This is a genomic window from Pseudomonas sp. PSB11, assembly GCF_014596605.1.
Classification (GTDB): Bacteria; Pseudomonadota; Gammaproteobacteria; order Pseudomonadales; family Pseudomonadaceae; genus Aquipseudomonas; species Aquipseudomonas umsongensis.
The window spans coordinates 170,097-227,767 of sequence record NZ_NOIO01000001.1 but is presented as its reverse complement, the minus strand read 5'-3'; the positions used below and the strand labels follow the sequence as shown (position 1 = coordinate 227,767).

The 57,671-nt window shown below is 57.6% G+C and carries 50 protein-coding genes (2 of these 50 cut by a window edge); 20 read left to right on the top strand and 30 right to left on the bottom strand.

Translation table 11 applies throughout. The features are described 5' to 3' along the window. Window positions 1-454 carry the start of an MFS transporter gene (locus CGA21_RS01065; RefSeq protein WP_188263367.1) on the bottom strand. Its footprint begins 845 nt before the window's first position, so 454 of the gene's 1,299 nt are visible here — the first part of the coding sequence; its start codon is at window positions 452-454; its stop codon lies off the left edge, out of view. Between the two features lie 362 nt (window positions 455-816). Between CGA21_RS01065 and CGA21_RS01060 the strand changes: the two genes are divergently transcribed. Next, on the top strand, window positions 817-1,221 hold the full coding sequence (locus tag CGA21_RS01060) for an acyl-CoA thioesterase (RefSeq protein WP_007896491.1): 405 nt from the start codon (window positions 817-819) through the stop codon (window positions 1,219-1,221). Window positions 1,222-1,294: 73 nt separating this feature from the next. After that, window positions 1,295-2,194 carry a D-hexose-6-phosphate mutarotase gene (locus tag CGA21_RS01055; RefSeq protein ID WP_188263366.1) on the top strand — a complete coding sequence of 300 codons (900 nt, stop codon included), beginning with the start codon at window positions 1,295-1,297 and terminating at the stop codon, window positions 2,192-2,194. A gap of 133 nt (window positions 2,195-2,327) precedes the next feature. Here the strand turns inward: CGA21_RS01055 and CGA21_RS01050 are convergent, their stop codons facing one another. From CGA21_RS01050 to purE, 4 genes are all read right to left on the bottom strand, one after another. Beyond that, entirely contained in the window at window positions 2,328-2,864 is a 537-nt protein-coding gene (locus tag CGA21_RS01050) for a DUF3299 domain-containing protein (protein WP_188263365.1), read from the bottom strand. An 83-nt stretch (window positions 2,865-2,947) separates the two neighbouring features. Continuing rightward, on the bottom strand, window positions 2,948-3,193 hold the full coding sequence (locus CGA21_RS01045; protein ID WP_020797938.1) for a GlsB/YeaQ/YmgE family stress response membrane protein: 246 nt from the start codon (window positions 3,191-3,193) through the stop codon (window positions 2,948-2,950). 112 nt (window positions 3,194-3,305) lie between these two features. Continuing rightward, window positions 3,306-4,388, bottom strand: a complete 1,083-nt coding sequence (locus CGA21_RS01040) for a 5-(carboxyamino)imidazole ribonucleotide synthase (RefSeq protein WP_188263364.1) — start codon at window positions 4,386-4,388, stop codon at window positions 3,306-3,308. A gap of 11 nt (window positions 4,389-4,399) precedes the next feature. Then, window positions 4,400-4,891: a 5-(carboxyamino)imidazole ribonucleotide mutase gene (purE, locus tag CGA21_RS01035; RefSeq protein WP_007971731.1), complete on the bottom strand. Its 492-nt coding sequence runs from the start codon at window positions 4,889-4,891 to the stop codon at window positions 4,400-4,402. 333 nt (window positions 4,892-5,224) lie between these two features. On the opposite strand from purE, the gene CGA21_RS01030 reads away from it, so the two are divergent. Beyond that, window positions 5,225-5,821 carry a reprolysin-like metallopeptidase gene (locus CGA21_RS01030; protein ID WP_110748261.1) on the top strand — a complete coding sequence of 199 codons (597 nt, stop codon included), beginning with the start codon at window positions 5,225-5,227 and terminating at the stop codon, window positions 5,819-5,821. Window positions 5,822-5,863: 42 nt separating this feature from the next. On the opposite strand, the gene CGA21_RS01025 is transcribed toward CGA21_RS01030, so the two are convergent. Next, window positions 5,864-6,775: a LysR substrate-binding domain-containing protein gene (locus CGA21_RS01025; RefSeq protein ID WP_110748264.1), complete on the bottom strand. Its 912-nt coding sequence runs from the start codon at window positions 6,773-6,775 to the stop codon at window positions 5,864-5,866. 180 nt (window positions 6,776-6,955) lie between these two features. Here CGA21_RS01025 and aspA point away from each other — a divergent pair, with 180 nt between their 5' ends. The 3 genes from aspA to CGA21_RS01010 all read left to right on the top strand — a co-directional run bounded on the left by aspA (window position 6,956) and on the right by CGA21_RS01010 (window position 11,371). Further along, the gene (gene aspA, locus CGA21_RS01020; RefSeq protein ID WP_020797941.1) at window positions 6,956-8,380 is read left to right on the top strand and encodes an aspartate ammonia-lyase; all 1,425 of its coding nucleotides are present in this window, start codon (window positions 6,956-6,958) and stop codon (window positions 8,378-8,380) included. A gap of 399 nt (window positions 8,381-8,779) precedes the next feature. Then, a complete protein-coding gene (locus CGA21_RS01015) occupies window positions 8,780-10,228 on the top strand; it encodes an alanine/glycine:cation symporter family protein (protein ID WP_110748271.1) in 1,449 nt (482 codons plus the stop codon). Between the two features lie 138 nt (window positions 10,229-10,366). Further along, window positions 10,367-11,371 (top strand): asparaginase, encoded by a 1,005-nt coding sequence (locus tag CGA21_RS01010; RefSeq protein ID WP_188263363.1) that lies wholly within the window; start codon window positions 10,367-10,369, stop codon window positions 11,369-11,371. 87 nt (window positions 11,372-11,458) lie between these two features. Here the strand turns inward: CGA21_RS01010 and CGA21_RS01005 are convergent, their stop codons facing one another. Continuing rightward, a complete protein-coding gene (locus CGA21_RS01005) occupies window positions 11,459-14,323 on the bottom strand; it encodes an EAL domain-containing protein (protein ID WP_110748277.1) in 2,865 nt (954 codons plus the stop codon). Between the two features lie 257 nt (window positions 14,324-14,580). Here CGA21_RS01005 and uvrD point away from each other — a divergent pair, with 257 nt between their 5' ends. From uvrD to CGA21_RS00985, 4 genes are all read left to right on the top strand, one after another. Beyond that, entirely contained in the window at window positions 14,581-16,764 is a 2,184-nt protein-coding gene (gene uvrD, locus CGA21_RS01000; protein ID WP_188263362.1) for a DNA helicase II, read from the top strand. 159 nt (window positions 16,765-16,923) lie between these two features. Further along, on the top strand, window positions 16,924-17,364 hold the full coding sequence (locus tag CGA21_RS00995; protein WP_110748283.1) for an EamA family transporter: 441 nt from the start codon (window positions 16,924-16,926) through the stop codon (window positions 17,362-17,364). 179 nt (window positions 17,365-17,543) lie between these two features. Then, window positions 17,544-18,422: a Tim44 domain-containing protein gene (locus tag CGA21_RS00990; RefSeq protein ID WP_110748286.1), complete on the top strand. Its 879-nt coding sequence runs from the start codon at window positions 17,544-17,546 to the stop codon at window positions 18,420-18,422. 138 nt (window positions 18,423-18,560) lie between these two features. Beyond that, the gene (locus tag CGA21_RS00985) at window positions 18,561-18,968 is read left to right on the top strand and encodes an SMI1/KNR4 family protein (protein WP_003187120.1); all 408 of its coding nucleotides are present in this window, start codon (window positions 18,561-18,563) and stop codon (window positions 18,966-18,968) included. 23 nt (window positions 18,969-18,991) lie between these two features. On the opposite strand, the gene CGA21_RS00980 is transcribed toward CGA21_RS00985, so the two are convergent. Beyond that, window positions 18,992-20,755, bottom strand: a complete 1,764-nt coding sequence (locus CGA21_RS00980; protein WP_179054955.1) for a cation:proton antiporter — start codon at window positions 20,753-20,755, stop codon at window positions 18,992-18,994. 286 nt (window positions 20,756-21,041) lie between these two features. On the opposite strand from CGA21_RS00980, the gene CGA21_RS00975 reads away from it, so the two are divergent. Further along, the gene (locus CGA21_RS00975; RefSeq protein ID WP_083349923.1) at window positions 21,042-21,524 is read left to right on the top strand and encodes an acyl-CoA thioesterase; all 483 of its coding nucleotides are present in this window, start codon (window positions 21,042-21,044) and stop codon (window positions 21,522-21,524) included. 63 nt (window positions 21,525-21,587) lie between these two features. Here CGA21_RS00975 and pdxY read toward each other — a convergent pair whose 3' ends face one another. After that, a complete protein-coding gene (gene pdxY / locus CGA21_RS00970) occupies window positions 21,588-22,460 on the bottom strand; it encodes a pyridoxal kinase PdxY (protein WP_110748291.1) in 873 nt (290 codons plus the stop codon). Between the two features lie 120 nt (window positions 22,461-22,580). Here pdxY and CGA21_RS00965 point away from each other — a divergent pair, with 120 nt between their 5' ends. Further along, window positions 22,581-22,994, top strand: a complete 414-nt coding sequence (locus CGA21_RS00965; protein WP_110748294.1) for a DUF3301 domain-containing protein — start codon at window positions 22,581-22,583, stop codon at window positions 22,992-22,994. Between the two features lie 70 nt (window positions 22,995-23,064). Here CGA21_RS00965 and CGA21_RS00960 read toward each other — a convergent pair whose 3' ends face one another. Further along, entirely contained in the window at window positions 23,065-24,030 is a 966-nt protein-coding gene (locus CGA21_RS00960) for a CobW family GTP-binding protein (protein ID WP_188263361.1), read from the bottom strand. Between the two features lie 26 nt (window positions 24,031-24,056). On the opposite strand from CGA21_RS00960, the gene CGA21_RS00955 reads away from it, so the two are divergent. Further along, window positions 24,057-24,413 (top strand): NADH:ubiquinone oxidoreductase, encoded by a 357-nt coding sequence (locus CGA21_RS00955; RefSeq protein ID WP_110748299.1) that lies wholly within the window; start codon window positions 24,057-24,059, stop codon window positions 24,411-24,413. Between the two features lie 3 nt (window positions 24,414-24,416). On the opposite strand, the gene zigA is transcribed toward CGA21_RS00955, so the two are convergent. Then, window positions 24,417-25,622, bottom strand: coding sequence for a zinc metallochaperone GTPase ZigA (zigA, locus tag CGA21_RS00950; protein WP_188263360.1), 1,206 nt, complete (start codon window positions 25,620-25,622; stop codon window positions 24,417-24,419). A gap of 94 nt (window positions 25,623-25,716) precedes the next feature. Here zigA and folE2 point away from each other — a divergent pair, with 94 nt between their 5' ends. After that, window positions 25,717-26,613, top strand: a complete 897-nt coding sequence (gene folE2, locus CGA21_RS00945; RefSeq protein ID WP_188263359.1) for a GTP cyclohydrolase FolE2 — start codon at window positions 25,717-25,719, stop codon at window positions 26,611-26,613. A gap of 195 nt (window positions 26,614-26,808) precedes the next feature. Further along, entirely contained in the window at window positions 26,809-27,708 is a 900-nt protein-coding gene (locus CGA21_RS00940; protein WP_110748308.1) for a His/Gly/Thr/Pro-type tRNA ligase C-terminal domain-containing protein, read from the top strand. Window positions 27,709-27,768: 60 nt separating this feature from the next. Here the strand turns inward: CGA21_RS00940 and CGA21_RS00935 are convergent, their stop codons facing one another. Continuing rightward, on the bottom strand, window positions 27,769-28,290 hold the full coding sequence (locus tag CGA21_RS00935; RefSeq protein ID WP_020797958.1) for a DUF3617 domain-containing protein: 522 nt from the start codon (window positions 28,288-28,290) through the stop codon (window positions 27,769-27,771). A 132-nt stretch (window positions 28,291-28,422) separates the two neighbouring features. On the opposite strand from CGA21_RS00935, the gene cls reads away from it, so the two are divergent. After that, complete coding sequence (gene cls / locus CGA21_RS00930) at window positions 28,423-29,862, top strand: cardiolipin synthase (RefSeq protein ID WP_188263358.1); 1,440 nt, start codon at window positions 28,423-28,425, stop codon at window positions 29,860-29,862. A 3-nt stretch (window positions 29,863-29,865) separates the two neighbouring features. Here cls and cfaB read toward each other — a convergent pair whose 3' ends face one another. The 5 genes from cfaB to hflK (CGA21_RS00905) form a co-directional block, all read right to left on the bottom strand. Next, entirely contained in the window at window positions 29,866-31,053 is a 1,188-nt protein-coding gene (gene cfaB, locus CGA21_RS00925) for a C17 cyclopropane fatty acid synthase CfaB (RefSeq protein WP_110748314.1), read from the bottom strand. Window positions 31,054-31,221: 168 nt separating this feature from the next. Continuing rightward, on the bottom strand, window positions 31,222-33,135 hold the full coding sequence (locus tag CGA21_RS00920) for a heavy metal translocating P-type ATPase (protein ID WP_110748316.1): 1,914 nt from the start codon (window positions 33,133-33,135) through the stop codon (window positions 31,222-31,224). Further along, the gene (gene hflK, locus CGA21_RS00915; RefSeq protein ID WP_188263357.1) at window positions 33,132-34,190 is read right to left on the bottom strand and encodes a protease modulator HflK; all 1,059 of its coding nucleotides are present in this window, start codon (window positions 34,188-34,190) and stop codon (window positions 33,132-33,134) included. Before hflK (CGA21_RS00915) ends, CGA21_RS00920 begins: the two co-directional genes overlap by 4 nt. After that, window positions 34,187-35,221 (bottom strand): protease modulator HflC, encoded by a 1,035-nt coding sequence (gene hflC / locus CGA21_RS00910; RefSeq protein ID WP_188263356.1) that lies wholly within the window; start codon window positions 35,219-35,221, stop codon window positions 34,187-34,189. Before hflC ends, hflK (CGA21_RS00915) begins: the two co-directional genes overlap by 4 nt. Continuing rightward, on the bottom strand, window positions 35,218-37,179 hold the full coding sequence (hflK, locus tag CGA21_RS00905; RefSeq protein WP_188263355.1) for a protease modulator HflK: 1,962 nt from the start codon (window positions 37,177-37,179) through the stop codon (window positions 35,218-35,220). Before hflK (CGA21_RS00905) ends, hflC begins: the two co-directional genes overlap by 4 nt. A 217-nt stretch (window positions 37,180-37,396) precedes the next feature. Between hflK (CGA21_RS00905) and lpdA the strand changes: the two genes are divergently transcribed. Continuing rightward, window positions 37,397-38,797: a dihydrolipoyl dehydrogenase gene (lpdA, locus tag CGA21_RS00900; protein ID WP_188263354.1), complete on the top strand. Its 1,401-nt coding sequence runs from the start codon at window positions 37,397-37,399 to the stop codon at window positions 38,795-38,797. Between the two features lie 109 nt (window positions 38,798-38,906). Here lpdA and CGA21_RS00895 read toward each other — a convergent pair whose 3' ends face one another. Next, a complete protein-coding gene (locus tag CGA21_RS00895; RefSeq protein ID WP_188263353.1) occupies window positions 38,907-39,380 on the bottom strand; it encodes an Lrp/AsnC family transcriptional regulator in 474 nt (157 codons plus the stop codon). 145 nt (window positions 39,381-39,525) lie between these two features. On the opposite strand from CGA21_RS00895, the gene CGA21_RS00890 reads away from it, so the two are divergent. Further along, on the top strand, window positions 39,526-40,155 hold the full coding sequence (locus tag CGA21_RS00890; protein ID WP_110748333.1) for a LysE family translocator: 630 nt from the start codon (window positions 39,526-39,528) through the stop codon (window positions 40,153-40,155). Between the two features lie 3 nt (window positions 40,156-40,158). On the opposite strand, the gene CGA21_RS00885 is transcribed toward CGA21_RS00890, so the two are convergent. The 7 genes from CGA21_RS00885 to CGA21_RS00855 all read right to left on the bottom strand — a co-directional run bounded on the left by CGA21_RS00885 (window position 40,159) and on the right by CGA21_RS00855 (window position 49,149). After that, window positions 40,159-42,288, bottom strand: coding sequence for a hypothetical protein (locus CGA21_RS00885; protein ID WP_188263352.1), 2,130 nt, complete (start codon window positions 42,286-42,288; stop codon window positions 40,159-40,161). Further along, on the bottom strand, window positions 42,275-43,471 hold the full coding sequence (locus CGA21_RS00880) for a DUF3142 domain-containing protein (protein WP_188263351.1): 1,197 nt from the start codon (window positions 43,469-43,471) through the stop codon (window positions 42,275-42,277). Before CGA21_RS00880 ends, CGA21_RS00885 begins: the two co-directional genes overlap by 14 nt. A 110-nt stretch (window positions 43,472-43,581) precedes the next feature. Then, complete coding sequence (locus tag CGA21_RS00875; protein WP_110748342.1) at window positions 43,582-45,612, bottom strand: pyridoxamine 5'-phosphate oxidase family protein; 2,031 nt, start codon at window positions 45,610-45,612, stop codon at window positions 43,582-43,584. 63 nt (window positions 45,613-45,675) lie between these two features. After that, window positions 45,676-46,302: a glutathione S-transferase family protein gene (locus tag CGA21_RS00870; protein ID WP_110748344.1), complete on the bottom strand. Its 627-nt coding sequence runs from the start codon at window positions 46,300-46,302 to the stop codon at window positions 45,676-45,678. 131 nt (window positions 46,303-46,433) lie between these two features. Continuing rightward, on the bottom strand, window positions 46,434-47,336 hold the full coding sequence (locus CGA21_RS00865; protein ID WP_110748347.1) for a LysR family transcriptional regulator: 903 nt from the start codon (window positions 47,334-47,336) through the stop codon (window positions 46,434-46,436). A gap of 510 nt (window positions 47,337-47,846) precedes the next feature. Continuing rightward, a complete protein-coding gene (locus tag CGA21_RS00860) occupies window positions 47,847-48,644 on the bottom strand; it encodes a hypothetical protein (protein ID WP_188263350.1) in 798 nt (265 codons plus the stop codon). A gap of 7 nt (window positions 48,645-48,651) precedes the next feature. After that, window positions 48,652-49,149 (bottom strand): Panacea domain-containing protein, encoded by a 498-nt coding sequence (locus CGA21_RS00855; protein ID WP_188263349.1) that lies wholly within the window; start codon window positions 49,147-49,149, stop codon window positions 48,652-48,654. A gap of 768 nt (window positions 49,150-49,917) precedes the next feature. On the opposite strand from CGA21_RS00855, the gene CGA21_RS00850 reads away from it, so the two are divergent. Continuing rightward, complete coding sequence (locus CGA21_RS00850) at window positions 49,918-50,241, top strand: hypothetical protein (protein ID WP_188263348.1); 324 nt, start codon at window positions 49,918-49,920, stop codon at window positions 50,239-50,241. Window positions 50,242-50,670: 429 nt separating this feature from the next. Here CGA21_RS00850 and CGA21_RS00845 read toward each other — a convergent pair whose 3' ends face one another. The 3 genes from CGA21_RS00845 to CGA21_RS00835 form a co-directional block, all read right to left on the bottom strand. Continuing rightward, window positions 50,671-51,579, bottom strand: a complete 909-nt coding sequence (locus tag CGA21_RS00845; RefSeq protein ID WP_188263347.1) for a glycosyltransferase — start codon at window positions 51,577-51,579, stop codon at window positions 50,671-50,673. 916 nt (window positions 51,580-52,495) lie between these two features. After that, a complete protein-coding gene (locus CGA21_RS00840) occupies window positions 52,496-53,863 on the bottom strand; it encodes a sensor histidine kinase (RefSeq protein WP_223193948.1) in 1,368 nt (455 codons plus the stop codon). After that, window positions 53,841-54,533, bottom strand: coding sequence for a response regulator transcription factor (locus CGA21_RS00835; protein ID WP_188263346.1), 693 nt, complete (start codon window positions 54,531-54,533; stop codon window positions 53,841-53,843). The genes CGA21_RS00840 and CGA21_RS00835 overlap by 23 nt, the downstream gene beginning before the upstream one ends. 147 nt (window positions 54,534-54,680) lie before the next feature. Between CGA21_RS00835 and CGA21_RS00830 the strand changes: the two genes are divergently transcribed. Continuing rightward, the gene (locus CGA21_RS00830) at window positions 54,681-55,388 is read left to right on the top strand and encodes a response regulator transcription factor (RefSeq protein ID WP_188263345.1); all 708 of its coding nucleotides are present in this window, start codon (window positions 54,681-54,683) and stop codon (window positions 55,386-55,388) included. Window positions 55,389-55,676: 288 nt separating this feature from the next. Here CGA21_RS00830 and CGA21_RS00825 read toward each other — a convergent pair whose 3' ends face one another. Together CGA21_RS00825 and arnT are read right to left on the bottom strand one after the other, a co-directional pair. After that, complete coding sequence (locus CGA21_RS00825) at window positions 55,677-55,880, bottom strand: co-regulatory protein PtrA N-terminal domain-containing protein (protein ID WP_188263344.1); 204 nt, start codon at window positions 55,878-55,880, stop codon at window positions 55,677-55,679. 799 nt (window positions 55,881-56,679) lie between these two features. Then, on the bottom strand, window positions 56,680-57,671 hold the 3' portion of the coding sequence (arnT, locus tag CGA21_RS00820) for a lipid IV(A) 4-amino-4-deoxy-L-arabinosyltransferase (protein ID WP_188263343.1). 652 nt of this gene lie beyond the right edge of the window; 992 of the gene's 1,644 nt are visible here — the last part of the coding sequence; its start codon lies off the right edge, out of view; it ends in the stop codon at window positions 56,680-56,682.

The following is a 57,671-nucleotide window of genomic DNA, read 5'->3' as shown; positions in this document are numbered from 1 at the left end:
CGAAGACCCAGGCACCCGGTACTTCGCCGCCAATCGCCGCGCCCTGGATCACCCGCATCAGCAACAACAGGATCGGCGCCCACATGCCGATCTGCGCATAGGTCGGCAACAGGCCCATGATCAGGGTAGGCACCGCCATCATGAAAATGCTCAGGGTGAACATCTTCTTGCGCCCCAACAGGTCGCCAAAGTGCGCCATCACGATGCCGCCCAGTGGCCGCGCCAGGTAGCCCGCGGCGAAGATGCCAAAAGTCTGCATCAAGCGCAGCCACTCGGGCATGTCCGCCGGGAAGAACAGCTTGCCCACCACCGTGGCGAAGAACACGAAGATGATGAAATCGTAGAACTCCAGCGCGCCGCCCAGGGCCGACAGCGATAGCGTCTTGTAATCGTTGCGGGTCAGCGGTCGTGCGGATGGGGAAGGCTGCGCGATACTCGAGGGCGCTGTGGTCATGGCAAGGGCTTCTCTTATAGTCAGGTCTGCCGCCCCAACAACGCTGGCAAGGGCTCGGGCAGGACCGGCACGATAACAAATTGTTCGAAAAAGCACATAGAGGCGCGTATTTGATGGGCAAAATGAGAACCGGACGGTCGTATCGGAGTCTATCGACCGATATACTCGCAATTGTGTAATAGCTTGTAAGGGGTTGCTGTGCGAAAACGCCTGTCAGGTTCATAGGCGATTTCGCAGAGTTTCCCTTTAGGCGCCTTACGAAAAACGTGACGAACGCAGTGTGTTCGGGGATGAATCGTTTTTCCAGGACGGCTATTTATCCGCTACACAACGAAGAGTCACGGGTCAGAGGCACCCCCCGAATGATAGAGCTCGAACAAGAAGATCCGATCCCGCAAGGCGACCTGGCCCTGCAAATTACCGCGCTTCCTCGCGAAACCAACGGCTTTGGCGATATTTTCGGCGGCTGGCTGGTGGCGCAGATGGACTTGGCCGGTACTGCGATGGCCAGCAAGGTGGCTGGCGGTCGCGTGGCCACTGTCGCGATCGACCGCATGGCATTCCTGGTTCCGGTCGCAGTGGGCGCCCAGCTCTCCTTCTATACCCAGGCACTGGAAATCGGCCGCAGCTCGATCCAGATGATGGTCGAGGTCTGGAGCGACGATCCACTGTCCAGCGAATGGCGCAAAGTTACCGAAGCGGTGTTTGTGTTCGTCGCCATCGATGGCAGCGGCCGTACTCGTTCGGTTCCGCCCCGGGCCCGTTAAAAACGGGCTGCGTTAAACCCGATAAGCGTTTTGCGGTCCATTGCAGTCATTGTTACTGATCGAGAGCTGTCCCATGAGCACGCCCAACGTTGAAGCCGTCAAACTGGATGAACTGAACTGCTGGCGCATCCGCCACGGCCAGGCCGAATTGCTGGTGGCCCAGCAAGGCGCACACATCCTCAGCTATCAAGTGGCTGGCCAGCCACCTCTGATCTGGCTCAACGACGAGGCCGTGTTCAAGGCGGGCAAAAGCATCCGCGCCGGTGTGCCCGTGTGCTGGCCGTGGTTCGGCAACCTGGCGCGCAACCCGCAGAGTGTCCAGGCAATGCGCGTCAGCAGCGAACCCGCCGCCGCTCACGGCCTGGTACGGGCAATCGACTGGGAATTGGGCGGCATCGAGGCCGAGGGCGCAAGCCTGAAGATCGAGTTCCTCTTGCCTTGCCCCGAAGGCGGATTGCCTGGCTGGCCGCACAAGGTCGACCTGAAGTTGAGCATTCGTCTGGACGAGCAGCTGCATATCAGCCTGACCAGTCACAACCAAGGCACCGACACCGTCACGATCAGCCAGGCGCTGCACAGCTATTTCGCGGTCAGCGATGTGCGTAATGTGCATGTCGAAGGGCTGGACGGGCTGAGCTATATCGAGACGCTGGACGACTGGAAAACCGTGACCCAGTCCGGTGACTTGCACTTTACCGGCGAAACCGATCGCATTTACCTCGATACGCCGCCCCAGCTCAGCATTGTCGACCCGTCCTGGGAACGGCGTATCGAGCTCACCAGTACCGGTTCACGTTCGGCTGTAATCTGGAACCCATGGACCGAACGCGCCGCGGCTTTCAGCGACATGGCCGACGATGGCTGGCAACGCATGCTGTGCATTGAAACGGCGAATGTGATGGGTGATGTGGTGACGTTGGCGTCGGGTGCAAGCCATACGCTGGGCGTTAGCATCAGCAGCAAACCCATATAACACCACAAAACCAATGCGGGAGCGGGCTTGCTCGCGAAGAGGTCATAACGTTCAACATCATCGTTGACTGTTACATCGCCTTCGCGAGCAAGCCCGCTCCCACATTTGGTTTGTGCCAGGCCTGAAGCACTCGTTACAAATCCGATTCCTGCACCACCCTCACCTTCGCCGCGTCCAGCGCATACGCCGCATCCGCCAGGTCATTGCTGACCTTCTCGATCTTCAGCGTGCCGGTCACCCATAGCGGCGTATAGATATCCTCCAGCTTCAAGCCCTTGGGATAGCGCACCAGCACCAGCTGATTGGGCGGTGGTGGCGGCACGTGGATGCACGCGCCCGGGTATGGCACCAGGAAAAACAAGGTGCTGCGACCCTTGGCGTCGGACTCCAGCGGTACCGGATAGCCACCGATACGGATGTCCTTGTCGTTCATGGACGCTACGGTCTTGGTCGAATACATCACCGCGGGCAAGCCCTTGCTCTGCTTCATGCCACCTTTTTCAGTGAAGGTACCATCGGCCTCCGGAGAGTCGTGGTCGATTTCAGGCATGGCCTCGAGGGCTTTCTGGTCCGACTTGGGCATCAGTTCGAGCCAGTCGGTTTCCGGCAGCTCGCCGGCATGGGCAAGGCCCGCACTCAGTAAAACAAGAGTCAGCAGAAGACGTCGCATGAAAATGCTCGGTAGGGTTAAGGAGATCGCCGGGCATTCTAGTCCTCCCGGGCTGCGCAGCCGAGAGGACTTTGTCGCTTGAATCAGTTCTTTTTGATCAAGCCGTAGATCACCAGCAAGATGACGGCGCCCACCAGTGCGCCGATGAAGCCTGCGCCTTCACCCGCTTGATAGAGGCCCAGGGCCTGACCGCCGTAGGTGGCTGCCAGCGAACCGCCAATACCGAGCAGGATGGTCATGATCCAACCCATGCTGTCATCGCCCGGTTTGAGGAAGCGTGCCAGCAGGCCGACGATCAAGCCGATAAAGATGGTTCCGATGATTCCCATGGCATTTCCCTCTGATTAAATGGCAGTGTCCAAAGCCTAGTCAGACTTTGGCATCCTGCCATGAGAGAACGGCGGTCCCTTAATGGTTCCGCCGCTGCCACATGAACTGTTTTTACTCGGCGATGAGCGCTTCGACCTTGAGGATCTGTGCGGCCAGCGTTTCGCGATCTGCACAGCGCAAGTTGGCGTGACCGACCTTGCGGCCTACCTTGAATGCCTTGCCGTAGTGATGCAGGTGGCAATCGGCGATGGCCAGGACTTTGTCGGTCTCCGGCACTTTACCGATGAAGTTCAGCATTGCGCTTTCGCCGACCTTGGCGGTCGAACCCAGCGGCAGGCCGGCGACCGCCCGCAGGTGGTTTTCGAACTGGCTGCACTCGGCACCTTCGGTGGTCCAGTGCCCGGAATTGTGTACGCGTGGGGCAATTTCGTTGGCTTTAAGGCCCCCGTCGACTTCAAAGAATTCGAACGCCATCACGCCAACATAATTCAGCTGCTTGAGCACACGGCTGGAGTAATCTTCGGCCAAGGCTTGCAACGGGTGATCGGTGCTGGCCACTGACAGCTTGAGGATGCCACTGTCGTGGGTGTTATGTACCAGCGGATAGAACCTGGTTTCGCCATCGCGGGCGCGCACGGCGATCAACGAGACTTCGCCGGTGAAGGGTACGAAACCTTCCAGCAGGCAAGCCACGCTGCCCAACTCGGCGAAAGTGCCAACCACATCTTCAGGTGTGCGCAGGACTTTCTGGCCCTTGCCGTCGTAACCCAGGGTGCGGGTTTTCAACACGGCTGGCAGCCCGATGGAAGCCACGGCGGCGTCCAGATCGGCTTGCGACTGAATATCGGCGAACGCCGGGGTTGGGATGCCCAGGTCCTTGAACATGCTCTTTTCGAACCAGCGATCACGAGCGATGCGCAGGGCTTCGGCACTCGGGTAAACCGGCACGAACTGCGACAGGAACGCCACGGTTTCCGCCGGGACGCTCTCGAACTCAAAGGTCACCAGATCGACTTCATCGGCCAGCTGACGCAGGTGATCCTGATCGCCGTAATCGGCGCGCAGGTGCTCGCCCAACGCGGCGGAACACGCGTCCGGCGCCGGGTCGAGGAAAGCGAAGTTCATACCCAGCGGAGTTCCCGCCAGCGCCAACATGCGACCCAATTGGCCGCCACCGATTACACCGATCTTCATCGTCAACAACCTCAGGCGATGCGTGGGTCTGGATTTTCCAGGACGCTGTCTGTCTGTTCAGCACGGAAGGTTTTCAGCACCGCGTGGAACTGCGGGTGCTTGGCGCCCAGGATACTCGCCGAAAGCAGGGCGGCGTTGATCGCACCGGCCTTGCCGATGGCCAGGGTGGCGACCGGAATGCCTGCTGGCATCTGCACGATGGAGAGCAGCGAATCGACGCCCGAGAGCATCGCCGATTGCACCGGCACGCCCAATACCGGCAGGTGGGTCTTGGCCGCACACATGCCAGGCAAATGGGCCGCGCCACCGGCACCGGCGATGATCACCTCGATGCCACGCGCCTCGGCTTCTTCAGCGTACTGGAACAGCAGGTCCGGGGTGCGGTGGGCAGAGACCACTTTCACCTCGTAAGGGATGCCGAGCTTTTCCAGCATATCGGCGGTGTGGCTAAGGGTGGACCAATCGGACTTGGAGCCCATGATCACGCCAACCAATGCACTCATCGTCGTGCCTCTTCTCTCTGGGCGCCCGCAGGCGCATCAAAAAACAACAAGCCACGCAGAATGCGTGGCTTGATTGTACGAATTATGGCCAGGCGAACCGGCCGAAGGCCGCGCAGTATACCTCAATGAAGCCAATATACAGCCCCTGGTTCGACCATCTGTCATTGCTTTTGTCGGCTGACTTATTTGACCTTCAGGTCAGACCTTGAGACCGATGCCAGCAGCAGTTTTGAAAATGAAAGAAATATAAGGCAACTCGCAAACAGGTCTCCCTGAAGTTAGTCTGAATCTTCAAGTTGAGAATGACCAAATGTCTTCTAAAAGGATTTAGAAATGAACAATGTTTCCGAGCAAAAAAAACAGAAAAAAATCACTATCTATGCAGCCATCCACGAAGACGTGCCGAAAGATGTAAAGGACTCAATATATGCTGATCACTTTCTTCCGTTAGTAAAAGAGCTCGAAAGCTTTACTGACCACAAGGTGAGTGTGGTTTTTGGTGCTGGCGCTCCTTACAGCAACTTTGACTATAAGGGAGAGGACACTATGGCAACCCTGCGCAAGTGGGAACTCCTTGGTTCAAAGTACCTTGACGCCTACCGCGCCGAGGGTTTCGACACGAACGATATAAGACTCGTTGTATTGGTAACCCGTGATCGGCTCACTCGCAATATAGAAGGCGCAGCACTTGTATGGCCACCGTACAGCGCCGGAAGATTCGCTATTGCATCAGTAAATGGCTACCAGGTAATCGGCCATGAAATAGGTCACCTGCTCGGTGCCAGGCATGAAGACTCCGAAATCAACTACAACGGCTGGTGGAGTGAAAGCTACATGACCCCACAGCGCCTGGAGCTGCGCAGCAACAGTTATACCTTTAGCGAAGCCAATCGAAAAAACATCAACAATTACCTGGCCACCAAGAGCTGATATTCAATTTGGTCTACGCGCTACTTGATCGCTACCTTGGCGTTACTGATTGCCACTTGCCGCCCCGCCTTCAAGTTTGCGCCACAACAATCGCACATTAGCCTTACGCACCAGCGCACAGCGATACAGACGAATCTCCAACGGCACATGCCATTGCGGGCCGCCGCACACCACCAATTCTCCGCGCGCCAGCTCGGCGCGCACACTCAGCTGTGGCACCCAGGCAATCCCCAGCCCTTCCAGGGCCATGCTCTTGAGGCTATCGGCCATGGCGGTCTCATACACGGTGGTAAATCGCAGCGCGCGCTGGCGCAGCAAACCATTGACCGAGCGCCCGAGAAACGCACCCGCGCTGTACGCCAGCAACGGCACGCTGGCCTCGCCCTCAAGATCGAAAAGCGGCTTGCCCTGCTCATCCGCCGCACACACCGGGAGCATTTCGGTGTGCCCAAGGTGCAAGGAAGGAAAAATCTCAGGGTCCATCTGCATGGCCGCGTCCGGGTCATAGAACGCCAGCATCAAGTCACAACCGCCCTCGCGCAAGGCATGCACGGCGTCGCCAACGTTGGTGGCGACCAACCGCGTGGCGATGTTCAAGCCTTCATTGCGCAGTTGCGCGATCCAGCGCGGGAAAAACCCAAGAGCCAGTGAGTGTGCCGCCGCGACTTGCATCACTTCGCCCTGCCCGCCTTCCAGATGATGCAGATGTCGCAGCACCTCACCGAGCTGCTCGACCACGGTGCGCGCGGTCACCAGGAACAACTGGCCTGCCGCCGTCAGCTCGACCGGCGTGCGAGAGCGGTTGACCAGGGTCAATCCCAGCGCGGCTTCGAGGCTGCGGATTCGGCGGCTGAAAGCCGGTTGAGTCACAAAGCGGCGTTCCGCTGCCTGGGAGAAGCTGCGGGTGGCGGCCAGGGCACTGAAGTCCTCCAGCCATTTACTTTCCAGATTCATCACATCCTCCCGGACACGCACCAAATTAGGTCACACGCTCGCCGTCAACATGGCGTCACATGGGCATTATGCCGAATGTGCATAGGCCAGTGTTTAACAGCATTGGCCCAAAATTCTCCACAAGCCTAGCATTTGCAGTGTTCCGGCACAGCCCGGGTCCATATTGAGATGATTTCTATCATGTCCTCCGCTGCATCATTCCGCACAGAAAAAGACCTGCTTGGCGTACTCGAAGTACCGGCTCAAGCGTATTACGGCATCCAGACCCTGCGAGCGGTGAACAACTTCCGTCTCTCCGGCGTTCCGATCTCGCATTACCCGAAGCTGGTAGTCGGCCTGGCCATGGTCAAGCAAGCCGCCGCTGACGCCAACCGCGAGCTGGGTCACTTGAGTGAAGCCAAGCACGCGGCCATCAGCGAAGCCTGTGCACGACTGATCCGCGGCGATTTCCACGAAGAATTCGTGGTGGACATGATTCAAGGCGGCGCTGGCACTTCGACCAACATGAATGCCAACGAAGTCATCGCCAACATCGCGCTGGAGGCCATGGGCCACCAGAAGGGCGAATACCAGTACCTGCACCCGAACAACGACGTGAACATGGCACAGTCGACCAACGACGCCTACCCGACCGCGATCCGCCTGGGTCTGCTGCTGGGTCATGACGCGCTGCTGGCCAGCCTCGACAGCCTGATCCAGTCGTTCGCCGCCAAAGGTGAAGAATTCAGCCACGTCCTGAAGATGGGCCGTACCCAGCTGCAAGACGCTGTGCCGATGACCCTCGGTCAGGAATTCCGTGCGTTCGCCACTACCTTGGGCGAAGACCTGGCACGCCTGAAGACCTTGGCACCCGAGCTGCTGACCGAAGTGAACCTGGGCGGTACCGCAATCGGCACCGGCATCAACGCCGACCCGCGCTACCAGCACCTGGCCGTTCAGCGCCTGGCCACCATCAGCGGTCACCCGCTGGTACCGGCAGCCGACCTGATCGAAGCCACCTCCGACATGGGCGCCTTCGTGCTGTTCTCCGGCATGCTCAAGCGCACCGCGGTCAAGCTGTCGAAGATCTGCAACGACCTGCGCCTGCTGTCCAGCGGCCCACGCACCGGCATCAACGAAATCAACCTGCCGGCACGTCAGCCAGGCAGCTCGATCATGCCAGGCAAGGTCAACCCGGTAATCCCGGAAGCCGTGAATCAGGTAGCGTTCCAGATCATCGGCAACGACTTGGCCCTGACCATCGCAGCCGAAGGCGGCCAGCTGCAACTGAACGTGATGGAGCCGCTGATCGCCTTCAAGATCTTCGACTCGATCCGCCTGTTGCAACGCGCCATGGACATGCTGCGCGAGCACTGCATCACCGGCATCACCGCCAACGAAGAACGTTGCCGTGAACTGGTCGAGCACTCGATCGGCCTGGTGACCGCGCTGAACCCGTACATCGGCTATGAAAACGCCACCCGTATCGCCCGTATCGCCCTCGAAAGCGGCCGCGGCGTGCTGGAACTGGTGCGCGAAGAAGGTCTGCTCGACGACGCCATGCTCGCCGACATCCTGCGCCCGGAAAACATGATTGCCCCGCGTCTGGTGCCTCTGAAGGCTTAACCAACGCTGTAGCACCGCTCACCAGGTCGAGGGACTAGACACCTCTCACCTTTTGAGGGCTTGGAGATTTCTCTCCAAGCCCTTTTTTTTAACTTTTTGCAGTACCGCGTCATCTGTTGGGGCAAGCCTTGCTCCTACAAAAGCAACACCCTCGTTTCGCTACATGCACCACAACCGTGCAGACGGACGGCACTGTCATCGGTATAGTGCCGCCCCTCTTCGCGTGAGCGGTCGTCGGTAGCGAGGCCACAACCCATGCGAAACCCGAACTAACAACAAACCCGCGATATGAATCCGGGACGAACTTCGCCTGATCCGTTATGCCGTGCGCGAACGGATGTAACACGATGTTTCTTCCTGGCCAGCATCTGCCTACACAAAAAACAGCGAGGAATAACCATGCTCGAAGTCATTAACGACTTCCTCTCAGGGAAAGTACTGATCGTGCTCATTGTCGGGCTCGGTAGCTACTTCACGATCCGCTCGCGTTTCGTTCAATTGCGTCACTTCTTCCACATGTTCGCGGTGTTCCGGGACAGCCTCAAAAGCAGCGCTGGGCAACTCAGCTCGTTCCAGGCCCTGATGCTCAGCCTTGCCGGCCGTGTCGGCGCAGGCAACATCGCCGGTGTCGGTATTGCCGTGACACTGGGCGGCCCCGGTGCCGTGTTCTGGATGTGGGTGACCGCACTGGTCGGCATGTCCAGCAGCTTCTTTGAATGCTCCCTCGGCCAACTCTACAAACGCACTGATTCCGACGGCACCTTCCGTGGCGGTCCGTCCTATTACATCCAGCACGGCCTGCAGAAGCGCTGGTTGGGAATGATCATGGCGTTCCTGCTGCTGATCACCTTCGGCTTCGCCTTCAACGGCCTGCAATCCCATGCCGTGACCCATTCGCTGAACAACGCTTTCGGCCTCGACACCACCTGGACCGGTCTTGGCCTTGCCGTTCTGCTGGGCCTGGTGTTCATCGGCGGGATCAAGCGCATCGCCAAGGTCGCCGACCTGCTGGTGCCAGTGAAAACCCTGGTGTACATCGGCGTGACCATCTACGTGATCGTGCTGCAGTTCGATCAGGTACCGGGCATGCTGATGACCATCGTGAAAAGCGCCTTCGGCCTCGACCAGGCATTTGGCGGACTGATCGGCAGCGCGATCATCATGGGCGTTAAACGTGGCGTATTCGCCAACGAAGCGGGCTTGGGCAGCGCGCCGAACGTGGCCGCGGTGGCCTCGGTCGAGCACCCCGTCGCCCAAGGCGTGGTTCAAGCGTTCAGTGTGTTCCTCGACACCTTCGTGATCTGCACCTGCACGGCCCTGCTGATCCTGCTCTCGGGTTTCTACACCCCGGGCTTCGAAGGCGATGGTATCGCCCTGACCCAGAACTCCCTGGCTGCCGTGGTCGGTGACTGGGGCCGGATGTTCATTTCCGTGGCGCTGGCGTTGTTCGTGTTCACCTCGATCCTCTACAACTACTATCTGGGCGAGAGCAACCTGCGCTTTTTGATCGGTGAAAACCGCAAGGCACTGATGGGCTACCGTGCGCTGGTTCTGGTGCTGATCTTCTGGGGCGCCATCGAAAACCTCGGGACCGTATTCGCCTTTGCCGACATCACCATGACGATGCTGGCGTTCGTCAACCTGATTGCGCTGTTCCTGCTGTTCAAGGTCGGCATGCGCATCCTGCGTGACTACGATGACCAGCGTGCCGCCGGCATCAAGACCCCGGTGTTCGATTCGAGCAAGTTCCCCGACCTGGATCTGGATCGCCAGGCCTGGCCAGCCAATCCGCCAGTCCCTGCCCAAGCTCTGAGCGAGCCGCAAGGCGTGACCGCAGCACAACGCTGATCGGTTAAAGTGCGAAACCCCATGTGGGAGCGGGCTTGCTCGCGAAAGCGGTGTATCAGACAGCACTAATGGCGCCTGACACTCCCTCTTCGCGAACAAGCCCGCTCCCACAGGAAATCATCGTTCTCGGAGCCCCCCATGAATTCCTCGACCTACCCTGCCGCCCAGCACGTCATGGTGCTCTACACGGGCGGCACCATCGGCATGCAAGCCAGTGCCCACGGCCTGGCGCCGGCGTCCGGTTTCGAAGCGCGGATGCGTGAGTACCTGCACAGCCAGCCTGATCTCGTGGTACCGCAATGGCGCTTTCGCGAAATGTCGCCGCTGATCGACAGCGCCAACATGACCCCGGCGTATTGGCAGCAATTGCGTGAAGCAGTGGTCGATGCCGTGGACGTGCAAGGTTGCGACAGCGTGTTGATCCTGCACGGCACCGACACCCTCGCCTACAGCGCCGCCGCCATGAGCTTTCAATTGCTCGGCCTGCACGCGCGCGTTTGCTTTACCGGCTCGATGTTGCCGGCCGGCGTGACCGACAGCGATGCCTGGGAAAACCTCGGCGGCGCGCTGGTTGCTTTGGGCCAGGGCCTGGCTCCGGGTGTGCACTTGTACTTCCACGGTGAATTGCTGGACCCAACCCATTGCGCGAAAGTGCGCAGTTTCGGGCGTCATCCGTTCAAGCGACTGGAACGTCAGGGTGGTGGTGCGAAAGCGTCTTCGATTCCGGCGCAACTGCATTACAACCAGGCCCGGCAACAGGTGAACGTTGCAGTGTTACCGCTGTTTCCCGGCATCGGCGCCGAAATACTCGATGGCCTGATCGCCAGCGGTATTCAGGGCCTGGTGCTGGAATGCTACGGCAGCGGTACCGGGCCGAGCGACAATCCGGGGTTCCTCGCCAGCCTGGAACGGGCGCGGGACGTGGGCGTCGTGGTGGTGGCAGTCACGCAGTGCCACGAAGGTGGCGTAGAGCTGGACGTGTATGAGGCGGGCAGTCGTTTGCGGGTGGCCGGTGTGCTTTCAGGTGGCGGCATGACCCGTGAAGCGGCGTTCGGCAAGCTGCATGGTTTGCTGGGGGCAGGACTTGAACCCGCTGAGGTCCGGCGGCTAGTTGAACTGGACTTGTGTGGGGAGCTGGCCTGATACATCAAAGCTTACCCATCAGCCGGTTTCACACGCTTTAAAACTTTCCGCCAGATACATCAGGTGTCTGGCGGAAAACCTCGTCGATCAACTTACACCTTGTACTTGCAGCAACCCCGCCAGGGCCTCGGCCTCAACCGGCCGGCTGATCAGATAGCCCTGCACTTCATCGCAGCGCTCAGCTTTCAAAAATTCAAGCTGCTCCACCCGTTCCACGCCTTCTGCCACCACTTTCAATTTCAAGCCGTGCGCCATCGCAATGATTGCCCGGGTGATCGCCGCGTCTGCCGTACCCTCTCCCAGGCCCCGGATAAATGCCTGATCGATCTTCACGTAATCCACCGGGATACGCTTGAGGTAGCTCAGCGACGAATACCCGGTGCCGAAATCGTCGATCGCCAGCGTCACGCCCAAATCACGCAGTTGCTGGAACGTCGCGATAATGTGCTCGACGCTGTCGAGTAACTGGCTCTCGGTCAGTTCCAGCTCCAGGTAATGCGGCGCCAGTCCGGTTTCTTCCAGGACCTGACGCACCAGGCTAACCAGTTTGCCCTGACGCAATTGGTGCACCGACAGATTGACCGACACCCGAATTCCTTCAAGCCCCAGGCGCTGCCACTCGCAGGCTTGCCAGCAGGCCTGGCGCAAGACGAACTCGCCGATTGGGCCGATCAAACCGGTCTCCTCTGCCAAGCCAATGAAATCCCCCGGCGGCACACGTCCCATGGTCGGGTGGTCCCAACGCACCAAGGCCTCGGCAGCATTGAGCTTGCCCGTGGCGAGGCACAGCTTCGGTTGGTAAAACACCTTCAGTTGCTTCTCTTCGACCGCTTTGCGCAAATGATTTTCCAACTGCAGGCGCTCAAGGGTGCTGGCTTGCAAGCTATCGGTGTAGAACTGGAAATTGTTGCCCCCCAAATGCTTGGCGTGCTGCATAGCCATGTTCGACTGACTGACCAATGCGGATATTTCCCGGGCGTTGTCCGGCAACAGGCTGATACCCATGGATGCGCTGACCACCAGCTCATGACCGTCGACGGTCACCGGCACGCGCAATTTGGCCGACAAGCGAGTCGCCACTCGCGCCAGACTGGAGAGGTTGCCGTAGGCATTGAACAGGACAGCGAATTCATCGCCGGACAAGCGTGCGATGGTGTCTGCCTCGGGCAATGCGTTGACCAGGCGCCGGGCCATTTTCTGCAATAGCTGATCGGCCACCTCATGACCCAGGCTGTCGTTGAGCTGCTTGAAGCGATCCAGATTGATGTGCAACAAAGCCAGGCTGCGATAACCGCCCTGGCGCACCCGCTGATGCGCCTCACTTAGTCGTTCGCGGAACATCGAGCGATTGGCCAACCCCGTGAGTTCGTCGTAATGGGTCAGGTAGCGCATGCGTTCTTCGGACTCTCGCCGTGCCGAGAGATCCGCGAAGAAGCCCACGATATGACTGACATTTCCCCGAGTATCGCGTACGGCGGTCAATTGCAGCCATTGCGGATACATCTCGCCATTCTTGCGGGTTTCCACCAGCTCACCCTGCCAATTGCCGTGCTGCTCCAAGGTTAAATGGATAGCACCGTAATGCCGGCGCGCATCGCGACTGCAGGGCAACTCGACCACGTTACGTCCGAGAATCTCCTCGATTTCATAGCCGGTGACCCGGCTGAAGGCCTGGTTGACCGCGATCACGGCATAATTCGGATCGAAAATCACAATGCCTTCGCTGGCGGCCTCGAACACGGTCGCCGCCAGTTGCAGTTGCTCTTCCTGGACCTTGCTGACACTGATATCGCGCCGCGTGCCCACCATGCGAATCACCCGACCGTTGTCGGCGCGTTCCACCGCCCGTCCGCGGTCCTCGATCCACACCCAATGGCCATCGCCATGCCGCACCCGGTATTCGATCTGGTAATCCTCGGTGCGCCCCTTCAAATGCTCGACCAACGCCCTCTTCAGTGCAGGAAGGTCATCGGGATGCAGGCGCGGTTTGAGGTGGCGCAATAATGCCGTCACCTGGTCCGGCTCCAGGCCGAACAATTCCTGGATCTGCGTGTGATGAACTTCGTCGGTTTGCAGGTTCCAGTCCCACAACCCCAGTGCGCTAGCCTTCAGTGCCAGTGCCAGGCGCGCCTCACTCTTGCTCAGCGCCTGGTTGGCCGCGTCCAGCTCCAGACTGCGCTGGGCGACACGGTTTTCCAGGTCAACCTGGATTTCGCGTAATTCGTCTTCGGCACGCCGACGCTGATCGATTTCCCTGGCCAGCTTCTGATTGAGCTGGTCGCTGCAGTTCTGCGCCTGCTGCAGGTTCTCGATCAGCGCCTGATTCTGGAAGCGTCGCAACAGGCCGCGATCGATCAGCCGGTTCACTTGCCAGGCGACCACACTCAGCGCACCCAGCAAAATCAAGCCGAACCAGCCCCAACCGTGTTCGTCCCCACCCCAGAACATATAGGCAATGGCCGGCAACAGGCAGGGTAAGGTGAAGGACAGGAACGCCGGCAAACTCACCGCATAGGCCACACTGGCAGACAGCGCCGCAGCGCCGATCAGGCCAAAGACCCAGGCTTGTTGAATGAAGTTATCGGCGGGCACCAGAGCAATACCGGCGCCAGCCAGGGTCAGGCCCGTGAGGCCCGAGCCCAGTAAAAACATGCGCCGCCAGATCGGATGAGCCTGGCGGTTGGGAATCGCCGAATCGAAGGCCGCCACCTGGATCACCCGCAATGCCACCAGCGACAGTAACCACACCAGCCAGACACTGACCAGGAAGTAGCGCTGCGGACTCCAGAGCAATCCGGCGCAGACCAGGCCATTGATCAACATGAACAGCGTGGGCAGCAAGGAACCCTGATACAACAGACGCGTGCGTTCGACCGCCATTTCCATGGCGTATTGTTTACGAATAACCCGGGGCTCCACAGTAGGGCCCGACAGGTCGAAGCTGAGGTTCATAGGCAGTGTTCTTGTTCTTATAATGATGAGCATGTGCCCGAAACGTCGACGGAGCATACACAAGCCAATGCCCGGACCAAACTGCTCCCTGTCAAAAAACAGACCAAAGTATCAGCCGCCAGGAGTGGCAAAATGCCGTCAAACAGGCACGGCAAACGATTGCAGCCGATGACTGACCGGTCGTCCCTTGCGTAACTTTCATCGGCTAAAACGAAGCGGGGTTTGCCCGGGGTGACGCGGCCCCCTAGAATGGCCCGATGCGCGATGATCTCTCCCTTCTGCTGAATTCTCTCAACGATGCCCAACGCCAGGCCGTAGCTGCCCCCGTGGGTCGTCAGTTGGTCCTGGCCGGTGCTGGTTCCGGTAAAACCCGAGTGCTGGTGCACCGTATCGCCTGGTTGATCCAGGTCGAAAACGCCTCGCCCCACTCCATCCTGTCGGTGACCTTCACCAACAAGGCTGCTGCCGAGATGCGCCATCGCATCGAGCAACTGATGGGTATCAACCCGGCCGGCATGTGGGTCGGCACCTTCCACGGCCTGGCGCACCGCTTGCTGCGGGCGCACTGGCAGGAAGCCGGCCTGAGCCAGACCTTCCAGATTCTCGACAGCGACGACCAGCAACGCCTGGTCAAGCGGGTGATCCGCGAGCTCGGCCTGGACGAACAGCGCTGGCCAGCCCGTCAGGCCCAGTGGTTCATCAACGGGCAGAAAGACGAAGGCCTGCGCCCGCAACACATTCAAGCCAGCGGCGACCTGTTCCTGGCGACCATGCGCAGCATTTATGAGGCTTACGAGGCCGCGTGCCTGCGCGCCGGTGTTATCGACTTCTCCGAATTGCTGCTGCGCGCCCTCGACCTGTGGCGCGATCACCCTGGCTTGCTGGCGCACTATCAGAAGCGCTTCCGGCACATTCTGGTGGACGAGTTCCAGGACACCAACGCCGTGCAGTACGCCTGGTTGCGCCTGCTGGCCAAAGGTGGCGACAGCCTGATGGTGGTCGGCGACGACGACCAGTCGATCTATGGCTGGCGTGGCGCGAAAATCGAGAACATCTACCAGTACTCCGAAGACTTCCCGGACGCCGAAACCATTCGCCTGGAGCAGAATTATCGCTCCACCGCCGGCATCCTCAAGGCCGCCAACGCCTTGATCGCCAACAATACCGGGCGTTTGGGCAAAGAGTTGTGGACCGACGGCGGCGACGGCGAAGCGATCAACCTGTACGCCGCGTTCAACGAACACGACGAAGCTCGCTACGTTGTCGAAACCATCGAAAGTGCGCTGAAAACCGGCTTGGCTCGCAGCGATATCGCGATTCTGTACCGTTCCAACGCCCAATCGCGCGTGTTGGAAGAAGCCTTGCTGCGCGAGCGCATTCCTTACCGCATCTACGGCGGCCAGCGCTTCTTCGAACGTGCTGAAATCAAGAACGCCATGGCTTACCTGCGCTTGCTCGAAGGCCGTGGCAACGATGCCGCACTGGAACGGGTGATCAACGTGCCAGCCCGGGGCATTGGCGAGAAAACCGTCGAAGCGATCCGCGATCACGCCCGCCACAGCGATGTGTCGATGTGGGAAGCGATGCGTCAGCTGGTGGCCAATAAAGGCGTTACCGGTCGCGCAGCCGGCGCGCTGGGCGCGTTTGTCGAGTTGATCGAGAACCTCGCCGCCAAGTGCATGGAAATGCCGTTGCACCTGATGACCCAGACCGTTATCGAACAGTCGGGGCTGATCGCCTATCACGAAGCGGAAAAAGGCGAGAAGGGCCAGGCCAGGGTAGAAAACCTTGAGGAACTGGTCAGCGCGGCGCGCAACTTCGAAAACAGCGAAGAGGACGAGGACCTGACGCCACTGGCGGCCTTCCTCGGTCACGCCTCGCTGGAAGCCGGCGATACCCAGGCCGACGAACACGAAGACAGCATTCAATTGATGACCCTGCACAGCGCCAAGGGCCTGGAATTTCCCTATGTGTTCCTGGTGGGCATGGAAGAAGGCCTGTTCCCGCACAAGATGAGCCTGGAAGAGCCCGGCCGTCTCGAGGAAGAACGTCGCCTGGCCTATGTCGGCATCACTCGGGCCATGCAGAACCTGGTGATGACCTATGCCGAAACCCGACGCCTCTACGGCAGCGAAACCTACAACAAGGTTTCGCGGTTCGTACGCGAAGTGCCCAAGGGCCTGATTCAGGAAGTACGGCTTTCCAACAGCGTCAGCCGGCCGTACGGCGGCAATCAGTCGATGAGCGGCAGCAACCTGTTCAGCGGCAGCGAGATTCCGCAGACCGGCTTCAGCCTGGGCCAGACTGTACGCCACTCAATCTTCGGTGATGGCGTGATTCTCAACTTCGAAGGCGCCGGAGCGGCGGCTCGGGTGCAGGTTAACTTCAGCGAAGGCAGCAAGTGGCTGATGCTGGGGTATGCCAAGCTGGAAGCGATCTAAAGACCGCCAGCGGACCAATGTGGGAGCGGCGGTGCGACGATTCGACTTGCTCGCGAAAGCGTCAGGTCAGTCGACATTGATAGTGACTGATCCACCGCATTCGCGAGCAAGCCCGCTCCCACAGGGTTATGCATCGACTGAACTGAAAGGAAACGACTCATGGGCTCAGGTTTCTTTTCTTCCTGGACATTCTGGGCTCTTTTATCCGCTGTATTCGCGGCAATGACCGCCATTTTTGCGAAGATCGGCGTCGAAAACGTCAATTCAGACTTCGCTACCCTTTTGCGCACGGTCGTGGTGCTGATCAGCCTGGCCTTGATTTTGTACGCCACGGGCCAATATCAGTCTTTAGGATCGATCTCTGCCAGGAGCTACGTGTTCCTGTTGTTGTCGGGCCTTGCCACCGGTGCGTCGTGGATTTGCTATTTCCGTGCACTCAAGGTCGGCCCGGCCTCACTGGTCGCCCCCGTGGACAAACTCAGCGTGGTGTTGGTGGCCGTGCTCGGCGTGGTCCTGCTGGGTGAGAAGCTTGATCTGCGCCAGTGGAGTGGGGTCGGCCTGATCACGGCGGGCGTCATCATGCTCGCGCTGCGACGATAGACATCCTTCTTACAGAACTTATCCACTTTTCCTACAGACCAAAGTTAACAAGCCCTATTGCACTGACTGAAGCTGAATGCAACCTGTCAGGCAAAAGCTCGAAACACTCTGCCGCTAGCCAGTAACACTTCAGCTGTGCAACATGGCGCGCGTGCCTTCCACAAATGGGAATTCCCTTTATGAAACGTTTTCTTAGCATCGCCATGGCGTTGTGCATCGGCTTGACGATGAGCCTCGACGCCAATGCCGCCAAGCGCTTTGGTGGTGGCAAAAGCGCAGGCGCTGCGCCGACGCACCAGACCAGCCAGATGGCTCCTTCTTCTCCAGGCATGGGCGGCGCTGCAGCGACCGCTGGTGCAGCCGGTGCCGCTGGCGCTGCAGCCAAGGCCGGTGGCGCTTCGCGCTGGCTCGGCCCTCTGGCCGGCATCGCCGCTGGCGGCCTGCTGGCATCCATGTTCATGGGCGACGGTTTCCAGGGCATGCAGATCTTCGACATCCTGATCATGGCGGTCATCGCGTTCCTGGTCTTCCGCTTCATCGCCGCTCGTCGTCGCAAGCAGCAGCCGCAAATGGCTCCTGCAGGCTACGCGCCGATGCAGCGTGAAGCGTTCGAACAGAAGCCTGCTGGCGGTTCGATCTTCGGTGGCGCGGCAGCACCGGTTGCCGCTCGTCCGGTAATCAACGCTCCGGCCTGGTTCAACGAACACAACTTCATCGAAGCTGCGCGCAATCACTTCCAGTCCCTGCAGCAACACTGGGACGCGAACGAAATGGACAAGATCGCCGAGTTCGTAACCCCGCAAATGCTGGAGTTCCTCAAGCGCGAACGTGCTGACCTGGGTGACGGCTTCCAGTCCACCTACATTGATAACCTCAATGTGCAACTGGACGGCGTAGAAGACCGTGCCGACAAGACCATCGCCACCCTGACCTTCAGCGGCGTGTCGAAGACCTCGCGTTTCGACCAGGGCGAAGTGTTCAGCGAAAGCTGGAACATGGAACGTGCACAGGGCGAAAACCAGCCTTGGCTGGTGGCTGGTATCCGCCAGAACGGCTGATTCCCCTCCGCGCTTCACTTGCTGTAATAAAAACCCCAGCCTCGGCTGGGGTTTTCTATTTCGCGGTTGCATCTATAGCGAGCTACTGTATAAACCGCCCCATATAAACCGCGCCATACAAGCAAGAGGATCCCGGACGTGGAAGAAATCATCGAACAACTGCGTGAAGCCAACGAACCGGTACCGGTCCCCTTGGAGTTGCCCGACGAAGATCTGCTGGTGGAAATCGAAGAACAACTGTTCATCGACATTCCGTTCGTCTTCAGGGAGTTCCTGCTGACTGTCAGCGACGTGGTCTATGGCAGCCTGGAGCCCGTCACCGTCACGGACCCGCAATCCCACACTTACCTGCCCGACGTTGCCGCCAACGCCTGGGATGCAGGCGTCGATCGCAGCCTGATCCCGATCTGCCAGGACGGCGACGACTACTACTGCGTCGAAGAAGACGGCACCGTAGTGCTTTGGCAGGCCGAAGAAGAGCTGATCGCCGAAGAAACCTGGGAATCGGTATGGCACTGGGCGCGGGACGTCTGGCTGGAAAGCTGAGCCGTTCGACGTCCCCCACATGATCAATGCCCCGGCGAATCCTTGTGGTTTTCCAGGGTATCGAGCAAGGCCACCTGCATCCGTGTGTGCACTCGGATGAACCAGCGCCAGAGCAACGCCGCTACGGCGGCCGCGACCACGGCGATCAGGACCAGCAACTTGTTGGTCGGCAGAATACTGGCCGACAAGGCTGCCAGCAGCAGGAAAATCACCAGCAGCGAGAGGATCGGGATCACTTCGGAGATCACCCGGCGCACTCGCTGCGTGTGACGACCCGCCATCTCCGGTTTGACGCCCATTTCCGCCAGCAACATCGACAACGCCTTGAGCTTGCGATACGCGGCAATCAGGAAAGGCAGCGACAGCAGCAGCGCGCCACCCCAGATCAGCGCTTTCTGCCAGCTCGAATCACTGATCCAGTCTTGCAGATAGGTAGACATGCCTTCGGCAAAGTAAGCGCCGGCGAAGAAGATCGCAATCACCAACGCCAGATTGACCCCCACCTGCAGCAAAATCCGCCGAATCATCGAAGCCAGCAACGCACCCTCGCCCTGCGGCGAAATACTGCGCAGCCATTCGCCATACATCCCCAACACACGAGCCAGCCGTTGCGGCATCACCGCGGCCAGTTTTATCGACAGCGGGTCGGCCGCGCGGATCAGATAGGGCGTCATTAGCGTGGTGAGCACCGAAACCGCCACGGCCACCGGATAAAGGAAGTTGCTGGTGACCTGCAGGGTCATGCCCAGCGATGCAATGATGAAAGAGAATTCGCCAATCTGCGACAGCCCCATCCCGACGCGAAGCGAAGTTCGTCCGTCATTGCCGGCGATAAAGGCGCCAAGGCCGCAGGACAGCATCTTGCCGAGCACCACCGCCACGGTGATCACCGCAATTGGCCAGGCGTATTGCAGCAAAATCATCGGGTCGAGCATCAACCCGATCGCCACGAAGAAGATCGCGCTGAACAAATCGCGAACCGGTTCGATCAAGCGCTCAATTTTCAGCAACTGACGCGACTCAGCCATGATCGCGCCAATCAGGAACGCACCGAGCACCATGCTGTATTCAAGCTTGACCACCAGCAGGCAGAATCCAAAACACAAGCCCAGCACGGTGATCAACAGCATTTCGTTGCTTTCGAATTTGGCCACGTAGGCCAGCAACCGCGGTACCAGCAAGATGCCAATGACCAGCGCGACGATCATGAACAGCGAAAGCTTGCCGACAGTGGAGAACACTTCGCCCGAACTGACCGTGCCGCTGACCGCGATACTGGACAGCAAGGCGATGATGCCGATACCGAGGATGTCTTCGACGATCAGTACGCCGAATATCAGCTGCGCAAAGCGCTGGTTTTTCATCTTCAGGTCATTGAGTGCCTTGACGATGATGGTGGTCGAGGAAATGGCCAGGATCGCCCCGAGAAATAGCGAGTCCATCGTGTTCCAATCGAACCAGCGGCCGATTTCGTAGCCGATCCAGATCATCAGAACGATTTCCAGAAACGCCGCGATAAACGCTGTGGCACCGACCTTGAACAGCTTGCGCAGGCTGAACTCCAGGCCCAGGCAGAACATAAGGAAAATCACCCCCAGCTCCGCCAGGGTCTTGATGGTTTCTTCGTCGTGGATCAGGCCGAATGGCGGAGTGTGCGGGCCAATAATGAAGCCGGCCACAATGTAGCCCAGCACCACCGGTTGCTTGAACCGATGGAAAAGTACGGTCACCACGCCCGCAACCAACATGATCACTGCCAGATCCTGAATAAAACTGATGGCATGCATGGCGTGGGCTCCTTGGGTGCATTGGCTTAATCATCGGACGCGGCGAAGCGTCCGATTCGAGCAGCGTAAAAGTCTGCTTTGCGTGTAGGACTTTTCCCTGGGTCCGGGCTTTTGCAGGGTAACACCGCGACTTACGGCGAAAAGGCGGTGCAATATATGGAAACAGATCGATCAGGCGTGACGGCGGCCGCCCGCGCGGCGTCCCGATATCTGTTGGTTTGAAAAAACCGCTGAAGCGCCCGCAGAGGTGCGTCCCTCAAACCTTGCCTTGACCCGTGAGAACGCTATGGAACCCGGAAACGCCCAGCTGTCGATGACAGTATTGATGACCCCCGACATGGCCAATTTCTCTGGCAATGTTCATGGTGGCACCCTGCTCAAATACCTCGACGAAGTGGCCTACGCCTGCGCCAGCCGCTATGCCGGCCGCTATGTGGTGACCTTGTCGGTAGACCAGGTGATTTTCCGCGAGCCGATCCATGTCGGTGAACTGGTGACCTTCCTGGCGTCGGTCAATTACACCGGCAACACCTCCATGGAGGTGGGCATCAAGGTGGTGACCGAGAATATCCGTGAGCGCTCGGTACGCCATACCAACAGCTGCTTCTTCACCATGGTCGCCGTGGATGACCAGCGCAAGCCCGCCCCGGTGCCGCCACTGCAACCTCAAAACAGTGAAGACAAGCGCCGTTATATCCAGGCCCAGCAACGTCGTCAGATTCGTCAGGAGCTGGAAAAGCGTTATCAGGAAATCAAGGGCGACGCTTGAAGCAAAAGATCGCAGCCTCTGTAGAAGCTGCCGCAGGCTGCGATCTTTTCGCCGTAACTGGAACTACAAACTGATCGGCGTGGCCTCGAACCGCACGCGCGGATGGGTGATCCGGTCCTGAGCCCGAACCAATTCCATTTCGTAACTGGCGCAGGCCTGGGTCTCCAGCAACACTTCATGCACCGCCGACGCGGCGAATTCGAAAGCTGCCACCAAGCTATCGCCCAGCAGGACGCGGGCCAGGAACAACCCGGACGTCAGGTCGCCAACACCCACCGGCTGACGCGGAAACGCCAGCAGCGGCCGCTGCAGGTGCCAACTGCCTTCGGCCGTCACCAGCAACATCTCAAAGACATCGGTTTTTTTGCCGGGATAATCCAGGTGCTTGACCAACACCGCCTTCGGCCCGCGTGCCAGCAGTGCCCGCGCCATCGCCAGGCAATCGAACAGCGACTGCGGCTTGCGCCCCGAGAAGCTGTCGAGCTCCAGTTGATTGGGGCACATGAAATCGGCCACGCTGGTGGCCTCCTCCAGCAGGAAATCGCTGACTTCCGCCGGTACGCTGCAACCCTTCTCCGGATGGCCCATCACCGGGTCACACAGGTACAACGCCTTGGGATTGATCGATTTGATCTTCGCCACACCCGTCAGGATCGCCCTGCCCTGGGCTGCACTGCCGAGGTAACCGGACAGCACCGCATCGCAATTGCCCAGCTCGCCAATGGCCGCGATACCGTCTACCAGATCGGGAATCTGGTGCGGCGCCAATACGTCTCCCGCCCACTGGCCGTATTGGGTGTGATTGGAAAACTGCACGGTGTTAAGCGGCCAGACATTCACCCCGACCCGCTGCATCGGGAAAACCGCGGCACTGTTGCCTGCGTGACCGAACACCACGTGGGACTGGATAGCAAGCAGATGGGGTGTACGTTTCATGCGGTAAGTTATCCGTAAAACGATTGAAATTCGTGCCGCGCAGTATGCGACTAAACGCAGCCTGTACGACAGACCAACGACACAGTTAAGCTGACACTATCTTGTTGGAGCGCCCTGTAGATGCTGACCCTTGGAAATATTCTAGTGCTGATGCTTTTCGCTACCGCGGCTGCCTGGCTATGGCACAACCACGGCTTGCGCGAACACGCACTCGAGCGGGTCAAGCAGCATTGCGCCAAGCTTGGGATCGAGTTGCTGGATGGCAACGTAGCATTGAAAAAAATAGCGTTCATCAAGGATGCCAATGGTCGGCGACGATTGGCCCGTGTGTATAACTTCGAATTCACCGTAACCGGCGAAACCCGCCACAACGGTACCATCACCCAATTCGGCCCACACAGCGCACAGATCGAACTGGCGCCTTATCCTGTGCCATTCGACGACACCGCCACGGTGGTCGATGTGGCCAAGCCGCGTGCCGAGGTGATCGAGTTGAGCCAGTGGCGGCAGGAACATACCAAGTGGCGGCCTTGAACTAACGCAACTGGCGATCCCTGTAGAAGCTGCCGCAGATTCGGGCCGCGTTCGGACAATCTCTTGATCCTCACCCCAACCGACAGCCGTCAAGTCCTCGTTGCAGCACCTCAACATCCTGCATCTGACTGAAAATAAGCTCAATCCGCGAGTCCTGGCGCCATTCGCTGGACCGCCATTCCAGCGCCGCATTATCCAGCGCATTCGCCGACACCCACCCCTCGACGCTGTGGATAACCAACTTGGCCCGCCGCCAATCAAGGCCCGCGAGCCACCGAGCGATCCTGTCAGTGTCAAAGGTCTGGCTCGGATGCCAGCGCCAACCAATGCTCCAGCTGTCCTCCTGCGCCTGGCTCAAGCAAATCGGTAGCGCCGGATCGGTCCAGATCGCCGGCAACTGCGCCAACGCCTTTGGCGCCACGAAGTTATCCACACCCGCGACAGCCTGCGCGGCCAGGCCAGGCAATTGGCTCAATGGCAAGGCTGCATGCTGCGTCCAATACAATGGGCGTTCCGGCAATTGCGCGACAAGGCGTTGCCGAGCGATTTCATCAAGGTGTTCGGCCTTGTTCATCAGCAACAGGCCGGCACACTTCAACGCCTCCTGTTGCGCCGGCGGGAGCGGCTTGCCAGCAGCCAGCGCCTGGGCGTCCAGTACCAGAACGCAGGGCTGGACACTCAGGACACCTTGCCACGGCGCTTCACGCAACTGCCGGAGCAACCGCGCCGGATGCCCCAACCCGGACGGCTCGATGAACAGTCGATCCGGTCGCGCCTTGCGTAACAAACGGCCGAGACCGACCTGAAACGGTGCACCGTTGACGCAACACAAACAGCCCCCGGCCACTTCACCCAGTGCGATACCATCGGCATCACGGGTCAGCAATGCGGCATCGATACCGATCTGTCCGAATTCGTTGATCAGCACCGCCCAGCGCTCGCCAGCGGGACGTTGCGCCAGCAGGTGGCTGATCAGGCTGGTCTTGCCGGCCCCCAGTGGCCCGGCGATGACATGGGTGGGTATGTTCTGCAACATGATCGAAGGTGTCTTGGGAGGTAAGAATGCGGTGGATAGGCGTGTCGTTGCTGCTGGCGCTCAATAGTGGCGAGGCGCTGGCCCAGGCTTGCGTGGTCCACAGTCAGGCGGAACGGCTTGACGTGAAAGTCTGCCAGCAAAACCGCAACATTCCGCAAAAACTCTTTGCCGATGGATTCTGCAAGCCAAGCCTTGCAGGGCAGAAAGTCGAAGTGCAGTACGTCGACCAATGCCCTGGTGGGTCGTTCGGCGTGTGCAGCAACGCCCAAGTCGCCAATATGCCTTACCGGCAGGATATTCACTATTACGGCGTTGCCACGGATGCGGCGTATTTGAAGCCGTTTTGCGAAGCCCAGAGCCAGGGAACCTGGCTCGAGCCTTGAGGATCAAGCGGCCTCTTCATACCAAGGGCCAAACGGATCAGGCAACGAGCACCAGCTCTCTGCGCCTGGCGCCATCTCTTCATCGCTCAACAGGCAATCGTCCAGTTCGGCGGCAAGTTGCGCGAAATCGACGTTCTGGCCGATGAACACCAGTTCCTGCCGGCAATCCCCACTATCAGCGTCCCAGTTCTGCAGGATGGCGGCGGTGCTTTCCTGATCCTGCGGCCACTGATCCTTCGGCACGAAACGCCACCAGCGCCCGGCAAAACCATAACGCATCATTCCGCCGGCCTGGGACCAACTGCCAGCATCCGTGTGTTTGCTCGCCAACCAGAAGAAGCCCTTGGAGCGCAACAGCTTGCCATTGAGCCACGGACCCTCGATGAAATTGAAGAAGCGTTGCGGATGAAAGGGGCGACGCGCGCGATAGACGTAGGACGCGATGCCATATTCATCGGTTTCCGGCACGTGTTCACCGCGCATTTCCTGCAACCAGCCCGGTGCCTGCGCCGCTTTCTCGAAGTTGAAACGACCGGTATCGAGGATCTTCTCCAGCGGCACTTCGCCCATGACCATCGGGATGATTAGCGCCTGCGCATTGAGGCGTTCAAGAATCGCCGTCAGCTCCTCGCGTTCTCGGCTACTGATCAAGTCGATCTTGCTGATCAGGATGACGTCGGCGAATTCGATCTGCTCGATCAACAGATCGGTGATCGCGCGCTCATCCCCCTCGCCCAGCGTTTCGCCACGGGACGCCAGGCTTTCGGCAGCCTGGAAGTCGAGCAGGAAATTCATGCCATCGACCACGGTAACCATCGTGTCGAGCCGGGCAATGTCGGTGAGGCTCTGGCCGTTTTCATCGCGGAAGGTAAAGGTCTCCGCCACTGGCAGCGGTTCTGAAATGCCCGTTGATTCGATCAACAAGTAATCAAAACGACCCTCCCGAGCGAGCGAGCCAACCTCCTTCAGCAAGTCTTCCCGCAACGTGCAGCAGATGCAGCCGTTGCTCATCTCCACGAGTTTCTCTTGCGCACGATTGAGACTGACATCGCGCTGGACTTCACTGCCGTCGATATTGATTTCACTCATGTCATTGACGATGACAGCAACGCGCAGACCATTTCTATTACGTAATATGTAATTAAGAAGTGTACTTTTTCCGGCTCCAAGAAAGCCCGAGAGGACTGTCACGGGAAGGCGATTTGGCATCAGAAGCTCCTCACAGGGTACCCGGTGAAATTGTCGGGCTTGTTTTAATGTTATCATATAACATTACACAACAAACTCCACGATGGACCTGCTCATGAATGCGCTGACTCTGCCGGATATCGCCGCGCAGGCATTACGCCAAGCCCTCCCATTGGAATGGGTGGGCATGTGTGGCATTGCTCTTCCTGTTTTACTCGACGGCAAAAAATTGCCCGCGACGGCCGACGCGGGCATAAGCCTCGATAACGGCGAGGCGCGTGGGATTCATATGTCGCGGCTGTATCTGGGTTTGGAAACGCTTGAGCAAGAAACGCTCTCGCCCGGTCTGCTACGACGGGTTTTGCATAGTTTCCTGATCAGTCACGAAGGGCTAGCAAACAACGCCTACCTGAATATTCACACCGATTTGCTGCTTAAAAGACCGGCATTGCTCAGTCCTCTGTCTGGCTGGAAAAGCTATCCCGTCAGCATCGAAGCACGTTTGAAAAACCAGATGTTCCACGTGGAACTAAAAATGGCACTGCCTTATTCCTCGACCTGTCCTTGTTCCGCCGCGCTTTCCCGACAACTGATCCAACAGCAATTCGTCGATGATTTTGCCAACCGAAGATTGCATCACGACGACGTACTTGCTTGGCTCGGCTCCCCTGAAGGCATTGTTGCGACGCCCCATAGTCAACGCAGTACGGCGCAATTGAGTCTGCGACTACACGAGAGCCTGGATGAATTGCCGCTGGTCGCAATCATCAACGACGCCGAGGCTGCCCTCGGCACCGCCGTACAAACCGCTGTCAAACGGGCTGACGAACAGGCGTTCGCCTTGGCTAATGGTCAGAACCTGATGTTTTGCGAAGACGCTGCTCGGCGCTTGAACCTGGCCCTGAAACGCTCAGCCGGCATCAGTGGGTTCCAGATACGCGTGATCCATGCTGAAAGCCTGCATGCCCACGATGCCGTCGCAGAGAGTCGGTGGAACTGGGAGGCCGCATGATCCATTTACAGGCCTTGCGCGAGGATCTGTACCGAAGTTATAGCGCACATCAACAATCAATCTGCTGCGCGTCTACAGGGCTTTGTAGAACGAGTTTTGAGTGGGCACGACAAACGTCTACATGACAGCGGCCGGGGTTTGGATCTAAGGTTAAGCCGCTGACGCATGTGATCGAAGCATTCGAGAACAAAAATCATGATCCAGATCACTCTGCCCGATGGTTCATTGCGTGAATATGATCAACCGCTGTCCATACATGAGGTTGCCGCGAGTATTGGCCCCGGGCTGGCCAGCGCTGCGGTAGCAGGTCGGGTGGACGGCCTGTTGGTGGACTGTGAGTTCGTGATCCGGGCCAATGCCAGGGTCAACATCGTTACGCCCCAGGAACCCGACGGCCTGGAGATTTTGCGGCGCTCCTGTTCGCTGATATTGGCGATGGCGGTCAAGCAATTGCATTCCCATGCTCAATTGCGAACTGGCTCGGCGTTGGGTGACGGGTTCTATTGTGAGTTCGCTGTCGAACGCCCAATGAGAACCGCTGACCTGCCGCTGATCGAAGCGCGTATGCATTCATTGGCGGCGGCCAACCACTCTATCCGCCGCAATCGCAACCACTCGCCCTCTTGCGCCGATCTGTCGCTGTATCGCCTGGGGAATACCGACTATGTGACGAGCGGCCCTCATGTGCCCACCACCAGGGTCTTACAAGCTTTCGCCCTCGATCACATCAACGGCACCTTGCAGCAACGCATCTATGGTACCTGCTGGTCCAGCCACCAGGAGCTGCAGCATTGGCGCCTGCCAGCCCATGTGGTGGTGGTCAGCATGGATGACCGGCAGGCAAGCTACGCACACGCGGTTACCGAACACTTGCGCCGCAGTGGCGTGCGAGCCTTGGCGGACCTGCGTAACGAAAAAGTTCGCCACAAGATCCGACATCACAGTCAGACGGTGCCGTACCTGGTGGTGGTTGGTGAACAGGAAAGAGCTGGCGGGTATGTCAGCGTGCGCAATCGCCATGGAGAGGATTTTGGCAGGATGAAGGTTGAGGCGGTGGGCGAGTGGTTGAGTCAGCCGGGGATTGGAGGTGGCTGAACGGACGTCTTCGCGGGCAAGCCTTGCTCCTACAAAAAAGCAAGGCTCGCCCGTTGATGTTTAGGCTCTTGGTTTTACGGTGCCACAGTCCTGTCCCAACCAGACCGCGCGGGTATCGAGGCTACCCTTCTGCTGGATGCCGGTGGCGTTGAACGTACCGTTGACCTTGGTGGTGAACTCACGATCGCTGAGGAAGGTGGCTACACCCGCGCCCTGTGCTTTCGGGCAGCTGAAACGGAACTTCCACTGGTTACCGGTGCGCTCGGTGATTTCCTGTTTGCAGCCCGATTGTGGGTCGGTCAGCGGAATGTTGTCGCTCTTGACCTGCTCTGGCGTCAAGCACGCCCGAATCCCTTTGCCACCCATGGTGATGCCCTGTTTTTCCAGCTGCGCGCGCTGTTCAGGAGTCATCTGGCTTTGTATTTGACCCAGGATCAGTTGCAGATCCGGCAGGTTCTGGTCATCGACTTTCATGTTGCTCGAAGTCAATTCCCATAAACCTGGCTGAAGCATCTGCGCCTGAGCAGCCACAGGAAGTGCCAAACCAAATGCCATGGCCAAACCCAGCAGACGAACGTTCATCGAGTAACTCCTGATCAGTAGTGGCCGTTAGACGTCGCCGGCGGGCTTCGGTTCATGGGCCAATTAAATAGCGACATTCTGCACGGAACATGGTCTGTTAAGCATTGAATCTTCAGGAGCAAGGCTGCCCCCATGGATTATTTTGGACCCCATGTCTTTGGTTATTTCATCGCACTGCTGCACTCATTGGGCCTGATTGCGGCAATCCATGCCGTGTTGACCGTCCGCACCGCGCAAGGCTCGATCGCCTGGGCCTTGTCATTGTTGTTCATGCCTTACCTGACACTGATCCCCTACCTGGTATTCGGTCGCAGCTCCTTCGATGGCTACATCAAGGCTCGGCGCCAGGCCAACGAGGAGATGCGCAAGGCGGTCTCCGAGCTGAACTGGCGGCCATGGGTGGAGGAAGCCCTCACCGCTCGCGCATCCAGCGCCTACGCGTCGCTGAGGGCCATGCCGAAACTGGGGCGCATGCCGTGCCTGGCAAACAACGAAGTGCGCTTGCTGGTGAATGGACAGGCGACCTTCGAAGCGATTTTCCACGCTATCGACCAGGCCACGGAAGCCGTACTGGTCCAGTTCTTCATCATCCACGATGACCGGCTGGGCCGTCGCCTTCATGACTTGCTCCTGCACAAAGCCAGCGAAGGCGTGGCGATTTACCTGCTCTACGACCGAATTGGCAGCCACTCCCTGCCCCACGGTTACGTCCAGTCACTGCGCGATGGCGGCGTCAAGGTCAAAGCCTTCGCCACCCGCAGCGGCTGGCTCAATCGTTTCCAGGTCAACTTTCGCAACCACCGCAAGATCGTGGTCGTCGACGGCATGCTCGGCTTCGTCGGTGGCCACAACGTTGGCGATGAATACATGGGCGAGAAACCACCGCTGGCACCGTGGCGCGATACCCATGTGCAAGTACGGGGACCGGTGGTGGCCTGCATGCAAGAATCCTTCGCCGAAGACTGGTTCTGGGCGGCTCGAGAATTACCGCCGCTGATCCTGCCGCAGGTTTACCCGGACGACGGAGTGCTGTGCCAGGTACTCGCCAGTGGCCCGGCGGACGCCTACGAAACCTGTTCACTGTTCTTCGTCGAAGCGATTCACGCATCGACCGAACGGGTATGGATCACCAGCCCTTATTTCATCCCCGATGAAGCGGTACTCGCAGCGTTGCGCCTGGCGGTCTTGCGCGGGGTGGATGTGCGAATCCTGCTGCCGTCGCGGCCCGACCACCGAATCGTCTACGCCGCTTCCAGCCTCTATGCCTTTGAAGCCGTGCGCGCCGGTGTGCGGGTGTTCCGCTACCAACCCGGGTTCCTGCATCAGAAAGTGGTGTTGATCGACAGTGAAATCAGCGCCATTGGCAGTGCCAACATGGACAACCGATCGTTTCGATTGAATTTCGAAGTGATGCTACTGACGGTCGACAAAGCGTTTGCTGCCCAAGTGGAGCAAATGCTAAACGACGACTTCGACCAGGCTCACGAAATCGCCAAGGAAGAAGGCCGGGAGACCCGTCGCTTGCAGCAAATCGGCATGCGGGTCGCCCGGCTTATTTCGCCCATTCTCTAGGGATCAGGGATTGTAGATATCGTCTCGCGTCCAGGGCAGCTCATGGCTGCCATCGGCGTGGGCCTTCACCGCGAGAATCTGGTGCAGGTTGATCCAGCCGCGGGCGAACGCGTAGGCACATCCGGCCAGGTACAGGCGCCAGATGCGCAGGGCTTGATCCGGCACCAGTTTCGAGGCGGCCTCCAGATTGTCTTCCAGACGTTCGCTCCAGTGATCCAGGGTCCGTGCGTAATGCAGGCGCAGGCTCTCGACATCGACAATCTCCAGGCCTGCCTCACTGATCTCGGCAGAGATCATCGACAGGTGCGGCAGTTCTCCATTGGGGAACACGTATTTCTCAATGAACTCACCCGCACCGCGGCCCACAGGACGCCCATCGGTGTGCTTGGCGGTGATCCCGTGGTTCATCACCAACCCGCCCTCTTTCACTGCGCCGAACAAGGTTTTGCAATACTCGGCCAGGTTCGCGTGTCCGACATGTTCGAACATACCGACACTGACCACCTTGTCGAAGCGTCCGTCTTGAGGCAGGTCGCGGTAGTCGAGTAACTGCAACTCGATCAGGTCCTCCAACCCTTCCTCTTTTACCCGTTCCCGGGCCAGGGCCAGTTGTTCCTTGCTGAGGGTAATACCGAACACCTTCGCACCAAATTCACGGGCAGCGTACCGCGCCAGCCCACCCCAACCGCAGCCGACATCCAGCAGATACTCGCCAGGTTGCAGGCGCAACTTGCGGCACAGATGACGGAATTTTGCCTGTTGAGCCTGTTCAAGGGATTCACTGCCCGTCTCGAAGTAAGCGCAGGAATACGCCATGTCGCTGTCGAGCCACAGTTGGTAAAAGGCGTTCGAGAGGTCGTAATGGTAGGAGATCGCCTTGGCGTCAGTCTCCTTGTCATGCACGGTGCGGACCGGCTGATTGCTGTCGTCCTCATTCAGCAACGCCTGACTCCATTCATCGCACACGCGGATCACATCGCTGATGGAACCTTCGAGTTCCAGTTTGCCCTCGACAAACGCAGCCCCGAGCGCGTCCAGGCTAGGGTGGGTGAACTGGGTGACCATTTGTGGGTCCTTGACCACAATTGTGACACTGGGCGTCGGCCCCAGATTGAATTCATGACCGTCCCAGAGTCGCAGGCGTAGCGGTAACTGCAGATTCTGTAAGGCCGGTGGAAGTTGCGCGAGCATGGAAAATCCCCCTTGTTTCAGACGTCTGCTGAGAGGTTAGACCATCCTGGAAAACTAGCTGGCTATCGATTTGATAGCGGCATTCCATGAATATACAACGGTTGCGAATTCGCAGAAATGACCGCTCTCACCTAGATGACTGCAAATCCGGCCCACAGTTCTGTCTTTTTAAAACTGCTCTTCCTTGAGCTTGAACAGCGGTTCCTGAAAGCGCAGCAAACGCCCGGCATTGCCCAGCACCAACAATGTACTGAGGTTATGCAGCAACGCCGCGATCATCGCCCCTGCTGCCCCGAGCCAGCCGAACGCCGCGAAAGCAACGATCGCCAAGGTCCAGCCCAAACCGATAATCACGTTCGCTTGCAACGTCTGACGGCATTGACGACTCAAGCGCACGCAAGTGCCAAGGCGCCGCAGGTCGCTACCGATCAACACGATATCCGCTGAAGCCAGCGCGATATCCGCACCGCCTGCACCCATTGCCACACCGACAACGCCTGCCTTGAGCGCCAGGGAATCGTTGATGCCATCGCCAACCACCATAGGACGAAAACCGTTACCGATTTCTTGCAACACGCGATTCAATTTGTCCTCGGGCAAGGCCTGCGCCTCAACGTCACTGATACCGACATCCCGAGCGAGTGTGTGAGCCACGCTGTACCGGTCGCCGGTGAGCAAAAGCTGTCGGCCCAACCCAAGGTTCTTCAGCTCACTCAAGGCAACCTTGGCTTCCGGTTTAACACTGTCGGCCAACAACAGCCATGCGAGAAACTCACCGTTGAGTGCCAGCCCGGCAATAGGGCCATCGTGGTCGGGAACATCTGAAGTCGCGATACCCAACTGGGCGAACAACTCCGGCCGCCCAAGAGCAGCCTCGCCCTGCTCCGTCATGGCTACCACGCCCAAACCCTGACGCTCGCGAATGTCCGACAGCAACTGAAGATGCTCTGGTGGGACCAGCCCGGCCAGCGCCCGGCTGACCGGGTGACTGCTGGCGGAACCGAGGCTGGCGGCGAGTTTCAAGACGGGGTTGCGATCCTCCAGCGAGCTCTCGATGGATTGCAGGCGCAAGGTGCCGAAGGTCAGGGTTCCAGTCTTGTCGACCACCAGCGATGTCAGGTCTGCCAGCTCCTCGAGAAACGCCGAGCTACGAATCAGAATGCCGTGCCGAGCGGCTACCGCTACCCCGGCAATCGCCGTAGCGGGTGCCGACAGTACAAGCGCGCAAGGGCAAGCAGCCACCAGCACCGCGAGCATGGCCTGGGCATCGTTGGTGATAAACCAGGTGACTGCAGCCAGCAACAACACCAGCACCAGGTAGCTCCCGGCGTAACGCTCCAGCAATCGGGTGATTGGTGGCTTGGAGCGCTCGGCGTTTTGCATCAGCGCAATCACTTTGCCGAGGGTCGATTCGTCCCCGGTCCTGGTCACTTCAATGCGCAACAGGCCGTCGAGATTGATCGCGCCACCGAACACCGCCATTCCGACACCCGCCTCCATCGGCACCGACTCGCCGGTAATGGATGCGGTGTCCAGACTCGCCTGGCCGGACAACACCTGGCCATCCGCCGGCACCCGATCACCGGCACGGACTTCCACCAGATCGCCGGCCCTGAGCGTGCCATTGTCGACTTCGACGATGGAGCCGTCGGCCTGAACCTTGCGCGCGTGGCTGCGGGTCAATTTGCCTAGGGCGCGGATCGCTTCCTGCGAACCGATCACGCTGCGCTCTTCCAGCACGTGGCCGAAGATCATGATGATCGGCAGCAACGCAGCCGTCAGCAGATCGCCTGTTGCCCACGCGCCAAGCATGGCCAAGGCGATCAGTTGATCGGTGATGCCGTGCAGACTCGGGTATCGCAGGCTGTACCAGGCCGAACGCATCACTGGTACGGCCACCAGCACTGAAGCAGAACCCAGCAGCAATTGGCTGACTCCACTTTGCTCCGGGGACAACCAGCGCCATACGAGGCCCAACGCGAGCAAGCCGAGTGCAAGCATGGCCAAAGTCAGTTGGCGAGCAGCGCTGCGTTGTTCGGCCGAGGACAACATGCTCGGTGCGGCGGCAGTTTGAGCGGTCATTGTGCAGCTCCCTGAATGATCAGGCGGGAATCGTCTTGCGGATCGACCGTAATGACTGAGCCGGCCTGGCCAAGAATTTTCGGCATCCGCTCGCGGTAGATTCGCAGCAACATTTGCGGATCGGGGGCTTGGTGCTGCGCGTTGGCCAGACTGATCACCGTGGCGGTATCAGCCGAGGCTTTCGCCAGCCGTTCACTCGCCTGAGCGTGGGCGACTTGCAGCGTACGGTCAGCTTGTTCATTCGCGCTCTGGTTCATTTTCTCTGCTTCAGTGCGCGCGTTGGCCACGGTCTTGTCGGCTTGCTGGCTGGCTGTCAGTACAGCGTTGAAGGCGTTGATCGCAGGCGACGGCAGGCTCGACTGCACGTCAACCCGCGCCACTTCGATCCCCAGCCCCTGCCCTGTCGCGGCCAATCGCGCCAGGCGTTGATTGATGCCTTGCACCAGATCACCCCGCAGACGCTCGCGCCTTTCTGCCGCCTGATTATCAGCGCCGATCAACTCCGGCCGTGCGACCAGGATGGTGTCCAAGTCTCGTGCAGCCGTGAGCGCCAAGGCGCTACGGGTCACCAGGCGATCCAGGGCCGGCAGCACATGCTCGCCTTGAAGCACGAAGGCATACGGCTCCGTGACCTTGTAGAACACCCGCACATCCAGCTGCACCACACCGGCATCCCCCGTCAGCAAATAACCGGAACCTGCCAGCGCATCACTGATCGGCGACGCAAAACTGGCCGCGCGATCGGCTTGCAATGCGGCACCGGTTCGTAGCAGGTTCTCCACTCGACGCTCGATGACCCTATCCGCCGCTGGCAGCAAAATCACCTGTTCAAACGGTCGCGGCCAGGCCAATAGCAAACCGGCATTCTGGACGCGATCAAGAGCGCCGAAGTGCAAAACCACCGCACGATTTTGCGGGTCGATTTGTCGCACATTGGAGAACGCCCAAGCCAAAGCGGCCAACACCGTCACGGCATACAGAGCGAAAAACGCCACGCGTCCGGCCTGAATCCACGGGCTACTCAACTCATTTGTTCCACGTGGAACCAAATTCATGGCTGCGACCCGGGTTTATTTTCAAGCGTCGGCGGACCATCAACCAATGCCCGGAAAGGCGCGGCATCGGTACGCAGGATCAGTTTTGTGCCCGGGGTAATCACCGTGCCCAAGGTATCGAGTGAGCGCAGCAAATTGTAAAGCTGCGGTGAGCCAGCGTAGGCACGCGCATAAATCTGCGCGGCTTCGACCCTGGATTGCGCCTCAATGTCCGCCGCTTTCACCGTGGCATCGGCCTGGACGATTCGTGCATCACGTTCCGCTGCGGAGCGAATTTGCGCCGCTTCGCGCTTACCGATGGCGGTGCGTTCAGTCGCGATGGTTTCACGCTCGGCGCGCATGCGATCGACCGTCGCGGTGAGAGTGACAGACGGCAAGGTCAAGCGCTCGATGCCGACTTGTAGCACTCGCACGCCATAAGTGGTCAGCAATTGCTGATCGATTTGCTTGCGCAGCTGTGCTTCGAAATCGTCGATGTGCACCTGATTGGCATCGGTGTTCACCAGGTTGGCCAGGTCGAAACTACTGGCCGTGGTTTCCAGGGCGGAGCCGACGAAAGTGCGAATCTGCCGTGCCGCTTCGTCCGGCTGATTTTGCACAGCGCGCATAAAGCGCTGCACGTTGTCCGGATCACCCTGCACCTGCCAGGCAACATAAGCCTGAACGATAATGCGCAAGCCGTCCCGCGTGCCCACATCCTGCAGACCGCTGGACGTGGTGCGCAGTCGCAGATCCACCGGGATCGCCGCTTCGAAGGGTACCGGCCAGCGCCAGCCAAGCCCGGGTTCTACCAGCACCCGTGATGGATTGCCAAAACGTGTGATGACCGTGGCTTCGCCTGAACGCACTTGCACCAGGCTTGCTGCCGCCACGGCAAACGCCACCAACAACGCCGCCCAGCCCATGCGTCGCCAGGGGAACGGGCCGGCTTCTTGCGGATCACCATGATGGTGATGGCCGTGGTGATGGCCGCCATGGCCGTGATCGTGGCCACTGTGGTTGGCATGATCGTGGGTATGTAGCTGGCTCAATTGGCGACTCCTGGCTGAGCAGTTTTACGCGACGACGCAGGGTCAGCCGGCAACGTGAATGTACGCAGATCGATGGTTGGGGCATTGCTGCTGCCGCCCAGACGATGATCGAGTACCAGCAATCTGGCGCTGGCCAGGCCCTGGGAAAGTTGGCCGAGGTATTGCTCCAGCACAAAGGCCTGGCCGGCATTGGCGTAAGCTTTTTTCTCGGCGCTGAATTTCAGCTCGCCAGCCTTGGCCGTCGCGTTGATTTCGTGGGCGGTTGCCGTTGCCTGATCCCGGGCAATGCTCGCCTGCAACTGCGCCTGGTTGGTGGCTTCAGCGGCGGCTCCGCGTTCACGCGCAATCAACGCCTGCGCGCCGATCTGTGCGGCTTGCACCCCGTGATAAGCATTGGCAGCCCCTGCCGGGGGATGGATCGCTTCAACGACCGTAGCGAGAATTTCCACGCCGCTGTCGAGTTTCTGCAGGTCGGCCTGCACGGCCCGGCCGATTTCTCCGGCAAGCCCTACCCGGTCCTCACCGAGCAGACCGTCAAGGGTGCGTGACGCGAAATCGTGGACCAGAACTCGGCTCGCGGTGCTGCGGATCAACGTCGGCACATCCGCATTGTTATAGGTTGCAGCCAATGCCGCCTGATCGCTCAAACCAATGCGATAAACAAAACGCACGTCCATGTTGACGATCTGAAAGCTCTGCTTGTCTGCGCGGCTACTGGCAATCACCTGGGATTTGTCATTCACATGGCTGGCGTCCCACAACCGGTTGGCGGTTATCGGCGCCGGGCCTTCGGCGGGGTCTGCCTGTACGGGTGCCGATGTTTCGCCGACACTGGTGGCCAATTCGTGAACCACGCCATTTTCGACACTTAGCACCCTCCCCAATGGCCACGGTAAACCCGCATGCAGACCAGGCCCAAACACCGTCACCGGTTTACCGAATCGCTCGTAGATCCCCCGCCCTTGCAGCGGGATTTCGTGAACACCGGTCAGCACCCAACCGACGATGCCTACTACCCCGAGCACCGGCAACAATGCCCGGCGCATGTAAGTGAAGGCCCAAATCTGCCGCAGGTCGATGCCGAAGCGGTTGTGCAATTCGTTCTGCAATGCCTGCAATGGCCGTGGCGGCCAGCGCAACATGTCGGCGACAAAACTACGCGCCAGCAATGCAGGTTCAAGTTGTTCGCGACGCGGGCTGAACAATGACAGCACGGCACGCAGCAGTAATTCGAAGGCAACGAAGCCCGGCAGCAGGCCGATCAGTACCGCCAGACGCACCGGCCAAACCGAAGTCTCACTGCCGAACAGCAGGCAAAACGCACCAAGAATCAGGCTGATGATTGCCACGCGGGTCAGCTGCGCCAAGGCGCCTGCCTCGGGCCATTGGGCAGTATTTTCCTGAGCAAGCTGACGCTCGAGAACCAACAGACCAAAGGCCAACAACAACCCCATGACCGCGCCGACAGTGGCCGACATGCCCAGCGCTGCGGAAGGAAAAGCAAAGGTCCATGCCTGTTCGACGCATAACAACGCCAGCAGCGCCCAACCGGCCAGCCACAGTGTCGGGGCTCCGATTTGCCTGAGTAGCTTCAGCCAGCGCTGACTGATTCGCTCCAGCAGCCGTTCGTACCAACCCACCGGTTCTTCAGGTTCATCAGCGGCGACCACCGATGCCAAGGGATTCATCGCCTGCGCACGCCATTGCGTGACCCACCAGGCCGATTGCAAGCCAGCGACCAGCACCAGCAATGCGGCGCTCTGATTGAACAACAGCGCAGTCCAGAGGGATTGCGGCGCAAACAGCCCGACAAAAAAACCCAGCACCAGGCCCATTGCCGCGAGTGCGCCGAGGCCGACGGCGAGCAAGCGCAATCGTCGGCCCTGAAAAACTGCCTGCTGAAAGCGCGGCAGCCCGGCTGCCTGCGCTCCATCACCCTCTTCGAGATCGACTTGCATATCACTCCAGTGTTTAGCATCGCCCACGGGGCATTCCGTTACGATATAACGATACTGGTGAAATTTTCGTGCTCAGTCTGCTTATCTAAAGATGCTGAACCTGTCGCCAAGCTGAAGCCTTGACCGAAATGCATCGGAGCGCACATATTACGCTCGTAATTTTATTCAAAGACTACTTTTACCCCTCCCCGTCCGCTTTCAATCCAGGAGTACTTCCATGAGCACCTATGACGTCGTGATACTCGGTGGTGGCCCCGGTGGCTATAACGCAGCGATTCGAGCAGGCCAACTGGGATTGAAGGCGGCGTGCGTAGAAGGACGCGCTACGCTCGGCGGCACCTGCCTGAACGTCGGTTGCATGCCGTCCAAGGCATTGCTGCACGCCTCGGAGCTTTACGATGCAGCCATGGGAGCGGAATTCGCCAACCTTGGGATCGAGGTCAAACCCACGCTCAACCTCGCCCAGATGATGAAACAAAAAGATGAAAGCGTGACCGGGCTGACCAAAGGCATCGAGTTTCTCTTCCGCAAAAACAAGGTCGACTGGATCAAGGGTTGGGGCCACATCGACGGGCCGGGCAAAGTCACCGTGACGGATAACGCCGGCGGCAAGACCGAACTGGTCGGCAAAGACATCATTATCGCCACCGGTTCCGAACCCACTCCCCTGCCTGGGGTGGACATTGATAACCAACGCATCCTCGATTCCACCGGCGCACTGTCACTCACAGAAGTGCCGAAGCACCTGGTGGTGATCGGCGCCGGGGTGATTGGGCTGGAGCTGGGCTCCGTCTGGCGGCGCTTGGGGGCCCAAGTGACCGTGGTCGAGTACCTGGACCGGATCTGTCCGGGTGTGGACGGTGAAGCAGGAAAAACCCTGCAACGCTCACTGAGCAAACAGGGCATCAGTTTCAAATTGAGTTCAAAAGTGACCAGCGCCACGACGACCGCAACCGGCGTGCAGCTCAGCGTCGAACCCGCCGCAGGTGGAGCAGCCGAGTCGCTGGAGGCCGATTACGTGCTGGTGGCGATCGGACGTCGGCCTTATACCCAAGGTCTGGGATTGGAGAACGTCGGCCTCGCCACCGATAAACGCGGCATGCTCGCCAACAAGGGGCACCGTACCGAAGCTGCGGGCGTCTGGGTGATTGGCGACGTCACCTCCGGACCGATGCTTGCCCACAAGGCTGAAGACGAAGCCATGGCCTGCGTCGAACAGATCGTCGGCAAGGCGGGAGAGGTCAATTACGATCTGATCCCCAATGTGATCTACACCAAGCCGGAGCTGGCCAGCGTCGGCAAGACCGAAGAACAGTTGAAGGCCGAAGGTCGCGCATTCAAGGTCGGCAAATTTCCGTTTACCGCCAACAGCCGGGCGAAGATCAATCATGAGACCGAAGGATTCGCCAAGGTACTGGCCGATGAGCGTACCGACGAAATCCTCGGTGTGCATCTCGTAGGGCCAAGCGTCAGTGAAATGATTGGCGAATATTGCGTGGCCATGGAGTTCAGCGCATCCGCCGAAGACATTGCCCTGACCTGCCATCCACACCCGACCCGATCCGAAGCCTTGCGCCAGGCTGCGATGAATGTGGAGGGGATGGCGACGCAGATGTAAGCCTCCAGATTTTTGGTGGCTGGGCCTTCGCTTCGCCAGCAGGGTCGCTCCCACATTGGAATGCATTCGTATGTGGGAGCGAGCCTGCTCGCGAAGAAGTCTCCTCGGTCTACAGCGGCAAATGCCCCAACGGCAATGCTCCCGGTGTCTTCACCGTGTGGATGGCAAAGTTGCTGCGGATATCGCTCACCCCTGGCAGCTTCAACAAACACCCCGTGAGAAACCGGTCGTAGGCGCGTAAATCCGGTACCACCACTTGCAACAGAAAGTCCGATTCCCCAGATACCAGAAACGCCGAAATCACCTCCGGCAATGCTGTCACGGCCAAGCGAAAAGTTTCGGCCTGCTCATCGTTATGGCGCTCGACTTTTACTCCGACGAATACGGTCAGGCCTAGCCCGACTTCATCGCGATCCAGATTGGCCTGATAACCACGAATCACTCCGGCCTCTTCAAGCATCCGTACCCGGCGCAAACATGGCGAAGCGGACAGACCGATTTCTTCAGCTAATTGCACATTACTCAGCCGACCATCCCGTTGCAGCGCGGCAAGAATCTTGCGGTCGTAGGCATCCAGTTTCATCACTTGGCATATTCCGCTGGTTGAACTGTGATTTGTTGGCAGGTTATGCCAAATCATCCAGCTTTAGAAGCAAACTACGCAAGCACATGCCCTGCTCCCTGGCTCTAGACTGGCACCACTGAATCGACAACGACAGGGGTGCGACATGGCGGGACTCGGGCTATTTTTCATGGCGCTGGCGGTGGTCTATCTGCTGCCCGGCCCCGATATGATCCTGCTGCTGCAAACCGGTGCCCGCCACGGCAAAGGCGCAGCGTTGGCCACGGCCGTCGGCTTGGCAATCGCACGCGGTTGTCATGTAGTGCTGGCGGCGTTGGGATTGGCGGCATTGTTCAAGGCGGCTCCCTGGACATTCGACGCGGTGCGCCTGGTCGGGGCTGCTTATCTGCTGTGGATCGGCATTCAATGCCTGCGCACGACGATGCTGCCATCCCTGGACGACCCAGGTACAACAGATGAAAAAACACGCTGGAGCGAAGCGATCCGCCGCGGTTTACTGACCAATCTGCTTAACCCCAAGGCGCTGCTGTTCTGCTCGGTATTGCTGCCGCAGTTCATCAATCCACTCAATGGACCGGTACTCGCGCAATTTGCGGTCCTGGGCCTGGTGTTGGTCGGCGTCGGTTTGCTGTTCGATAGCGCCTATGCGTTAACCGGTGCCGCACTGGGTCGTTGGTTGCAACGCAGCCCCAGCTTCCAGCGCGTTCAACAATGGCTGTTCGGCAGCCTGTTGATCGGTTTCGCCGTGCGGCTGACCTTTGTTCAACAGGCTTGAACCTTATTGCACTTTGCGGCGACGGCGCTTGACCTGCACCAGCGCCACCGCCACGACCAACAACACGCCTCCCATCTGCAGAGCTGTCTTGTACGGTCGCAGGGCCGAGCGGGCAGCATCGGTGGCCTGGGTGACATAGCGCTTGTCTGCACTTTCAAAGTCGGGATACGGGCATTGATGCCCAAAATCCGCCGCCCACTCCACGAATGGTCCCTCTTTGACATATCGCTGGTAGAGCGCACTTTGTTCTTCAAGGCTGCTGTTCCAGCCGGCCGCTTCACACAGCACAGCGGCGAACGCCTGGCTGGTGTGCGGCAGATTGTCGGCAGCTCGGCGGGCCAGTGCCGTTGCCACGAATCGATAGTGGTAACGCTGATCGGGTTGGGCGGCGCTGGCTTGCTGACGCTTCACTTCGTCCTCGGCTACCAGCGGCCCGACCTTGAGTTCAGCACTCTCAAGGCTGAAGTTGCCTCCGAACGTGGCGTAGTCTGGCGCCATTTCATAACTGAGAATGTCCATCCCCCATTCACGTGCGGTCCAGGCGGCATTGAACAGTGCCGCGGCGCGTCGCGTCGGCCACCATGCCGAATCCGCCGCCATACGTTGCTGGCCGTACAGCCTGGCTTTGTGGCGCAAGCCATCGTTATCGAAATAAGCCGGCGCTTGCTCGTAGTGTCCTTCGCGCAACAAACGCCGCCCAAGCAGATTGCGCAGGCTCGCCGCCACCGGCAGGGGCACGTAGTTGTCCACATCGTGCTGGCTGAGGGGTGGCGGTGCCGGTACCTGAGTATCGACGTAATGCTTGAGCTCATCCAACGTCAGTACACGCTCGGCAACAGTGGCCGCGTCCAACCAATAGACGCCTTGGCTGCGGTACAACTGGTCGAACGCCTGCAGATAATCCCCGCGTTGCAGGGCCAGGATCGCGCTTTCGCCTTCGACCCGGCATTTGGGTTGCAGCGTTTCGAAATCGTAATCCGGCGTTCTCCGATCGCCCCACGATTCATTCTGCGGGAAAGCCTTGGCGGCCTTCGCATACGCTGCAGCCGCCGCCGTTTTATCGCCATCGCGCACCGCCAGTTTGGCCCGAAGCCACCAGGCCAGACCGCCGTCACCAGCGCGCTCAAGAAAGGCTTTGGCGCTGTTGAAATCACCCTGTTGATAATTCACCGCGGCCAGGCGGTCCGCATTGTCGAGGCTGCCGCGCGTACTGCTCTGCAACAGCTTGATCAGTTTTTGCTCATTCGGTGGTTGATCACCGAATGACCAACCCAGCCGGCTGATCAAGGCGGCGGTCACCAATTGCTGCACAGGCTTGCCCTTGAGCAACCCGGCCAACTGATCCTCGGGCATCGAAGCCAGTTCAGCCATCAACAGCTTCAATGAGGTGTAACCCACTGCCGAACCCTGAAGGTTCTGCGTCGCATAAAGTTCGATGGCGCCGTTCCAGTCACCTGCCGCCCGGGCCACGCGAGCCTCTTCACCAAGACTGGCGACGCCCAGTTCCAGTGGGTCGCTGAAGCCGTCGATGCTCAGTTGGCGGGTTTGTTCGTAGGCCTTGCGCGATTGTTCCAGCAGGTTGGGGGCGGCATCGGCCTGCGAACTCATGGCGAACAACGCCCGTCCCAGCGAGTAGGCAGCCCAGGTACTGCGCAATGCCCGTTGATCGGCGGGCAGCGCCAGCACCTTGCGGAAGTATTCGGCGGCCAGCGTTTGATCGCCGGCGTTGAACGCCACCGCGCCCGCCAGATACAACTTGAGCTCGGCGGGAAGGTTCGCACCCTGTACTTCAACCTGCCGGGCATCGGCCAGCCCACGCAGCTGTTTCACCTGTGCCTGCTGTTCATGGGACAAACCAACCTGCTCGGCTTGATCCCGCTGTTCAACATGAGCGGAGGCTTCTCCATAGGCTGCGCCAGGGACAAGGGTGGCGTCCGTAGCAGGCTTGAGACCGGCAATCGCATGACTGAGGCGGCTCACCTCGAAACTGAAATTGCCCTCCGGCAATTCCGCCAGGGATTGACCTCGATTGTCCAGCAACCGCATGGGGAAATCCGGCCCGCACGCCATGGCTGCCAACGGCAGGCCAAGGCTCAGACAAAGCAAGTGACGAGGCCAGTTACGGGTGAACATTCCAAGCTCCTTGATCAATGATTGCGCAGCGTGCCCAACCGATGGCGCGCTGTCCGCCAGCCGCTATCCGGCCGTCGCGCAGGCGGGTGAAGGTAAGCAGGTTCGGCTCTTGTTGCAACGTATAACCGGCCAGCGCATCGGCCCCCTCACAACCCTGTACCGCCAGCGTCACGCGCTCGGGCCAGGCATTGTCGAGGTTGCCCTCATTGCTGATACCAATGTCATAGAGGCCTTCGTGCTCCGAAAGATTCAGTGCCAGATGACTCTCAAGAACATCACCACGCGACACGGCGCGCAAGGTCGTCAGGCTCCAGGCTCGACGGTCGTTGGCCAAAGGCAGCCGAAACCAGATCAGACCGGTCAGATGAGCCGGCGGATCTGCGCGCAACCGCGCAGCAAGCTTGCTCAGTTGCAGTGGATCAGCCAATAACTCCCGGCGCTCGCCGTTACGTTCAATGGCTACTTCGCTTTCCACGAGGGGAGCGCCACCGACACTCGGCAACAACGCGACGCCATACGCCGGCAGGGCCAGGAAAAAGGGTTTCGAGGTGATTCGGCTCCAGGCCATTGCCCATTGGCTAGCGAGATCTGAGTCGAACAAGCCGCGCCGGGGATCGTTGACAGCATGAACCTGTAACACGCTGCTATCGACAGTGGATAACAACGCAGGCAACTCTGGACTGTCGAGCCATGCCGGCAATGCAGTGATACTTAAGGACATGGGCGATGGCACCGCAGAACGCAGATGCGCCAGAAACTCGCGATAGGCGGGCAACCGAGCGTTGCCCGCATCGTGGTCGATTTCCACCCCGGCGAGTGTCAGCCCCTGCCCCTGCCAGTCGCTGATCAAGCGCTGGATCCGCTCCATGACCTCCTCCTGATCCAGCGACTGCAACTGGCCATCCAGGCGAACCACCGCAATCAAGGGCCGGCCATCGCGCTTGAGCAGCTCAGGATCAATCCGCGTACGACTCCAACCTGCCTTAGGGAAAGCCTGTAGCGCCAGCACCCGCAAGGTGGAAAAGTCGGCGCGACTCTCCCGCAATGCAGCGTCATGCGCCGGGGTCCATTGGCGTTGCCACACATAGAGTTGCTGATCGAGTGGCGGAGCATCGTGCTGCTCGCAACCACCCAGCAGCGCGAGCGCCGTTAGCGAGACGATCACGCGAGTGAGAAAACCCATGAAAAAACGCCTTTCCCTGAAATGCACAAAGGGCCTTCTCGGCCCTTTTTCGTACTACCTACCCTACCCAGCCAACGACCGTCGGGCAATGGCTCCCGCGAGTTGATCCCCTAAAGGTCCAGGACCAAAGGCTGCGTGCCTTGAGCCGGAACTGCGCAACAAATCAGCACCTGACCTTCATCCGGTTCCTCCGCTGGCGGCTGTGGATAATTGACCTGGCCGCTGATCAGACGAGTCTTACAAGTGCCGCAGGAGCCCCCACGACAACTGAATTCCGGGTGCAATCCGCGGCTCTCCGCTAGCTCCAACAGACTGCCGCCATCCGGTTGCCAGCGAGCCTCCTTCGCTGAGCGCTGGAACACCACCGGCACCGAGGTGGTAGCCGCTGGCGGTTGCTCGATGACGATGGCATCGGGGTCAGGTCGACGACGCAATGTCGAGGGTCCGAAAGTTTCGGCATGAATCCGTGAGTCGCGAATATCCAGTTCGCGCAGGGCGTCATACATCGCCTGGGTAAAGCTGCCGGGACCACAAAGGACAAAATCCAGCTGATCGTAGTCCTCGACCTCGAGCAATTCCGAGAGCCGAGCGACATCGATTCGCCCAGTCACATCGAAGTCCTCGCCCTCCCGTGCCTCCGGCTCCGGCTGACTGAGCAGACGCACTACCCTGATCGCGTCACCGGCATGATCGAGCAAGCGATCCACCTCGGGACGAAACGGCTGATCGGCCAGGGTGCGCGAACTCTGGAAGAACCAGGTCGGCCGGATGTGTCGAGTGCGCAAGCCTTGATAAACCACCTCACGCAGCATCGACAGCAGTGGCGTAATACCCACTCCAGCGGCCAACAACACCAGCGGCCGACGTTCATGGGGCGCAACGGTGAAATGCCCCTGGGGGGCCCTTGCCTCCAACAAGTCACCGACGCGAACCTGGTCATGCAGGTGCGAAGACACCCGACCGTCACGTTTCACACTGATTCGGAAAAAGTCATCCGATGGCGCACTCGACAGGCTGTAGGTGCGGATATGGGTTTCACCATCAATGTTGAAGCGCAGCGGTAGATGTTGCCCGGCTTGAAACAGCGGCAACCCGGCGTCGTCGGCTGGCTCCATATAGATCGAACGGATGTGTTGGCTCTCCGCTTCGATCCGCACTACCCGCAGTGGCCGCCATTTATCGCCCAAGGTCTTGGCTTGCAAGCGCGCCTTGGCCTGCTCCCACGTTCCCGTCAGCAAGCTGGTTGGCGAAACACCGTCAAATCGCCAGCGCAAACCGAGGGCGGCTGGACGACGCACAACGTGTTCCACGTGGAACATCCACAAACGTTCAGCACCTTGAAATGCCTCTACCTGAGGGCCTTCAAGAATGATTTCGGTGCGCCCACTTAGCTGCAGCAGATCACCGGAATTGAAATCAATGAACAGCAAACCGGCTTTTGGATTGACCCGCAGATTGCCCAAGGTATTGAAAAACAAGTTGCCAGCAAAGTCCGGGATGGTCAGGCAGTCCCCTTCCACCCGGACGAAACCCGCCTGACCGCCACGGTGGGAAACGTCCACCGACCGTACGCCATCAACATCAACGTAACTGGCGACGAAAAAGGTGTCCGCCTCAGCAATCATCGCTTTAGCCGCATCATCCAGTTCATTGAATTGCTGCGCGGGACGTGTTGCCGGATCCGCCAGGGGCACCGATCGGAACTGCCTCAGTTGAATGTACTGCGGGCAGTTTCCATAGGACTGATCCACCGTCACAGCAAATTCGCTCGCGGTCATTGCGCTGATATGGCCATTAATACGATTGCGACGCCGGGTATGCAGTTCAATGCCCAGCAGGCCGATCGCCGAACCCGCGCCCAATTGCGCAGGATCATCAACAGCCGGCAAGCTGCTAAATTGCAATAAACCTGGATCGGGGGAATGTACGAAACCCGGTTGACCTTCAAGCACACTGGCCCAGGGACGACCGTCAGCATCAACCGCGCCATACAACATGAACGGAAGTTGCTGATAGAAGGTGCGGTGTTGATCCGGCATCTGATCGCGAATCACCCTGCGCCCGAGTACGTCCATTCGCTCGCTCACACCGAGATGAGCCTGCAACTCTTTTTCGCCAGCATGCCACGGTGAATAGTCCATTGCGGCTTCTCCCCTGCGCCATCGGCACAGCGTGAAGGGCCCGACAAAAGTCGGGCGAAAATATCAGGCAGTTTTTTGCAGGCCGGCGACAGTGCGCGGCATGCCGATAAAACCGGGCAAGGCTTCGACCCTCGCCAACCAGCCGCGGATATTGGCGTAGTCGTCCAGCGAGACATTGCCTTCCGGTGCATGGGCGATGTAACTGTAGGCAGCCACGTCGGCGATGGTCGGTTCGCTGCCGGTAAGGAAAGCTGTGTTGGCCAGTTCCTGATCGATCACCTTGAGCACGCTATGAGCGTAAGGAATCACTTCATCAGGATTGTACGGTGCACCAAATACTGTGATCAGCCTTGCCCTGGCGGGCCCGAAGGCGATTGGCCCGGCAGCAACCGACAACCAGCGCTGCACTTTGGCGGCACCGACCGGATCATCTGGCAGCCAGCGACCTTTACCGTATTTTTTCGCCAGGTAGACCAGAATCGCATTGGAATCCGCCAGCACCACACCTTGATCGTCGAGCACCGGCACTTGGCCAAAAGCGTTGATGGCCAGGAACTCCGGCTTTTTATGCTCGCCCTTAGCCAGGTCGACGAAGACCAGCTCGGTCGGCAGTTGCAGCAGCGAAAGCATCAGTTCCACGCGATGCGCGTGGCCGGAACGTGGAAAGTTGTAGAGTTTGATGGCTTGCATGGTCGACTCCGCTGGGCAGTGGCGCTGTGAGGGGAAAGATCAGCACCGATGGCAGCCATCTTCTACCAGTCACCAAAACAACAGAATAACCAGCAAACGCAATTAATTATTTCATCCAGAGAAATAAATCATCAGGCCCGCAAAGCAGGATGCTCGCGGAGGGCCTTCACCGTAAAGTCGACAAAACTACGGACCCGCGTCGCAGCCTTACGCCCGCCTTGATAAAGCACATGGATGGGCAAAGGCGGCATTTCGAAATCCGCGAGTACAATTTCAAGCTCACCTGCCGCCACTTTGCTCGCCGACTGATAGGACAGAATCCGGGTATAACCCAGTCCAAGCCCGGCCGCCGTGATTGCTGCTTGATTCGCCGTTACTGTCAGACGCGGTTCTACCCGGACACTCAGGGGCTCGCCACGCTCGAGAAAGGGCCAGTGCTTCAACTGTCCAATCGCGGACGTCGCAATAATCGGCGCCTGAGCCAGCTCTTGTGGATGTCTTGGCCGACCATGGATACCCAGAAATTGCGGCGATGCACAGATCACTCGCCGCACTTCGCCCACCCGAATCGCATGCTGGTTGCTGTCAGGCAACTCACCGATGCGGATGGCCACATCCACACCTTCCTCGACGATACTCACCACCCGGTCCACCAGCAGCGAATTGATCGTCACGTCAGGAAATTGCGTGAGAAAATTCACCATCAATGGAGTGACGAACAACTCACCGAACAAAACCGGCGCCGTGATCGTCAGTTGCCCACGGGGCTGGACGTGACTACCCGCCGCGGAATCCTCGGCTTCCTGCACTTCAGCCAGAATTCTCCGACAGTCTTCCAGATAACGCTGCCCTGCCTCGCTCAAATAAACACTGCGCGTAGTGCGCGTGAGCAACTGCGTGCCAATGCGCTTCTCCAACGCCGCCACCGCCCGGGTGACGCTGGCGGCCGACAGCCCCAAACGCCGTGCCGCTGCGGAAAAACCCTGGTCCTGGGCGACGGCGGCAAACACCTGCATTTCCTGGAAGCGGTCCATGGGCGTGTCCTTGATTCAGATAAAAAAATCGCAACCAAGTGGCTGCGATTTTTTAAGGTGTTTTTTCCTAAATAACTAGGTGACAAAAAGCCCTAATTTCATTGGCTGAAACCGCTCTATATTTCTTGGTTTGTCGAAAAAAAGAAAGTTACAAAATTGGGTAATGTCGAATTTCTTAAAAAATCTTTTCCTAAAAAAGCAAGTGACAAAAACTGCCAGCACCAGTAAAGCTGGCGAGATTCTTTTCCTTGAAGGCGCGGAGGACGTGGATCGTGTTAGGTGCCTGTTGCACCATGGGCACCGGTGATGCTTCGATCGGGCGTAATTCGCGTAACTACGTTATTACCCTGAAGCGCGTTTCTGCGAGAAAAAGAAATTTAGCAATTGGCCTGAGCAATAAGTTCTTGAATCTTCCCAAGACTATACTTTTGGGTACAGATAAATTATTGCTCAGCAACTTACCAGGATAGGTTAGTCCGTTCTAAATCTGAAAGAGGCTTGTGACCCAGCCTAGGGGTTCGCAGTGACTGAGTCGCCAATGGTCAACAATCCTGTTTCAAAGATGCTCGCTAGCGACTCCGCGTGTCCATTAGCAACCAAATCTTTAGCCCACTCGAGTTGCTGTCGATCAGTCATCTTGATCATCAGAATCTCAAACTGCTCTGCATGCTGTTCGACCTGATTAGCGAGCGCTGTGACCTGTCGGGCCGCCGTGCACTCTGCAACTTTACAATGACCTATGCCTTGCTTGATACCTTCCCTGAGACTCGTAAGCTCGCAACTCAAAGGTCCGCAAGGGTCAACCGCGTAGTCAAAGTTCCTTGATGGTTGCAAATTATGTAGGGGGTCTAGGAGAACGATATTAAATATCCAGTTTTCGTCAAAAAACCCTACGACCCGTCCCTTGGCAGTAGAAATTTGGAACTGATGAAGGGCGAATTCTGGGTTGTCATAGCAATGTTTTGGCAGACTCGGAATTTCCTCTTTCTTGATAGGAATATTCTTTGCTTTCCAATCGATCGGGTGAAACCTCAGGGCATCTCTTACGTTAGCCTCCTTGAATACGCGCTCAATAGTATCCGCTGACAGCTGCTTCAACCGCTCAAGGACCGAGATGAGCCATTTGTTATCGATTCCCTTTCCATCCAAGCCGAAATATTCGAGCTGGCTCCAGTACCGGAGTGAAAAATTCCACAATTGATCCTCTGGCTCTTTTTGCGCCCGAGTGATCTTTTTGATTTCGTTCGATTCGGCAGGATGTGACTGAGCCTGCTTTTGAGCAACTCGTTTTAACGATCCGTTAGCCATATGTTTTTTACTTGGTTTCGGCTTTTAGCAGTTGCGCGTAGAAGTCTTGCATAAGCCCTTCGTCAATTTCGCTCTCACAGCGCTCGTATGGTTTGAGATTGGCGCGAGCCTTTATCCAAGGCGTCTCAATATGAGTCATGTTTTCCAACTGAACTCCCGAATAATCACCATAGGCCTCAAGTATCTCATTGATGTGATCTTTGACATCAGAAGGCAATATGCTGGGGTCAAAGTCGCGGCGGATATCTTGCTGCCCTAGAGAGGAGAACAATGCGTGGGTATCCTTGAATCTGTCATAAACCTGACGACTCACAGGGCCGTGTACCCATGCTTGAAATTTTCCGGAAAATAAAGGGCCACGACCAAACGCCAAGTTCCAAGCTTGAACGTAGTAGAGGAGCTTTTGTAGCTTTAGGGTACTTAAGCTCCCTTCCTCATCGGCAAACTGGCCAATGATGTAGTCCACCACATCATGAATGTTGGTGAGGGCCTTTGATGGCACCATGTTGCTCTCCTGACGCTGAATTTACCCTACGTTCGGGGCTGCGCATGTTCGCACAAATGCTTTTGGTTGACATCACAATAGCTTTGATTTTCTCTCATGCACCGAATCAGATTTGCTAAATTTATGATCAACACTCTATTGGATGGACAGGAAGCTAACGTAACTCTCTCTTTTTGATGACAATCGTCTGGATGACCACCGTGCTGCTGGTGATCCTTTGGATGTCGCAGTGAAGGTCATCTGCCTGCCTCAACCTTTACCCTTGTAGTCACCAGCTTGGATCTGTGCAGCAGCTTCGATACCCGACCAAACCGCAAGCCATCATTACCCCTGATGGCAGGGACCGGGTAGGTGAGTTCGCCGGACGCTTACCCGTGATCCAGGGAAGATGAGGGTTCTCCGACAGACAGTTGAGCATCCTTTCGGAACGCTCAAATATTGGATGGGCGTCACACCTTCTCGTGACGTTTCTTGTCGGCACGCTGGCAAACATCATCGCGGGGTTTCTTGGCGTCGTTGTCGCACGCCACGGTAATGCGCTGGTAATGAGTCTTCTATGCTGAGACAGGGTATGCGTCCGGGCATCCCGTCTTGCGAAATTAAACCGGCTGCCACTTATGCGGAAGCGACTGCTCCATTTCACTCGCCCGCTGCGTCGGCATGGGTTCAGGCAGATTCAGAGGTCTGCCTCAGAGACTTGATACTAGAGAGACCGGCCATGCTGATAGAATTGGAGTAGTTACCCATCACACCCCTCTGAGAAATGGCATGAATGCAGAGTTGACGGAAGAAGAGATGCGCCGGGCACTGTTCGGTGGTGCCGAGCCCCTTGCACCGGTTATTGACGCCCTTGCGCAGGACACCTCGGATGTCGTAATCATCCAGTCGACGGCAAAGAAAAAGAAGGTCACGAAAGCGTTCACGCCTAGGCTGAGGGTCACGCTGCGGGTGGGCAATGAGTTTGAAGGCAAGACGCAAGAGTTGGTCCATGAGGCCGATACATTGAGCACCCTCTTGGCTGAGCAAGAGGCTACTAGGGCGGCCAGGAAGAAATTCAGGTTTGTGGAAGTGGTTTCGGTCAAACCGATGTAGGGGGATTTCCCGAGGCTCGTGGGTCAGTAATCAAGCCATCTTTTATTTCGCGATTAGCCCGAGCGGCTCTCGACGCCGGGCTGATGCGACCGGCTCAAGTCGACCCAAAGCAAACCTCGTTAAACGCCCTACCTGTCTGTCCGGGGGTGTATCATTCGATCGTCACTGCCTGGTCCCCCCATCGTCGAATCTGGGAAACCCGGAGATTTTTCGTGTGTAACCTACGTGGCGCTTATTGATTCAAAATCCAGTTTGCTCCCTCTGATATCAAAGATTTCAGCGCGCCTTGGGTTCGAAAAACCGAATAAACCTGCGACTTCTTTGAAATGCTATTTCCCGTTGGCACCAAATTTTACACTAAAGTGGTGCAAGTTGATTCCGATGTAATGTACGCGCGAGCCTGACGACTACCAAAAAATGATGAATAATTTAACGAGTATGATACTTCCTGAAGTACTCAGCAATGAGCGACCTGAATTTCATTATCGTAGGTCCGCCACGCAGTTTTTGCCCCAACGACCCCCAAGTGCTTTTTGAGAAAGTCGAATGAGCCATCAATGTCTTTTCTTGAGTTATTTGGTTATACATTTTGACTCTTCGGTGATTATCCGAGTAACCACCCATAGCTGAAACAGTTCCGCTCTGAATGTGATCAAGATAGCGAAATATCTTTCGTGGAGATATCAACCCAATCCTGTAGTTTAGTGCCATCATCCTATCTTGCAGTTCATAGCCCGGGTTGCGACCATCCATTTGAAAGTGCAAGCCGTGTTTTTTAATAAGATTAACATTCCATAGCGTGCAGAAGCTCTTTAAGTGAATTTCTCTATATGGCTTAGGCGCCCTTGCTTTAATGCCGAGAGCGAGAGAAATACGTCGAGAGTAGTGCTTGAAAAACCGTGAAGTCACTCGCCAAGCAGAACGACAAATACCTCGATATAGTTGCTCCACGCATCCAACTGCGGCTACATCGCGGTGATCGGAACAATGCTCAATCATCATCGAAAAAACATTAGGGTCGTAGATAAAGGTGTCGGTGTGCAACAGAAATAGATACTCTGTTTCAACTTGCTCTAGAGCAAGGTCAAGTGCTCGGCCATGAGCTATATTCCCTGCTTCCCGCATCGTGTTTTTACGTTCAATTAGGTTGATCCAGTTCAAGGTACGCAAGTAGTCGATGCTAGCATCGTTAGAATCGTTGTCCACCACAAATACGGGAACGTCTTTGCCCTGCAAAGCCTCATACAGAAGATCCAAACAAGTCTTGGTCAACTCGTATGACTTATAGTTAACCAAAACAATGCTGTAAAGCGCCCTGTCCGGAACTGTGCTCGCCATTGTCTGTAAAACCTCAACTTTTAGATGATTTGTCTGACCGATATAATGGAGTTTTCATTCTAATTGATAGCGCATCAGGGATGCTGTAAGCTTCTATTTTTAATTTTCGGCTTGTTATCACGCGGCAGCCACAATCGTGCAATGCCTTCGATACCACAGCGATAAAAGCATCTGCCTGACTTTTAAAAACTTATTAAATACTCTGGCCGGTTAATATCTGCAGTCTGATAATGGCTGTGTTTAGTGTCGTGACATGAATATCAAGCTTGTGGCCATTCTGTACGAGGTGACCTATCACCTTGTTCCCCGTTCGATGAACTTTATGACAGGTTTGCTTCGGATCCAGACCACAGAGTAGCGAAGGCCTAAAACGCCGTCGGTCCCAACAGTCTTTGCACAGCTGCGTGGGAGGTGCCAATGTAGCCGGCCAAGGTTGAGCGTAAGTCTCCGGTAGAGGCATCAGGATCTCTCCGCGGAGCCATGACATGGTAGAGGCCATTGTCGAGCCTCGAAATCAACGGTTGATGGTCGGGCGCATACTCAGCAAAGCGTGTAACAACCCGATCAGTGGCTTTGCTCAGAGTGGTTTCGCGGAATTGACGCAAGACTGATGAACACCTTCGCCTTGCTGGATTAGATTAGAGGGGATGACTCGGCAGTTCGCGAATAACGAAATATCAGACAAATAAAAAACTAAGGGTCGAAAATTAAAGCACTTCAAGCTTATGCTTCCGCTACCTTGTGAGCGCCATGTATTGGATGATCGTAACTGCTCAGGGATTCAATTTGCAGCTCGCATTATCAACGTTTCATTTCATCCTTGATTGTAATCTCTGCTTTTGACAACCCCATCATTATGATTAAAACTTTCCAGGAGCTCCAACTGTCAATGTTATCCACTCTGTAGATTAACAATTCAATCGCTTTGCGTATTACCTATCAAGTCCACTCGGCATCCGGGCTGTGCATCGTGCACCTGCAACGACATGTCGTGAAGACGTGCAACAGCTGAAACCATGCTCAACCCCAAGCCATTTCCTGGCGTATGACGGCTAGATTCGGAACGATAAAGTCGTCGAAAAACTGCTTCACGCTCCGACTCAGGTATTCCGGGGCCGCTGTCGCGGATACTGATTCCGCAGTGGGAGGAACCCGATATCACCGTTACTTCAACATTGCTACCATCTGGTGAAAATTTAATTGCGTTATCGAGTAGGTTACATGTTGCATCAAATAACAACTGTGAGTCACCCAACATAGTAGCGGCGCTGCCGCATGGCGTAAACTCTAAGGTCATGCCGCGCTCCTCGGCTAAAGGCTCAAAAAGCTCAACCGCATCTGCACAAATTCTATTGAGGTCAACGGCGGTAAAATTGCTGCGCCTAGCGCTACCTTCTATTTCTGAGATCCGTAGCAGGGCACGGAAGGTTTGCATCAATCCCTTAGCATCGTCTATTGCTGCATCAATGGCGCGAACATACTCTTTCTGCGTCAAGTTTCGCCGCTGGGCACGTTCCAACCCAGCTATCAAACGAGTGAGTGGAGTTCGTAAATCGTGAGCTATATCATCACAGACACCTTTTACTTCACTCATTAATCGCTCAAGTGCATCCAGCATGCCATTGACTACTCCGGCAATACGATCGATATCGTCGTTGTTACCTCGGGTAGGTAATCGTCCGCTGAGGTCTCCCTCCACGATCTTTTTTATCGAGCGGCTTAGGATGTCCAAACGCCGTCGAGCAGAGATACCTAAAGCAATTGCTCCCAATAACCCAACCACCAGTAGCAGTGAGCCACCTGAAATTAGAGCATTTACCAAAAGTTCATCGAACTCACGGATATCGTGAATATCCTGGCCAATGAGCAGAGTATTACCATCATCTAGTCGATGAATAAGATAGCGGACAGGCCGATCATGACCGTTGGGTTTATCCCATATAAACTCTGCAGGTCTGTCATACGCCCTGAAGACAGGCAATGTTTGTAACGCACCTGCAATCGCCTTACCTTCTGAGTCGAATAGGGTGTAGGGGAGCCGACCTTCTAGATCCTGTTCGGTATGTTTGAGTATCTCCAGTTGGCGCAGTACAGGCGGCTGGTTGTTCTGGCGATCAACCTCTCGATGTAATGCTGTATCTACCTCGGAAATAAGATATCCCGTGGTCTGCCAATAGATGTAGCCGAATAGAGCAAAAAAAGAACAACCGAACAACGTCAAGAACATGAGCGCTGTTCGAAAGCTGATGGTGCGGGGGATTTCACTCAGGCGAACGTAGGACATAACCAGCCCCCCGAATGGTCTGGAGCATCGGTGCGTCACCCTCACCGTCGATCTTGTGACGGAGACGTCCAATATGGACATCGATCACATTTGTGCGTTCGTCATAATTATAATTCCAGACTGCTTCGAACAGCATGGTGCGCGTGACTACTTGCCCAGCATGTTGCGCCAGATACTCCAGTAGCGCATATTCGCGTGGTAACAGTTCGACTTGCCTTTCGCCTCTGCGTACGGAGCGGCGTAACAGGTCAATCTCCAGATTGCCGATGCGCAATCGACTGTCACGGTTTGCTGCAGCTGGAGGCGTGCGTCGGCGACTTAACGCGTCTAAACGAGCCGTCAGTTCGATGAACTCGAACGGCTTCGTAAGGTAATCATCACCTCCTGCGCGAAGACCTCGAACTCGCTCATCTAAGGCACTCAGCGCACTTAGAATCAAAACGGGGGTGGTGATGCCGGAGGCGCGCAAGGCGGTTAACAAGCCCAGGCCGTCAAGGGCGCCGGGGAGCATACGATCCAGAACGATGATGTCAAAGGTATCGCTGATGGCAATCAGCAAGCCTTCACGGCCATTATCAACCAGCGTCACATCGAAACCATGGTCGTGAAGGGCGGCCTCGATCTCCCGTGAGGTGACAGGATCATCCTCGATAACCAATACATGGGTCATAGGCGTTGTGCTGAGCTCCGGGTGTGAGAGTTTTAGGCAAGGCGTAAATGAGGACACCTTGTTAGTGACGCAGTGTGCCAAGTCAATCTATACACTGGGGTTCCGGAAAAATGAAAAAAAATTTAGTTAAATTTGTGCGAGGTACATGTGCGCATTTTAGTCATTGAGGATGATGCTCGTAGTGCTTCTTACCTGGTAAGAGGGCTCAGTGAAAGCGGACATGTCGTCGATACCGCCGAAGATGGCCGCGACGGCCTCGCTATGGCACTTGAAGGTATCTACGATGCTTTGATTGTTGACCGGTGTCTACCAGGAATGGACGGTTTGTCTGTGGTGAGAGAGTTACGTCGGGAAAAGATGCCGACTCCTATATTGATGCTCAGCGCTTTAGCTTCTACCCAGCAACGTGTTGAGGGGCTTCAGGCTGGCTGTGACGATTATTTGATAAAGCCCTACGCTTTCGTTGAGGTGCTGGCTCGGCTGGATGCCTTGCTGCGTCCACGTAATCAGCTAGCTGGTGCGGCGGGCACGTTATGTGTTGGCGATCTGTCTCTCGACTGCGCGGCTCGCTCAGTGACACGAATGGGGCGAACTATCTCCCTTGCTCACCGTGAAACCTTAATTTTAGAAAAACTCATGCGACATTATGGTGAGGTTGTTACACGGTTGATGTTACTTGAGAGTGCGTGGGACTATGAGTTCGATCCCAATGACAACGTTATCGATAAACATATTTATCGCCTGCGTCGCAAATTAGATGAAGGATTTGGTGTGAGCTTGATTGCTACAATTCCTGGCGCTGGCTATTGCCTCAGCGTAGCGGGAAATTTGCCGGAAGCACCTACCGAGTCATAAGCGGAGCCGGGCTTTTAGAAGTCCTGCAGTTTTTAAGGCGATTAGATGGTGAAATGCGAGCGTAACTTAAAGTACCTTTATGCCCTCCATCTACTCGGGTTGTCGGTGTACCCCGCATCCCGAGTGAGTGATTTGACTATTTTTACAGAATGAGCCCCACTGCAATACTGCGAGTAAGCGACTCTGTTGGTGCGTCCTTGCGGCAGTTTTTCCGGCTGCATTTCATGGCACTTAAAGCGCATGAATAAGTAGCCGGCTGCTAAAAAATCTGATGATTGGAGCGTCCTATCAATTCGAATGTGCGACATCGTTGGACGCCGCTTTCTGATTGCTGGCAACAGCGGTCGCGTGTTCAGACTGTTGGTACGTTGCCATGGCGGACTCTCTTGCTGCATCCATCCTTGCCATTACCGCATCACCTCCGCCTTCTGCCATCGCAGCTACAGACGCACTCATCAAGGTCATGATCAAAAGAGCTTTCAGGGTTTTCATGGGAGATCTCCAGTATTTGGGCTTTAGCCATCACAATGTTTGCTGGCTTGGACTAATACTAAAGCGGGCTGTATTTCACTCAGTTCCCCGTAGAATGAATTTTTTGACAGGTGGGTATGAGACCAAAATGGCTGCCAACTGCAATTCCTACTGGAGAAATTCTCAGGCGAAGGATGGACGCATACACAGGATTTAGGCTGGCCCCTACCCAATTCCAAACGTCCATCGTTTGTGTCAATGAAAACAATGCGAGGATGATCCGGCTTTTTGCTCAAGGCCCGATTCATTTGCCTGTTGGTTTTCATCCGCGCGCCCTCTCGTCGCTTGGCCTCAACTGCGTAGATCGCTCCAGACTTAGCGTCCGTAGCAATGAACTCAACATGGGTAGTACGTCTGTCAGTTTCGTCTTGGGGCTGCAAGCTGAATCCTGCCCGAAGCAGGGCGGCGGCGACTCGCACCTCATACAACGCGCCATTGGTGTTATCTCCGTGGGTAAAAACAGGATTTAGTGCGAGCCCGCGCGGAGGGTAGAGTTTTCGGCAAGGGGCACAAACTTACCGGTGCGGCCATCGAACGCTTGGATACAGCCGCTTTGAAAATTGGAAGTAAATGCAACTACACGAAAAAAGATGCAACTGGAGTGCTGTCCCCCTCCTCACGAGTGCAACGTTGCCGTCGCTGTTTCCACGCACCGTGATCCATAACGAACAGGAAAACACTGTATGCACTTGGGGTGCATTGGAAATTCCATGCCTTTACAGGACGATTCTCTCGATGCGTGAAAAGTCGCCTGATAACGCTAGCGAGTGATCACAATCAGGAGGTTGTTCTCTCGAAACACCTTCGCTCCATCGGGAAGCCAAGACGGAAGCTGGTCGCCAGCCTTGTCAGGCGCTTTCAGCACAATCCCAACGGGTCCCAGCTTCATCTGCTGACTTAGCCAGTCACCAACGTCTTTCGACAGGACGCGTCGATCTTGTGCATCCGCGTACCCAAGGCCGTAGCGCAACTCTCCATCGACATCTAGCAGGGTCACGTCACTGCGGTTCAGACGCCATGCCAGCGCCGAAGCGGCGCCCAGGTCGTTGCTCAGCAGGCTGCGCGCGCCCTGCAGCGGGTCCAGGTGCTGGGCGATGAACTGGTCGGGCATCTTGTTATCGACGATGGTCTGCGGCATGGATGCCGGCAGCACCGCGATCAGAACCCAGATCGCCAGGGCCGGCGCGTACCACTGCTGGCTGGCGCGCTTCCACTGGACCGCACCGCACAGCGCCCAGATCAAGCAGACCAGCGCCGCGCTGGCCAAGCGCGCGGGGTGGCCGGAAAACACTGGGTGAGTCAGTTCGAGGCCGATCAGCCCCAGCAGCGACAACCCGCCTAGAGTCAGGTTGAGCAGCCCGTTACCGCGAAGCAGGCGCAGGTCCTGCTGGCGCAGCTTGTCCACCAGGGTGTTGGCCATGAGCAGCGCGAGCGGCGCGAAGCACGGCAGGATGTAGGTCGGCAGCTTGCCCTTGCTCAGGCTGAAGAACAGGAATGGCAGAGCGAACCAGAGCGCGAGAAACCCAGTATGGCGCTCGCGCCGCTCGGCCCAGGTGCGCTTGAGCGCGGGCACCACCAACAGCGTCCAGGGCAAGCTGCCGGCAAGCAGGATGGGGACGAAGAACCAGAACGGCGCCGCGTGCTGCGCATGGTTGCTGGTGAAGCGGCGGATGTGCTCGTTCCAGAAGAAAAAGTTCCAGAAGTCCGGCTCCCGCTGATTGACCGCCAGCACCCAGGGCAGACTGATCAGCA

What these genes read in the sequence shown, in the direction of transcription:
- CGA21_RS01060 (WP_007896491.1), top strand. Translation starts at nt 817, where the DNA reads ATGATAGAGCTCGAACAAGAAGATCCGATCCCGCAAGGCGACCTGGCC.
- CGA21_RS01055 (WP_188263366.1), top strand. Translation starts at nt 1,295, where the DNA reads ATGAGCACGCCCAACGTTGAAGCCGTCAAACTGGATGAACTGAACTGC.
- CGA21_RS01050 (WP_188263365.1), bottom strand. Translation starts at nt 2,864, where the DNA reads ATGCGACGTCTTCTGCTGACTCTTGTTTTACTGAGTGCGGGCCTTGCC.
- CGA21_RS01045 (WP_020797938.1), bottom strand. Translation starts at nt 3,193, where the DNA reads ATGGGAATCATCGGAACCATCTTTATCGGCTTGATCGTCGGCCTGCTG.
- CGA21_RS01040 (WP_188263364.1), bottom strand. Translation starts at nt 4,388, where the DNA reads ATGAAGATCGGTGTAATCGGTGGCGGCCAATTGGGTCGCATGTTGGCG.
- purE (WP_007971731.1), bottom strand. Translation starts at nt 4,891, where the DNA reads ATGAGTGCATTGGTTGGCGTGATCATGGGCTCCAAGTCCGATTGGTCC.
- CGA21_RS01030 (WP_110748261.1), top strand. Translation starts at nt 5,225, where the DNA reads ATGAACAATGTTTCCGAGCAAAAAAAACAGAAAAAAATCACTATCTAT.
- CGA21_RS01025 (WP_110748264.1), bottom strand. Translation starts at nt 6,775, where the DNA reads ATGAATCTGGAAAGTAAATGGCTGGAGGACTTCAGTGCCCTGGCCGCC.
- aspA (WP_020797941.1), top strand. Translation starts at nt 6,956, where the DNA reads ATGTCCTCCGCTGCATCATTCCGCACAGAAAAAGACCTGCTTGGCGTA.
- CGA21_RS01015 (WP_110748271.1), top strand. Translation starts at nt 8,780, where the DNA reads ATGCTCGAAGTCATTAACGACTTCCTCTCAGGGAAAGTACTGATCGTG.
- CGA21_RS01010 (WP_188263363.1), top strand. Translation starts at nt 10,367, where the DNA reads ATGAATTCCTCGACCTACCCTGCCGCCCAGCACGTCATGGTGCTCTAC.
- CGA21_RS01005 (WP_110748277.1), bottom strand. Translation starts at nt 14,323, where the DNA reads ATGAACCTCAGCTTCGACCTGTCGGGCCCTACTGTGGAGCCCCGGGTT.
- uvrD (WP_188263362.1), top strand. Translation starts at nt 14,581, where the DNA reads ATGCGCGATGATCTCTCCCTTCTGCTGAATTCTCTCAACGATGCCCAA.
- CGA21_RS00995 (WP_110748283.1), top strand. Translation starts at nt 16,924, where the DNA reads ATGGGCTCAGGTTTCTTTTCTTCCTGGACATTCTGGGCTCTTTTATCC.
- CGA21_RS00990 (WP_110748286.1), top strand. Translation starts at nt 17,544, where the DNA reads ATGAAACGTTTTCTTAGCATCGCCATGGCGTTGTGCATCGGCTTGACG.
- CGA21_RS00980 (WP_179054955.1), bottom strand. Translation starts at nt 20,755, where the DNA reads ATGCATGCCATCAGTTTTATTCAGGATCTGGCAGTGATCATGTTGGTT.
- CGA21_RS00975 (WP_083349923.1), top strand. Translation starts at nt 21,042, where the DNA reads ATGGAACCCGGAAACGCCCAGCTGTCGATGACAGTATTGATGACCCCC.
- pdxY (WP_110748291.1), bottom strand. Translation starts at nt 22,460, where the DNA reads ATGAAACGTACACCCCATCTGCTTGCTATCCAGTCCCACGTGGTGTTC.
- CGA21_RS00965 (WP_110748294.1), top strand. Translation starts at nt 22,581, where the DNA reads ATGCTGACCCTTGGAAATATTCTAGTGCTGATGCTTTTCGCTACCGCG.
- CGA21_RS00960 (WP_188263361.1), bottom strand. Translation starts at nt 24,030, where the DNA reads ATGTTGCAGAACATACCCACCCATGTCATCGCCGGGCCACTGGGGGCC.
- CGA21_RS00955 (WP_110748299.1), top strand. Translation starts at nt 24,057, where the DNA reads ATGCGGTGGATAGGCGTGTCGTTGCTGCTGGCGCTCAATAGTGGCGAG.
- zigA (WP_188263360.1), bottom strand. Translation starts at nt 25,622, where the DNA reads ATGCCAAATCGCCTTCCCGTGACAGTCCTCTCGGGCTTTCTTGGAGCC.
- folE2 (WP_188263359.1), top strand. Translation starts at nt 25,717, where the DNA reads ATGAATGCGCTGACTCTGCCGGATATCGCCGCGCAGGCATTACGCCAA.
- CGA21_RS00940 (WP_110748308.1), top strand. Translation starts at nt 26,809, where the DNA reads ATGATCCAGATCACTCTGCCCGATGGTTCATTGCGTGAATATGATCAA.
- CGA21_RS00935 (WP_020797958.1), bottom strand. Translation starts at nt 28,290, where the DNA reads ATGAACGTTCGTCTGCTGGGTTTGGCCATGGCATTTGGTTTGGCACTT.
- cls (WP_188263358.1), top strand. Translation starts at nt 28,423, where the DNA reads ATGGATTATTTTGGACCCCATGTCTTTGGTTATTTCATCGCACTGCTG.
- cfaB (WP_110748314.1), bottom strand. Translation starts at nt 31,053, where the DNA reads ATGCTCGCGCAACTTCCACCGGCCTTACAGAATCTGCAGTTACCGCTA.
- CGA21_RS00920 (WP_110748316.1), bottom strand. Translation starts at nt 33,135, where the DNA reads ATGACCGCTCAAACTGCCGCCGCACCGAGCATGTTGTCCTCGGCCGAA.
- hflK (WP_188263357.1), bottom strand. Translation starts at nt 34,190, where the DNA reads ATGAATTTGGTTCCACGTGGAACAAATGAGTTGAGTAGCCCGTGGATT.
- hflK (WP_188263355.1), bottom strand. Translation starts at nt 37,179, where the DNA reads ATGCAAGTCGATCTCGAAGAGGGTGATGGAGCGCAGGCAGCCGGGCTG.
- lpdA (WP_188263354.1), top strand. Translation starts at nt 37,397, where the DNA reads ATGAGCACCTATGACGTCGTGATACTCGGTGGTGGCCCCGGTGGCTAT.
- CGA21_RS00895 (WP_188263353.1), bottom strand. Translation starts at nt 39,380, where the DNA reads ATGAAACTGGATGCCTACGACCGCAAGATTCTTGCCGCGCTGCAACGG.
- CGA21_RS00890 (WP_110748333.1), top strand. Translation starts at nt 39,526, where the DNA reads ATGGCGGGACTCGGGCTATTTTTCATGGCGCTGGCGGTGGTCTATCTG.
- CGA21_RS00885 (WP_188263352.1), bottom strand. Translation starts at nt 42,288, where the DNA reads ATGTTCACCCGTAACTGGCCTCGTCACTTGCTTTGTCTGAGCCTTGGC.
- CGA21_RS00880 (WP_188263351.1), bottom strand. Translation starts at nt 43,471, where the DNA reads ATGGGTTTTCTCACTCGCGTGATCGTCTCGCTAACGGCGCTCGCGCTG.
- CGA21_RS00875 (WP_110748342.1), bottom strand. Translation starts at nt 45,612, where the DNA reads ATGGACTATTCACCGTGGCATGCTGGCGAAAAAGAGTTGCAGGCTCAT.
- CGA21_RS00870 (WP_110748344.1), bottom strand. Translation starts at nt 46,302, where the DNA reads ATGCAAGCCATCAAACTCTACAACTTTCCACGTTCCGGCCACGCGCAT.
- CGA21_RS00865 (WP_110748347.1), bottom strand. Translation starts at nt 47,336, where the DNA reads ATGGACCGCTTCCAGGAAATGCAGGTGTTTGCCGCCGTCGCCCAGGAC.
- CGA21_RS00860 (WP_188263350.1), bottom strand. Translation starts at nt 48,644, where the DNA reads ATGGCTAACGGATCGTTAAAACGAGTTGCTCAAAAGCAGGCTCAGTCA.
- CGA21_RS00855 (WP_188263349.1), bottom strand. Translation starts at nt 49,149, where the DNA reads ATGGTGCCATCAAAGGCCCTCACCAACATTCATGATGTGGTGGACTAC.
- CGA21_RS00850 (WP_188263348.1), top strand. Translation starts at nt 49,918, where the DNA reads ATGAATGCAGAGTTGACGGAAGAAGAGATGCGCCGGGCACTGTTCGGT.
- CGA21_RS00845 (WP_188263347.1), bottom strand. Translation starts at nt 51,579, where the DNA reads ATGGCGAGCACAGTTCCGGACAGGGCGCTTTACAGCATTGTTTTGGTT.
- CGA21_RS00840 (WP_223193948.1), bottom strand. Translation starts at nt 53,863, where the DNA reads ATGTCCTACGTTCGCCTGAGTGAAATCCCCCGCACCATCAGCTTTCGA.
- CGA21_RS00835 (WP_188263346.1), bottom strand. Translation starts at nt 54,533, where the DNA reads ATGACCCATGTATTGGTTATCGAGGATGATCCTGTCACCTCACGGGAG.
- CGA21_RS00825 (WP_188263344.1), bottom strand. Translation starts at nt 55,880, where the DNA reads ATGAAAACCCTGAAAGCTCTTTTGATCATGACCTTGATGAGTGCGTCT.